Genomic DNA, 57,671 nt, shown 5'->3' with positions numbered 1-57,671 from the left:
ATAATACTTTACCTTTCTTTGAAGCAACGTTGCTGATGAAAGCAAGGGCTTCATTGAACATTGGCACAGTATGCTCTAGGTTGATGATGTGAACGCCGTTGCGAGCACCGAAAATGAATGGCTTCATTTTTGGGTTCCAGTAACGGGTTTGGTGACCGAAGTGGACACCGGCCTGGAGCATATCGCGCATTGAAACTGTAGTCATTTCTATTACCTTAAAATTTAGGGGGTTAGACCTCCACGTATCCCATGTCTTCGACCCCGCAGTTAACAGCTGAGGGCACCCCGAAGAATGTGTCGACACGTGTGTGATTTAGTATTTAGACAATTTGCCATGTATAATGGCCGCCATCTTTAGTCTTGCCACCATCAAATCAGACCAAAATCTGGCTTGGACAATTCATCAAGACTTAAACATAACGGCGCGCTTTATACCATAAATAGCCTTAAAGCACAAATTTTTGCATAGGGTTTGCGTAGCCAATAGACTTCGAAGACACAAGAGAAAACGCAATGAGTATAGTCATCAAGACAGCTGAAGAAATCGAAAAAATGCGTGCCGCCGGAAAGCTTGCCGCACAGGTTTTAGAAATGATCGCGCCCTATGTTAAAGCGGGTGTGACCACAAATGAACTGAACGATATCTGCGCAAAATATACCGAAGAGCAAGGTGCGATTTCTGCCCCGCTCAACTACCATGGTTTTCCAAAATCAATTTGTACTTCGGTCAATAATGTGATTTGCCACGGTATTCCCGCTGACAATCCCCCATTGAAAGATGGCGATATTCTCAATATCGATATCACAGTGATTAAAGATGGCTATCACGGTGATACTTCAAAAATGTTTTTAATTGGTGACGTCAGCCCAAAAGATAAGCGTTTATGTCGTATTGCCCAAGAAAGCCTGTATCTTGCCATTCGTAAAGTACGTCCAGGCTTAAAATTGGGTGAAATTGGCAATACTATCGAAAAATTCATCAAAGCCAGCAAAACAGGCCTTGAGAAATATTCCATCGTGCAAGATTATTGTGGCCACGGTATTGGTGCGGGTTTCCATGAAGAACCCCAAGTCATGCATTATCGTAACGGCGACAACACAATATTGCGCCCAGGCATGTGCTTTACTATTGAGCCGATGATCAACGCAGGTCGACACACCACAGTGCTAGATCGTAAGGATAATTGGACCGTTACCACCTCTGATGGTAAAAACTCCGCCCAGTGGGAACATACTTTACTTGTGACGGAAAAAGGGGTTGAAGTACTCACCCTGCGTGAGGAAGAAGACTTCCCAAGATTTATCAATCACTAAAATAATCCAAACAAGGACCTCGATGAATACAGCGCAGATCGCAAAACACTCATTAATCGAACAGAATCAGATTCTTTTGGCCAGTTTTAAGGCTAAAACCCCGATTGAAGAGCTCGTCACGCAGCGCTGTCAATTTGTCGATGCCCTTGTAAAGCAAGCTTGGGAACAGCACGGTCTAAGGGAATATGATATTGCCCTGATTGCCGTGGGCGGCTATGGCCGTGGGGAGCTGCACCCCCACTCAGATGTCGACTTGCTGTTCCTGTTTAATGATATCTTGTCACCCGCTGCCGAAGCTGCACTCAGTCAGTTTATTGCCTTTCTGTGGGATGCCAATCTGGAAATCGGCCACAGTGTCCGTACGTTAAACGACACGATTATCCTCGGCCGTGAAGACATCACCATAGCCACCAATCTGTTAGAGGCACGATTGCTCGAAGGGCCCGAATTTTTATTCGATCAACTTTATGATGCGATTCGTCAGAGTGACTTTTGGACTTCAAGCGATTTTTTTATCGCCAAACGGGATGAGCAAAATGCCCGCCATGCCAGAGCCAGTGCCTTTGATTTAGAACCCAATATCAAGAGTTGTCCCGGTGGCCTTAGGGATATTCAAACCATTGCTTGGGTGGCCATGCGTCACTTTGGTGCCGCTCGCCTCGAAGAATTAGTCCAATACGACTTTTTAGAGCCTGGTGAATTAGAAGAGCTGCTCGAATGTCAGCACTTTTTGTGGAAGTTACGCTTTGCCCTGCACATGGTGGTCGGTCGCGATGAAAATCGCTTACTCTTTGATGTACAGCGCCAAGTTGCCGAACTCATGGGGTATGAAGACGCCACCCAGCTTGCTGTTGAGCAAATGATGAAACGTTACTATCGCACGGTACGCCGAGTGATGGAGCTGAACGAAATGTTGCTGCAGCTATTTAAACGGGCAACACTGGGGCACACAAAAGCTTTAGAAATTCAATCGATAGATAAACACTACCAGCGCCGCGGCACTTTTATTGAAGCGCTAAGCGATGATCTGTTCGATAGCGGCGAAGAAATTGTCCGGCTGTTTTTGTTAGTCGCTAAAAACTCCAACATCAAAGGCATTTATGCACCAACGCTGCGTTCGCTGCGCCGTGCAAGACGCGCACAATCTCAAGCATTACAAGAAAACCCGCTTTGTCGCCAAGCCTTTATGGAAATTCTGCGCCACCCTCGCGGGATAGTCGCCTTATCCTTAATGCATAAACACGGTGTGTTATCGGCCTATTTACCCGCATGGCGAAATATTGAAGGCCAGATGCAGTTCGACCTGTTTCATGCTTATACGGTGGATGAACATACCCACAGATTACTGCTTAATATTGAACGATTCTCACAACCCGAACAAAAGGAAGAATTTCCCTTAGGCTCGATTCTGATCAACCAATTGCCGAAAAAGGGCTTACTCGTATTAGGCGCTATCTTCCACGATATTGCTAAAGGCCGCGGCGGCGACCACAGTAAACTTGGCTCAAGCGACGCCCTCGCCTTTTGTAAGCTGCACGGGTTAAATGATCACGATGGCCGTTTAGTGGCTTGGCTGGTTGAGAATCATCTGGTGATGTCAGTTACTGCCCAGCGCAGGGATATTTCCGATCCCGATGTGGTGGCCGACTTTGCTAACAAGGTCCGTGATGCTGTGCATTTAAGTTATCTGTACTGCTTAACCGTCGCCGATATCTGCGCCACCAACGAAAAAACCTGGAATAACTGGAAAGGCTCACTGTTACGCGATTTGTACTTTTCAACCCAAAGAGTGCTCGCCCGTGGTAAAGAAAAACCCGTCGATATTCGTGCCAGAGTGCGTGAATATCAGGCCAAGGCAAAAAAAGAGCTACTGCGCCGCGGATTAAAAGAAAAAGACTTAGATACCCTGTGGCAGCGCTTTAAGGCGGATTACTTTTTACGCCACCAGCCCAATCAAGTCGCATGGCACGCCGAAGCGATTTTGAAGCACAAACAACAGGATGAGCCCTTAGTCTTAGTGTCTAAACACACCACCCGTGGCGGCACTGAGTTATTTGTCTATTGCCAAGATAGGCCAAAATTGTTCGCAACCGTGATGGCGGTGCTCGACAATAAAAATATCAACGTCCATGATGCCAACATCATGACCTCAAAAGATAACTATGCCCTTGATACCTTTGTGATCTTAGAACAGGATGGTGAGCCAGTAAGCCAGCTTTCACGCATCCAAAGTATCCGTAAAGCCCTTGAGAAGGCCCTTTCGAGCGATAATCCCAAACTGCCGCGTTTTAGAAAACTGTCGCGTAAAATGAAACCTTTTCATGTCCCAACGCAAGTCAGTTTTCTCGAAAGCAGCCGTCATGGTACGAGTATGATGGAACTTATCGCCTTAGATTCACCTGGATTATTGGCTAAAGTGGGTGATATTTTTTACCGCTGCAATATCACGTTACTCGCCGCTAAGATCACTACTATTGGCGAACGAGCAGAAGATTTTTTTATGTTGCAGACTAATGATGGGCTACAACTAAACGCAACCCAAGAGAATACCCTTAGGGAAGCGTTAATCAGTGCGCTAAGCGCAAACAATACCGAATCAGTTTAATTAACTAAACCAGAGGGAGAAGTAAATGGAGGCTTTACGCCAACGTATTGAGGCGGCTTTTGAAGCGCGCGCCGACATCACACCAAGTACTGTTGACGCTAGCGTGCGTAGCGATGTGCAACATGTCATCAATATGCTCGACAAAGGTGAAGTCCGTGTCGCCGAGAAAATCGACGGCCAATGGCATGTGCACCAATGGCTGAAAAAGGCAGTATTACTGTCCTTCCGTATTTTCGATAATGCGGTTATCGATGGCGCAGAAACCAAATACTTCGACAAAGTGCCGTTAAAATTTGCCGAGTATGACGAGGCCCGCTTTAAAGCGGAAGCCATTCGTGTGGTGCCTTCGGCGACAGTACGTAAAGGCTCATTTATCGGTAAAAACACTGTGTTGATGCCATCCTATGTGAACTTAGGCGCCTATGTTGATGAAGGCACTATGGTTGACACTTGGGCGACAGTTGGCTCATGTGCACAAATCGGTAAAAACGTGCATTTATCCGGTGGAGTAGGCATTGGTGGGGTACTTGAGCCATTGCAAGCTGGGCCGACCATCATTGAAGATAACTGCTTTATCGGCGCGCGCTCTGAGATTGTTGAAGGCGTAGTAGTTGAAGAAGGCTCAGTGATTTCTATGGGCGTGTATATCGGCCAAAGCACTCGAATTTACGATCGCGAAACTGGCGAAGTGCATTATGGCCGTGTACCTGCGGGCTCTGTGGTTGTCTCTGGCAATCTACCCTCAGCCTGTGGCAAGTACAGCCTGTATGCTGCGATTATCGTTAAGAAAGTGGATGCAAAAACCCGCGGAAAAGTGGGTATCAACGAGTTATTACGCATAGTGGATTAGCACTATACTCAACCGCTTGCGACAAAAAAGATGCCTTATGGCATCTTTTTTCATGCAAAATATTAGCTTTTATATTAAACGCTCAAACTCATTGATCGCATTTCGTACCATAGCGATTTCTCGCCAACCGATAACACCTAATGGTCTTTGCATTTTATTAACCACAACAAGAAAATCACTATTCGATTGATTTAATTGAATTCGTGCGTCTTCTATTGTGGCAACGTCATTAATGATGGGGACATTGCGCATCATCATTTGATGGGCCTTTTTATGTAAAAGAGCACGATCATAGTCACGTTCAGCAGCAGTACCTAATCTAGGGCTAAGCCAGTGATCGAGTAGATTCAGCGTAACGACTCCTGCGATATTACGGGACTCATCCAATACAACCGCAACTTTCGAACTCGACTGAGTAAATAAACGCTGTATATCCTCTAGCTCATGGTCAAGTGTAATTTCAATAATAGGCTCAAGTAAGACACTACCAATATGATCACTGATACTCATCTCTTGATTCACGAGAATGGTAAGGCAAGCTTCAACAATCTCAGGATCGAATAATGTGCCTTTACCCGCTCTAAGCACATCGGTCATCTTTTTTAATCCCAAAGAAGGCCTATAGGGTCTGTGGGATAAAATAGAATCCGCAACATCCGCCACAGCAATAATTTTGGCTTCGTACAATATCTCTTTATCCTTTAACCCCGCTGGATAACCCGACCCATCCAGCCGCTCATGGTGCTGCAAGATCATTTCTTTAATCGGCCAAGGAAATTCCACCTCCTCAACGATTTCTGCACCATGCAGTGGATGAGTCTGAATTAACGCATATTCCTCTTTTGAAAGCTGCGAGGGCTTAGTTAGTATCTGCGATGGAATCGCTAACTTACCAATATCATGTACTAATGCACCAATTTTAAGCCCTTCTAAACGCTGTGGTTCTAAGCCTAGTTTCTCTCCTATCAGATAACTTAACTGTGCAACCGACTTTTGATGCCCTGCGGTATAGGCATCTTTCAGCTCCAGCGCTTCTGAAATCGCACTAATCAACTGAGTTAAGGACTGAGATAATTGCTCTTTCTGCGCTTTTATAATTTTGGATTGACGGGAAACCGCACGCAATGATCGAGGTAACTCTATGGTATGCCAAAGAATACTCGCAAAGGTGAGTAAAGATCTTGCATCACTGCGTGTATAAGGTTCCTCCCTACCGATAACACAAACCAATCCGACCATACGGGTGCGAAATAAAATCGGCACCGCAATATAACGCCCTGTCAGTAGCAACCGATCAAATGCAAAATCCCCTCGATGTGGAAGGTTATCCCTATCATTGTGAATAATAGGTTTGTAGTTTCTTGCACATTCAAGCCATAAACGACATTCAAGCTCTGAAACTTGCGAATTCTCTTTTACAAAATCCGCTTCATTCATCTTAGGGATGGGATATTCAGAACGCGCAGCCAGTGTCAACGCTCCAGACTTTTCATTGTGCAGCAAAATAAATCCGTATTGACTGCCCGTTAAGGAGATAGCCTTAGATACTGCGACTCTAAAAACCTCATCTTGAGGAGATTTAATTACATCTTCAATATGTTGCAACCACGCATCACTTGCTTGAATCGCGCGTCGGTAATCCGAGTGCAATTCTTTCATCTGTGGATCTTCAAAATTAGAGTCAGATAAAATCAAATTCCAACCGACATTTGGCACTAAATGCAATGAAAAATGTAATCGCGTGCCTTGATCATCTTGTAACTGAAAACCAATTACTTGCCTTTGCCGCCGTCGAATATTTGCACAAAGTTCACTGTTGAAGGCGCTAAAAAGCTCAGAGATAGGTTGATTGATGATTTGTGCTGCAGACCTTTTACAACGAACGTAAAAGGCTTTACTCATTCGTTGCACTCGAAATTGCTCATCGAGTTGCGCCCATGATAAATCCAAATTGTCTGGGAGATCCTTCATCCCAACGATAAGACTTCGACTAGTTGACATTTATCACTCCCATCCATGATTAATGCATTGGAATAAACAACTTACGATTAGTTGTCAAAAAATTCTAGTAACACCCTCACAAGCAATTTAATTATAAAAATAGATATATGACTGTAAGTAAGCGTGGAGTATGAGTAGCGGCTCACATCCGATACTCTCCCCTTACTAACAACTTAAAATACGATAGTTTTATTACCATACACTACAACTTGTTCATTGAGCACTAACTGTAGCGCCTTACTCAGTACACTCTTCTCCACATCTCGCCCCGCTCTTGCCATTTCTAGCGCGCTATAGCTATGATCTACGGGAATAACGTCTTGCTTAATAATGGGGCCTTCATCCAGGCAATTATTCACAAAGTGCGCGGTCGCTCCGATAATTTTCACTCCTCGCTCCCAAGCCTGACGATAGGGCGCTGCACCAATAAAAGCAGGTAAAAATGAATGGTGGATATTGATAATACGATTTGGATATTGTGCAACAAAATCGGGCGTGAGTACTCGCATGTACTTCGCTAATACCAAATAATCTGGTTCATATTGCGCGACTGCGCCAAGCAATGCTTGCTCATGCTGGGTTCTATCAAGACCAACATGGCTAACAAGATGGAAGGGAATATTAAATTTTTCCGCCAGTTCGCGTAGTGCATCGTGATTTCCTACTACCGCCGCGATATCAACACTTAATCCGCCATAATAGGCTTTCATTAATAGATCGCCTAAGCAGTGCGCCTCTTTCGTCACTAACACCACAATGCGCTTTTTACCCGCACTAACTAAAGTCATGTGGTTTTGTACTGGCAGCACATCCCGTAAGTCCTGCAATAATTGCTCACTGTGGAATACGCCTTCTAACTCAGTGCGCATAAAAAAACGTCCCTGAGCATTATCCACAAACTCGCTGTTTTTAATAATATTGAGCTTATGGTTAAAACAAACACTTGTAATCTTAGCGATTAAACCTTGGGCATCGGCACAATCTGTCATTAAGATTTTTCGTTCTAACACGGTTGAAGTTTTGGCCACGTCGGCACTGATCATTGACTGCAAAATGAACTCTCCTGAATTATCCCTATTTTGGAGTTTGCCACAGCCAATAAAATCAAACAGCATAAAAGCCATTAAATTAAATAATAAATCCTACATTTCAGATAATTGATTCAACAATTCGTAAAATTAAAGCCGTAAATTTGGTGAATACAAAACTAAGCAATCGGTTAAAAAATATAGGATATGTTTACCGACGGGTATCGATATAGCGTTGCAATACTTTACGCAGAGTTTCAGCTTTAGTGCCATAAACGACTTGCACCCCTTTTCCCATCACAATAACGCCCTTGGCCCCTAACTGACTCAAACGCACTTTATTCACTAGCTCAGGCCGATTAACACTTAAGCGCAGCCTTGTTAGACAAGCATTAAGTTCAACAATATTTTCACGCCCCCCAATGCGGCAATAATCGCCCTTAAACTTTCCTTACTCCTATGCCCATCCTCAGGTTCTAATCGACCAGGCGTTTTCAGGTTGAAAGCTACAATGCTCAATCTAAATAATAGGTAATATACTATTGCGGTTAAAGGTCCAAGAAAAATAAACCAACTAGTATTACGTGAAAGAGGGAATAAAAGCATAAAGTCTACCAAGCCATGGGAAAAGACAATGCTATGGTGAATATCAAGCACTATGCAGATAAAATATGCAAAACCAGATAACAGAGCATGAATAATAAAGAGGATCGGCGCCACAAACAGAAATGCAAATTCGATAGGTTCAGTCACACCTGTCAGCCAGCAAGCCGCCGCCGCTGAAAGCATAATACCCGCCACACGATTGCGCTCAGATCTATCGGCACAACGCCACATAGCAAGTGCCGCCGCAGGTAGTCCCCACATTTTAATCAAATACCCACCAGCAAGATTGCCAGCTTGAGGATCGCCTGCTAAATAACGTGCGACCTCTCCACGAATAACGTCTGTACCTTGAGTCTGAAATTGCCCCACTTCTAAGTAAAACGGCGCATTCCAAATATGATGCAACCCAAGGGGAATAAGCAAACGCTCAAACGTACCATAGACACCGAAAGCCATGGCAGGCTTTTGATAAACAGCCCAATCGGATACGTGCTCAATCAATAATGATAATGACGGCCAGATGTGGGCAAGCACGTAACCTAAACACATTGCTAATGGAATAATGAGTAAAGATGCACTGCGTCGTCCTTCAAAGAAGGAGAAAATAGCAGGTAATCGAATATATTGGCTCACTCGCACCGTTAAGCAGGTTATGCCGCCGAGCAACATGCCACCTGCAATCCCAGTATCTAAGGTTTCCATTCCCAGCAGCGCTTGAGTCGGTAAATGGTAAAGATCCGCCAACGCTGCTAATGTTGCCGTCATCACGCCATAACCAAATACCGCCGTGAATGCGGCAATACCTTGATCACGACAAAACCCAATGGCAACGGCCACGGCAAACAACATCGGCATAATAGCAAAAATCAATTTACCCACTGCCAACATCAAAATGGTTAACTCTTCGGGGACAAAAGCAATCGGGGTGGCCGTTAAGCCAAGCATGATCCCTGCAGCAGGTAAAATAGCAATAGGAATAAGCAGCGCCTGGCTTAAGCGCTGAGCAAATTTAAACCACTGCTGTGTGACAAACCGACCTAAGCGACGAGCTCGGATTTGACGACTTGATTCCAGCGTTCCAGCCATTTTATTGCTTCAACCTCGGGTTCCATGGTCTCACAGGCATCAATTTCTAAACGCTCCATTATGGATGTAGCGCCAAGTTCACTTAACAATTCATCGACAGCCCGACCAGCACCACAAAAGGTATCGTAACCAGAATCACCCAGCGCAATCACACTGTATTTAAGCTCGGGTAAATAAGGTGCAGTATGCTTTAAATGATAAAACCACGGTTGGATATCTTCAGGTAGATCGCCTTGCCCTGTGGTGGAGGTCACTACGACTAATATTTCATCTTTAGGGGGAATAAAGTTTGCAATCTCATTGGGTTGCCATAGTCTCACTTTATAACCTAAAACCGTTAATTCCTTTTCTAAGGTTTCGGCGGTAAATTGTGCACTTCCATACACAGTGCCAAACACCAAATTGACCTTTTTCATGATATACTCCGCCCCGCGTATAAAACTCTATTAAGCTGAACTTACTTTATTCTCAGGCTTTAGAGCAAGTGACGGCGTAAAAAATTTTAAGAAATCAAGTTATTGGGCATGAGGAAGGCAACTGATGCGACAGACCACTAGGCAAAAACACTTCAAACAACATCATAAAACCGCCAATACTCGACGCAAAAATTATTTCCACGCCGCCCAGCAAGAACTTCAATCTCCTCACTTCCCTACGCCAGGTTTTTCAACGTTAGCCAATATGATGCAAAAACTGCGTCCATTAAAAGCCAAAATGCCCTAATAACTTGCCTATATTTTAGCAAGCATTGACACTAAACCTTGATAAGCTCAGCGAGACAAGAGAGTAAGTGTCAAAAATATGGGCTAATTTTTAGCGATCAAAAATGGCGCATCATTGCTCAAGACAACGTCATCCCAGCCAAGTCCTGTGAACACCGTTTCCCATTGTTGTTCAAGCTCGGTTTCAATACTGAGTCGAGTTTGAGTGACAGGATGCGTGAAAGTGAGCTTTTTCGCGATAAGCCATAAACGATTAATGCCGAAATGCTCGCGGAAAAAGGTATTTTGTTTTCCGTCACCGTGGGTTGTATCTCCTAAAATGGGATGGCGTAAATGTGCCATGTGTCTTCTAAGCTGATGTTTACGTCCAGTCTTTGGGGTAAGTTGCACTAATGCAAAGCGGCTCGTCGGATATCGTCCCGATGGATATGGAATTTCAGTATTGAGTAAGGGCTTAAAAGCCGTAACGGCATCCTGTGCTGTTTTATCTTGGCGGGCATGTTTATCTCCAAGCTCATCAAGTTCAACTTTGAGGGGATAATCCAATATCCCACTTTCATGCATGTTGCCACGAACTAGCGCAAGATACTGTTTCTCTATGGAATGCTCAGCAAATTGCTCACATAACGCATTAGCAACTTCACTGCTCTTGGCAAATAATAACACGCCAGAAGTTGGTCTATCTAAACGATGCACAGGGAACACATGACACCCAACTAAATCACGAGTTAACTGCATGGCAAAAAAACGCTCGCGGCGAGCCAAATAGCTGCGATGTACTAATAAACCTGCGGATTTATGGATCGCTACAATATGTTCATCTTCAAAGAGGATTCGAATATCGGGCGCTTGCTCATCGGTATTATCCAATACCACATGATCTAATTCATCATCTGGCATATCAAGCCACATATTATCTTGGTTCATTTAACAACATATCCAATTCATTCAATAGCCCAATTAACGGCTGTAATTTAGTGATTTCTTGCCATACATGTTGCGCCATGGGCGCTATAGCAATGCTTGTCGGCAGTGGCTGCCCAGCATCAATTAATGTTCGCATACGGGGGATAAAAATAAACTGCAGCCAATGCTCTAAGGGCATAAGATCACATGCAAAAGGGGCTGTACTCGCCATCGCCTCATCTGAAGGCGATCTTTGCGACCATAATCCAAATTGCTGCAAGCACTGCACAATTTGTTCTAATTTCGCCTGTGTTTGGCTATATAACATAGAATTGAGCTCCATTTAGCATCAAGCGCAATGATAAAGTTCACTGAACCATCAGCCCCTTTAAAATTCGGCAATCATACCATCTGGCTTCACTTCCCCCTATAATGTCGCCAATTTATTGAGCCTCTTTTGATCCGTATGGCAACCCAATGACTGAAATTACAACTTTAAGCCAGTTTTTAACGACCGCAAAAACCCAATTTCAAGTGTATGATCTTGGCCGTAGGGTACAACACATTGATATGTTAGCATTCCATCAAATCGAATCCCTTGCTACGCCCTATCCTTACCCTATTCAAGGACATGCACAATTTGCAATCGTGTTTTGGGATGCGAGTCAGCAACACTTTATTTGGTTTCTAAAACTGGCTTTAGATGAACAAGGCTTGCTCTCACCTGCTCCACGTTCACAATTTATTGAAATGGTATTATCGGCACTTGGACAAGATCCAACTCAACCACTGAGTAATGAACAACAGGAGCATCTTGCAAATAACCCTTTTAGCTTTACACCAAGCCAGGAAAAATTAGCAGTCTTTAACGCCTTAGTTCGTAAACAATTGGGGCAACATGCATCAGTTCAATATGAATTTGCCATGCAATATTTATCGGGACAAATTGCGCCAAGTCAATGGCAACATATTGGTATACAAGGCATTGCAGATGTATGCGTTCGAGCAAGTGAACTCGACCATGAAGCAAAACTACTCACCAGTTTCGATTCGGCAGCCATTGAAGTACAAATTGCCCTTTGTCAATGCTTAGAACATGTACAAATTAGTCCCTTGCTTGCCAACAAAATCTTAAACAAACTCACCGCAGCAGAGCCTGAACATAAAGCGTATTTTCTCAGGGCATTAGCATCAAATAGCGAACTCAGTCAAAAAGCGTTAGCCCACTTGCATCAAGGATCTAACCTAGATGCAAATACCCTCATAAGTATCGCTGGACGCAATTGGACTGTGCTAAAGCAGGAGTTAAGTCGCAGTATTTACTTAGAAGCGCTTGCACTACAGCCCCAAACCTTTTTTAATCAGATCTTTGCTGATATTGTGGCAATCCCTAGTTTACGCAATCTATTACTAGGTGAATTAAGAAATCCCAATCGAAGCATTCAACTATCACAAGCCATCGGTGGTTTGTTTAAGGCAGCAAGTAAATGATGTCAGATCTACTGTTAATTATTGCGGTTGTTGTCATTGCCGCATTTTTTTGGCAACTACGTCAAATGGCAGAATTAAGCCGTATTTTTGCCGAGAAAGAATGTTGTCGACAGAAGGTTCAACTTTTGGCAATTGCAATGGAAACTGCGCGCCCAAGCCTAGGTGGAACCACAGGAATTTGTTGGAAAGCAAAGTACTTATTTGAATTTAGCACCGATGGTATTAATCAATATCAAGGTCATATTTGGATGTTGGGTAAGAAAATTCAAAAAATTGAATGGCCGATATTCCCAGAACCTGAATGGCATGAAGCCCCCACTGCACAAGGCAAGTTTGGCGGCTGCGGCAGTCAAGGTGGATGTAACTCAGGGAAATGTCACTAAAACCCTAGTATTGCCAAATCCAAATAACGTCATTTCCTAAAGTATTCACTAACGACGGCCAATTGACTAAAAAGAAAGGGTGTGATCCTAAGATCACACCCTCTGGTTCTCTGTTAAGCCATCCTGCTATTATTGTGCTCCCTGCACCATCCTTGCGAATTCGAGCATCCTGCATCATCCCTGATCAATCCCTGATATTTCCCTGTATTGACATACATTCCTATTTCTTAGCTATCCTTATGCTAAGCTTGCTCTTTCTTGAGCGGTTCCACCATCATCCATGAAATAGGGTAAATAGCATCCTTTCAATCGCACTCCATGTGCCATTGCCGTCCCTATGCAACTAAGTTATCTATCCCTGATAAGCAGTCTTTCCATCTACAAAGCCAATTCTACGCTAGCTAACTTCTTGCTTCTTAATAGAGATAGAATGATGTTAATTGCAATATAAAAGAAATAATCAAAAATAACTTGTAAGCTATTGATATAAATCAGTTTTTAAATAAGAAAATGTTTTTTTTCTTTCTATGGGTTTACAAATAACTTACATATATGTGAGAGATATCTCACACAGAATCAGGCAGTTTGAATATTTTAGGCGATGAAAAAATTCAGAAAGACAAAAAGAAAAGGGCGCACCCAGTGCGCCCCATTTATCCCTTGTAAGCCTTCCTGCTTAATGAGTGCTCCCTGCACCATCCATGCGTTCGTTTGCATCCAGCATCGTCCTTGAATCCCTTTTTATCCCTGTGTTAAAGCTTTAACACTCAGTCCTTTGAACCGAATATCCTGCTTCGGATCCAACCATATCCTATGGCTTAGTCCTGTTGCATCCTGCATATTTCTCTTCCTGATTGAGTATAAGCTGTTCACCCTTATACTTATCCTTGACTCGATACATCCTATATCGAGTAGATGCTTAATCCCTAAGCATGTCCTGTATCCATCCTGAAATCAAAATTCATTGCTTCCTGCGTCCATTTGGCCTGTGCTGCAATCTATGCAATCCATTTAACTTGGCCATGAGAGAATTCTACGCTAATACGTATTTTTTTGTTCTACTCAAAGAACACTCACAAACCAAAATTTCAGCCATAAATCTATGCGAACAACCTAACTAAATGAATTAAAAAAGATTAGCTGGCATGTGATTACAAAACAATCAACAAAGAAAACATTTTATCCTACAACCTTTGTAAGCGATCTCTCACAAGAGCATGAGCTTCTCACTTTACGTCCCCGTCATCCTTCCTAAACCAAAATCAGAAAAACGAGTGAAGCGTTCATTCATCTTGTTGCCCCGCATAAAATAATAATTGTCCTGAGATACTGCCAATAGTCAGTTCACCTAAGGAGACAAAATCGTGCTGAGTGAACAAATGGGTATGGCTTTCTTGTGCTGCAAACACGCCAATACCATCGAGTTCACGCTGCTCATCGCACCAGCTAACAACGGCTTGTACAAGTTGATGCCCTAAACCTTTATGTTGTTCGCTTGGCGTTAAGGCAATAAATTGTAGGATCCCACAACGATTACTTGGCAAGAGTTCAACAATACTCGATTCTTTTTTCATAATAGATTGAGTAGATTGCCAACCCGTTCCGAGCAACATTTTTAAACGCCAGTGCCAATATCGTGCCTCTCCTAAGGGGACTTCTTGAGTAACAACACAAACCACACCCACTAACCGCTCTTGATCAAACAGACCAATCAGTGCCTGTTTTTGCTGCCACAACGAGTTGAGTTCTTCACGAATAGCTGCTCGTAATTTTTGTTCGTAGGCAGCTTTATCTGAGGAAAACAAAGATTCAACAAAGAAAGGATCATCGTGGTAAGCGTTATAGAGGATGGAAGCGGCAACCCGTAAATCTTCAGCAGTCAAATACACTGCACGGTACTCGTCCAAGGTATGGTTGTCCATAAGTAGAATTCCTTGATTTAGATCACACTCTTAATAGGTATAAATCAATGTATCAAGGAAACTAAAAAGTGCAAATTTTAATCAAAGATTGCATTTTTCCATCAGACGCATACCCTAGAAGCTAACGCATATATTGAATAGGGAAAGTCAATGGATACCACTCCAGTAGATTTAAGCCATTTGTTTGAACAACTCGGTCTAGATAATCAACCCGAAGCTATTACTCAGTTTATTGCTAACCATAAGATTGACCATCAAATACATTTAAGCGAAGCGTCCTTTTGGACCGAAGCCCAAAAGAACTTTATTACTGAGGCCTTAGAAGCTGATGCGAAATGGACTCAACTAGTTGAACAGTTAGATACTCAACTTAGAAAAGCCTAATTATCTTTAATGCTTTAGTGGGGAATAGTTTCTAAATTTTACTGTATGCCGTTTCACCCCACCCTACTAAAGCATTATTACTGATGACAATGGGAGTGCATTCATCCTTAGTTGTTTTACCATCACTGTGAGTGTGCTGGGTGCGATAAAACAACACGATGACTTCTTTATTAACATCGCCATTTTGGATATAGGCTTCGCTAAAATCGGCATTTCCCATAATGATCATCACTTGATCCTTAGTCATACCTAAACTTAATTGGGTTAAATTATTACGATTTTTATGCTGTACTTTTTCCCAAGATTCGCGATTTTTCCAATGGGATTCTCCCTCTCCAACATTGACCACGCAGCCACTAAGACCTAAGCTTGCAACCCCTAAAAAAGTGAGACCCATTATTGTGCGATTTAATTTAGTATTCATCATATGACATCCTGTGTAATTGTTATTGAGATGCGATTAAAAGCAAAACAGGTGCCAAGATTTAACACATTGTTTTATAAAAAAAATATAAAAATCATCTGCATATTGGTTTATTATCACGCAATAAATTAAGGAATTTCACTCATTATGAGCAACATTGACCAAGTATTAGCTGTTGCACGTGCTCTCGAAGCTAGCGGCAAAGTACCAAGTTTAGCGTTAATCAAAACCCGTTTAGGTAATAGTCTGCCGTTACCGATATTAATCCAAGGTTTACAACAATTTAAAGCTATGCCGAAAGCTGAACGTGAGCGCTTAGCTGAATTAAAAATCACAAATCCGATTGCAGCAACAGCTGATACAAATGAAGCCTTAACCCTAATGGCTCTTTCTGCTCGCCTCATTGCCCAACAACAGCATTTTGAGCATTATATCCAGCAACAAAATACAGAAATCGTTCAATTAAAAAATGAACTGCTTGTGCTTAAAGAGCGGATCAGTCTATTAGAATCCCAAGGAAAAATGGCTTAATGTTTGTTACTGAACTGCGTTTTGAATGCTTTGCCGACACGACCATCTCTGCCGCAGAAAAGGCCATCAATCAACTCCTTGAAGCCTATAGAGCTAACGGCCAAATATTAGGGCGAGAATTTGCTGTAGCCTTTAATGACGGCGAGTTTAGGGTGCGTTTGCTGCTACCAGAGAAATCCAGTTTAGCCCATAAATACCATAGTCCTTGGGTCAAGAAAGCCTTAGCAGAATTAACCGAGGCCAAACTCCTCGCGCCTCGGGAAAAATTTATCGGTCAGGACATTAATTCTGAGGTCAGTAATACTGAAACTCCCAGTTGGCAATTGTTGTACACGAGTTATGTACATATGTGCTCGCCCCTGCGCAGCGGCGATAATCTTCTCCCCATTCCCTTATACCGACTCCCCACAACCTTCAATGGCGATCATAAACGTATTATCCGTTGGCAGAGCGAATGGCAAGCCTGTGACGAGCTGCAAATGGCGGCGGCCACTAAGGCCGAATTTGCCGCGTTAGAGGAGTTATCGAGTCCAGACAGTGATTTATTTCGTAGAGGTTGGGATTTACGTGGTCGTATCGAATATCTGACTAAGATCCCGACCTATTACTATTTATATCGAGTTGGGGGCCAAGATCTCGCCTCAGAAATGGCACGGCCTTGCCCACGTTGTGGCAATCAACATTGGAAACTCGATGAACCTTTATTGGATATATTTCACTTTCGCTGCGAGCCTTGCAGAATAGTGTCAAATCTATCTTGGGATCATCAATAATATCTGCTTATCCCGTTGCAAAACTCAACCTAAGACAAGCCACACAGAAGTTAAGCGTTAGCACTTAGGTTGAGAGGAAAGCATTTCGCTCACGAGTGTTAACCTTTGCCGAAGAGGTTTTGCCACATACGTTTAATGTTAGCGAAAATACCTGGATGATCTAACGCGGGCATAGGTAATTCTTCATGCTTAACGGGTGGTGCTATCCGTGGTGATAATGCTTCGATAAACGCAGTCAAACTCGTGGATAATTGTTCAGATTGCTCTTCTCCTGGAATTTCAATCCATACGCTGCCATCACTGTTATTAATGGTAAGCATTTTATCGCCCTCATCTAACAAACCGATAAACCACGTTGGCGGCTGTTTCAGTTTTTTCTTCATCATCAGATGACCAATTACGTTTTGCTGTAGACATTTAAAATCATCATCGTTCCACACTTGCAGTAACTCACCTGTTCCCCATTTTGAGTCAAATAGTAATGGGGCTGAAAAATACTGACCGTAAAATAGATGGATATCAGGCCATAAAGGCAGATCTAGCGCATGTTCCACATTGGTAAAACTACCGATTTCATCACGCTTAACAGGCTGCCAAGCGATGGGTTTGTCAGAATCAGCAAAAAATTCACCTTGAATGCATACAGAAGGCTCACCTTGCGGGTAATATCGCGGTAATTCGCCTAAAGTAGTTAGGTAAGCTTGATGATAGTTTTGCAAAAATTTATCTAGCGCAGGCAGACAAGACACTTAAGCACAATCCAATTTCAGGTATAATGTGCGCCTATTTTGACATGGAAACAGTATTGATGACAAAGAATCACGACCCTTATAGTGATGCCAAAGCGCTTACTGGCCTAACATTAGGTAAAGCCACTGACTACCAAGCCGAGTATGATGCTTCGTTGTTACAAGGGGTTCCTCGATCACTCAACCGTAACGCGATCAATCTTACGGAAGCCTTGCCTTTCCACGGTGCCGATATCTGGACGGGTTATGAGCTGTCTTGGCTGAATACCAAAGGTAAACCTATGGTTGCCATAGCCGAGATCCATTTAAGCTATCAAAGCCTAAACCTAATTGAGTCAAAATCTTTTAAATTATATTTAAATAGTTTTAATCAGACTAAATTTAGCAATATCGATGCAGTACAAAAAACCTTAGTCCAAGATCTTAGTCACTGCGCTCAAGGTGATGTAACGGTAAGGATTATTGAACCTAGAAGTTTCGGTTCTCAACGCATAGTAGAGTTACCAGGCACTTGCATAGATGATCTCGATATTGAAGTCAGCGATTATAGTTTTAACCCTGATTACTTAGAAAACAGTACTGATGATAAACAAATAGTGGCGGAAACGCTTAATTCAAACCTACTGAAATCTAACTGTTTGATCACATCGCAACCCGACTGGGGTAGCATAATGATCCGTTACCAAGGGCCTAAAATCGATCGCGAAAAACTGCTGCGCTATTTGATTTCTTTCCGCCAGCATAATGAGTTTCACGAGCAATGTGTTGAGCGGATTTTCGTCGATTTAAAGCGGTACTGTCACTGTGCCAAATTAACGGTTTATGCCCGTTATACCCGCCGAGGTGGTTTAGATATCAACCCCTATCGCAGCGACTTTGAACAACCCGGTGAAGGCCATCGACTGGCAAGACAATAAGCTGGAAAGGTAATAAGCCGCTTTACCGCATGGGATTGAAGCTAAAAACGCTCGATAACCGTATTAATAAATAGCCCTGCCATTTAGCAGGGCTTTTGTTAATTAAGGCGAAATATTAAGTAATGTTTCTATACTCAGCATTTGCATCGAAAGCGTTGTCGGCAGGACTGAATGCCCCACATGTAGGCGGTTCGCGTCTGTAGAAGCCAAACTCAGCGCAAAACGATATTCTCGATTTAATCTGCCAAAACAAACCTGCCAACAGTAAGAATCGGCTGTATTAAGCTGATTCAATCGAACATTTCGATATATACCTAGCCTTGGAGGGATCTTAAGTGCGCTCCCGTGTTGCCTACCACAGCGCTTAAGCTCAATAAATTCTATCGGATTTGTATTAGCTTGAGTGCCTATATAAGGATCATCTAACTCCACACCATCAGCGCTAAAGTTATCCCAATTTAAATCCGCTAATTCAAAAGCGAAGGATTTAAGTGACTGAGCTAAACCTAATCCAGTGGCTTTAATATAGGACTCTTTTAATGCCCAAAGATCGAAAAAACGTTGCCGCTGGGCCGATTCATCTGTCAATGCCAGCAGTGCTTCGGTTTCTTGGTGGGAGAAATAATGATTCAGGATTGGATAAATATCCGTTTTAGGACGTGACCTCTCAATATCAACGCCTAATAAACAGGGGCTTATATCTTGATGCTTAACAACACCAATTAATAACCAGTCGCCACTATGACTTAAATTAAACTCGAGCCCTGTTTGTTGCTTTTGCTTTGCCGTTAAACAGGGTTTTCCCTTAAGACCGTATTCAAAGCACCAGTCTTTTGGATGTAAAGTCGCCACTTTTGATAACACTAAACGCAGTGCCGCCCTAACCTGCAAACCATTTATTTGCGCTTTAGGTGCTCGATAACGCATAACTTTTGAGAGTTCATCCTCACTTAACAACACCTTAGCATGTGTTTGTAGCTCATCATTTATCTCCCCTAATGGGATAAAAAACAGTTCGATATGCATCGAACACTCCTCATGCAATGCCATTAAAGCGATGGTGTGAAATAAAGATCACTTTATTTCGATTAAGCTGAATTTATGGCGCTATCTTACCCTGACAATGTAAAAAACCGCAGTATTCACTTTATCAACTGGAAAATCTGTTGAATCTTGCCAATCTCTGCAATACCCATCCAAGTGCACAAAAATAGCATCAAAGTGCCTTTCCCCTTAAATTCTAGTCCCACATGATTGTATCGACTCAAAACCTCAGGTAATCTGCATCCCCATTGCATTGCCTCTAAGCATAAATTCTAGGATTAGTGTGCCATTTTACGAGTGCACGTCATCGACCTCATCTTATAGATAGGTAGTAAACAGTCCCAGTAGATTATGTCGGATGATAATTATTATTAATGACCACTAGCGCAACTGATGAAAAGCCCCCGGAGAAAACGGGAAAGCTTCGAGCGAGTCGAGAAGAAAAGCACACTCAATCGAGGCATAGCAATGCGACTACCACGCCTGAGATGAGACTCTTTATTCAGCAATCGGATCTGAGTGTGAGTCAGCTTGCCAAAATTCTAAATATCACCGAAGCCACAGTTCGCAAATGGCGTAAACGTGAGTCGATTGTTGATTGTCCCAATACTCCGCATCACCTCAATACCACGCTCACACCGATGGAAGAATATGTGGTTGTCGGCCTAAGATACCAATTAAAACTCCCCTTAGACCGGCTACTAAAAGCCACTCAAACCTTTATTAATCCCAATGTGTCGCGCTCCGGCCTTGCCCGCTGCTTAAAGCGCTACGGCATATCGCGGCTCGATGAATTTGAAGCACCACAAGTACCCGAACGCTATTTTAATCAATTGCCTGTGACGCAAGGCAGCGATATCCAAACCTATACGGTCAATCCAGAAACCTTGGCCAAAGCCCTCGCATTGCCGAGTACCGACGGCAATACTGTGGTGCAAGTGGTGTCACTCACCATACCGCCGCAACTCACTGAGCAAGCGCCAAGCTCAGTACTATTAGGCGTAGACACAGCAAGTGATTGGATTTACCTCGATATTTATCAAGACAGCAATACCCAAGCGACCAATAGATATATCGCCTATGTCCTCAGACATGGGCCGTTTCATTTACGAAAGTTGCTCGTTCGCAACTATCACACCTTCTTAGCCCGTTTTCCCGGTGCCCATGGCACGCCAAAGACAAGCGCGGCTGGATCCCAAAACAAGGTCACCGTATCCAGGTCGACCCGTGGAGACTCTTTATGAGCCATACCCCTTCTGTACCTAATTCTGCGACTGAGTCAAAAAAAGATAAACGACTCAACAAACGTTTAAAAGATATGCCCGTTGCCATCGTCGGCATGGCCAGCATCTTCGCTAACTCGCGTTATTTAAATAAGTTTTGGGATTTGATCAGCGAAAAAATCGATGCCATTACTGACATCCCAGACACCCATTGGCGCGCCGAAGATTACTACGATGCCGACAAAAGCAAAGCCGATAAAAGCTACTGTAAACGCGGTGGTTTTTTACCAGAAGTCGACTTCAATCCAATGGAATTCGGTCTGCCGCCTAATATTCTTGAGCTGACAGATACCTCGCAGCTATTGTCGCTGATTGTCGCCAAAGAAGTGCTCGCCGACGCCAATCTGCCCGCCGATTACGACCGTGATCGTATCGGCATCACCCTAGGGGTTGGCGGTGGTCAAAAAATCAGTCAGAGCTTGAACTCGCGCCTGCAATATCCAGTGCTTAAAAAAGTATTCAAAAGCAGCGGCCTGAGCGATGAAGACAGCGAAATGCTGATCAAAAAGTTCCAAGACCAATATATCCACTGGGAAGAAAACTCTTTCCCAGGGTCCTTAGGCAACGTGATTGCAGGCCGTATCGCCAACCGGTTTGATTTTGGCGGCATGAACTGTGTGGTCGATGCAGCCTGTGCGGGCTCGCTTGCCGCTATGCGTATGGCGTTGACTGAACTGACCGAAGGTCGCAGCGACATGATGATCACCGGCGGTGTCTGTACCGATAACTCGCCATCCATGTACATGAGCTTCTCAAAAACGCCAGCCTTCACCACCAATGAAACCATTCAACCCTTTGATATCGATTCAAAAGGCATGATGATCGGCGAAGGGATCGGCATGGTCGCGCTTAAACGCCTTGAAGATGCCGAGCGCGATGGCGACCGGATTTATGCCGTCATCAAAGGCGTTGGCGCCTCATCTGACGGTAAGTTTAAGAGTATTTATGCGCCGCGCCCCGAAGGCCAAGCTAAAGCATTGGAGCGCGCTTACGACGATGCAGGTTTTGCCCCGCACAGCATTGGCTTAGTTGAAGCCCATGGCACGGGTACTGCAGCGGGTGATGTGGCTGAATTTAATGGCTTAAAATCAGTATTTGCCCAAGGCAACGACACAAATCAACATATCGCGTTAGGTTCAGTAAAATCCCAAGTGGGCCACACTAAGTCCACCGCAGGTACTGCGGGGGTGATCAAAGCCGCGCTAGCGCTGCACCACAAGGTATTGCCTGCGACCATTAACGTTAGCAAGCCTAATCCAAAACTGAATATCGAAAGCTCACCATTCTATTTAAATACCGAAACTCGCCCATGGTTCCAGCGCGCCGATGCAACGCCGCGCCGTGCAGGTGTAAGCTCCTTTGGTTTTGGCGGCACGAACTTCCATCTTGTATTAGAAGAATACAAACCTGAGCACAGCCGCGATGAGCAATATCGTCAGCGCAGTGTGCCGCAAACGCTATTGTTTGCGGCAGCCAATAAAGCTGCGCTGCTTAGCGAGTTAAAAGCTGCGCTGAGCCAAAGCGTGAACACAAGCGCAAACGCGAATAAGAGCAGCGCTGCGAGCCTGAACGCTATCGCTCAGCAATATCCGCTGCGCGTGCTGGCAGACACAGATGCCCGTTTAGGTTTTGTGGCTAAGGATATCGCTCAGCTGCAAGCTCAGCTAAATCAAGCCATCTCTCATCTAGAAAGCAGTGCGCATTTAGAAAGCGGGCACCTAGAAACCAGCGCAAGCGAGGCATGGCAATTACCGTCAGGGATCAGCTACCGCTCCCATGCCTTGGTCGCTAAAAATGAATCAAAGAAAGTAGCCGCCCTGTTTGCAGGTCAAGGTTCACAATACCTGAACATGGGCTGTGAACTCGCCTGCCATTTCCCGGAAATGCGCCAACAAATTACGGCCAGCGATAAGGTATTTGCTCACCACGGCCAAACGCCGTTATCGAACATCCTTTATCCTATTCCGGCATTCGATGCCGATGCGATTAAAGCCCAAGAAGCGGCGCTGACCAATACCATGTTCGCCCAAAGCGCCATAGGCGCGGTTTCAATGGCGCAATATTCGCTATTAACTCAGGCAGGTTTTGCCCCCGATATGGTGGCAGGTCACAGCTTTGGTGAATTGTCAGCCCTTTGCGCGGCAGGCGTGATTTCCAATGAGGATTACGTCGAACTGGCCTTCGCCCGTGGACATGCCATGGCGCAAGTGCCGAGCGATGCTGCCGCGAGTAAAGCCGCCGATACTGGGACTCAAGTTGATTTAGGAACCATGTTCGCGATTATTCTTAAGCAAAAGAATGATATCGATGCGATCAATCGCTGTTTAGCCCAGTTTGATGGCGTTAAAATTGCCAACTACAACGCGCCGACGCAATTAGTCATCGCAGGTGGCACAGAGCAAACTCAGCTGGCCGCGAAAGCCATTAGCGAACTGGGCTTTAAAGCGATTGCCCTACCCGTCTCAGGCGCGTTCCATACCCCATTGGTTGGACACGCACAAAAACCCTTTGCCAAAGCCATTGATAAAGCAAAATTTAGCGCACCTTCGATCGCGCTTTATGCCAACGGCACAGGTCAACTACACCCAAGTGATGGCAAAGCGATTAAAGCAGAATTTAAACAACACATGCTGCAATCGGTTCGCTTTAGCGAACAACTGCAGGCCATGTATGACGCTGGCGCCCGTGTGTTTGTTGAGTTTGGCCCTAAAAACATACTGCAAAAGTTAGTTGAAAATACCTTAGGTGAACACTTAAATGAGCTTTGCCTTGTCAGCATGAACCCAAATCCTAAGGGCGATAGTGACAGTCAATTACGCTTAGCCGCAGTGCAACTCGCGGTAGCCGGTGTGGCGTTAACTGAGGTTGACCCCTATCAAGCCGTCACGTCACAAGAAATTGCCGAACGTGAAGCGCCATCAGCGATGAACATCAAACTCACAGCCACTAACCATATTAGTGCTGCAACCAAAGCTAAGATGGCGAAATCCCTCGCCACAGGCAGCGTGACTAGCCAAGTGCAATATGTGGATCGCATCGTTGAAACGGTTGTCGAAAAAGTTGTTGAGAAAGAAGTCATAGTCGAAAAAGTTGTTGAAAAAATAATAGAAGTGGAAACGAATCAAGTGGCAACTGTTGAAATGAAACAAAAATCCCGAAGTGTTGCGCAAGGCTTAAGCAATCACCAGCAACAAGCGACGGCGCAGTTGAGCCCAAGTACAGCAAGCGTCAGCGGCGATGCGTTAACGGCATTTTTCAGCGCACAATCTCAAGCGGCGCAATTACATCAACAGTTTTTAGCTATCCCGCAGCAATATGGCGATACCTTCACGACACTGATGACAGAACAAGCCAAGATGGCAAGCCTTGGCATTGCAATCCCTGAAAGCCTGCAACGCTCGATGGAAATGTTCCACCAGCATCAAGCGCAAACCCTGCAAAGCCACACCGAATTTATGCAGCTACAAAGCAGTAGCAGCCAAGCGGCCTTGGCGATGTTAAACAATGCACCGATTAACTTTACTCCAGCAGTTGCAAGTCAGCCACGAGCAACTGCGCCGGCTCCAGCATCTGTTGATCCAGCGCCTGTTGCTGCAACGACAATGCCACATAATGCTGCACCAGTGACTCAAGCTGTTGCAACGGAAGCGGTTAGCACACCTGTTGCACCTGTTGTGCAAACCGCTCCCGTTGCTTATTCACCTGCTGTGACTGTACAAGTTGCGCCTGCCGCTCCTGCATTAGTCATGCCTGCTGTAGTGATGCCAGAAGTGACACCTGCGGCACCAGCAACGAGCGGCTTAAGTGCTGGACTTGTTCAGGCTTCTGAAATCGAGAGCACCATGATGGCTGTGGTTGCCGATAAAACAGGCTACCCCACTGAAATGCTGGAACTTGGCATGGATATGGAAGCCGATTTAGGTATCGACTCTATCAAGCGCGTTGAAATCCTAGGCACAGTGCAAGATGAACTGTCGGGTTTACCCGAACTTAGCCCAGAAGATTTGGCCGAGTGTCGCACCTTGGGTGAAATCGTTGACTACATGCAAAGTAAACTTACACAAAATGACAAGCTTCCAGCAGTGGGTTCAATTATCGTAGCGCCTATTACTACTGCAAATGTGGCAACTCAAGTGGCAACAGCCGCACCTGCCGTTAACGGTTTAAGCGCTGCGTTAGTACAACAAACCATGATGGCTGTGGTGGCTGACAAGACAGGCTATCCGACTGAAATGCTGGAGCTCAGCATGGATATGGAAGCCGATTTAGGTATCGATTCTATCAAGCGCGTTGAAATCCTAGGCACAGTGCAAGACGAACTGCCAGGTTTACCTGAGCTCAGCCCAGAAGATTTGGCCGAGTGCCGTACTTTGGGTGAAATCGTTGACTACATGCAAAGTAAGCTTACACAAAATGACAAGCTACCAGCAGCAGGTTCAGTTGTAGTTTCTACAACAGCACAAGCTGCGCCTGCCGCCAACGGTTTAAGCGCTGCGTTAGTGCATGCTTCTGAAATCGAGAGCACCATGATGGCTGTGGTGGCCGACAAGACAGGCTATCCCACTGAAATGCTGGAACTGAGCATGGATATGGAAGCCGATTTAGGTATCGACTCCATCAAGCGCGTTGAAATCTTAGGTACAGTGCAAGATGAACTGCCGGGCTTACCTGAGCTGAATCCTGAAGATCTGGCCGAGTGTCGCACCTTGGGCGAAATCGTTGACTACATGCAAAGTAAGCTTACACAAAATGACAAACTACCTGCGGTTGGCTCGGTTTCAGCAACAACAGCAGCGCAAGTCACTGTTACCGCTACAACAAATAACGGTTTAAGCGCTGAAAAAGTCCAACAAACCATGATGTCAGTAGTGGCCGACAAGACGGGCTACCCCACTGAAATGCTAGAACTCAGCATGGATATGGAAGCCGATCTAGGTATCGATTCCATCAAGCGCGTTGAAATCTTAGGCACAGTGCAAGACGAGCTACCGGGTTTGCCTGAACTCAATCCTGAAGATCTGGCCGAGTGCCGCACCTTAGGTGAAATCGTTGCACTCTTTTCGAAAGAAATAGGGCAAAGCAAGCTAGGCCAAAACGCGGTAAGCCAGAATGCCGCGCCAGTTAGCGCTGTCGTTCAGCCTGAACCTACTATCGATTTACCACCACATGATTTACCACCCCATAGTGAGGTAGTGCTAAAAAAGTTGCCAGCGGCGGCTGAGCTAGCGCAACTATCGCCACAGCAATCGTCAAAGCAATCAGCGCAAAAAGCTGTGGCACGAACTTTCGTTAAAGATGCCTACATTATCATTAGCGATGATGGTCACAATGCTGGCGTACTTGCTGAAAAATTGCATGCTCAAGGTTTAACGGTTGCGGTTGTGCGCTCGCCTGAAAGCCTTGTAGCCAGTGCATCACCGCTCAATAGCCACATTGCCAGCTTCACATTGGCGGCGATTGACGATGCCAGTATCAGCGTAGTAATTAATGAGATCAAAACCTTAGGTCAAGTTGCAGGCTTTATTCATCTGCAACCACAACATAAAACCTCAGCCGATGCGAAAGGTTTAGTGCTGTCGAATGCCGCCAAGGCATCCGTCGAGCAAGCGTTCTTGTTCGCCAAGCACTTACAACCGCTTTTAACAACAGCAGCAACGGCCAATACTAGCAGTAGCTTTATCAGCGTCAGTCGTATCGACGGTGGTTTTGGATATCTTAACCACAGCCAAATTGCCCGTAGCGAGTTAAACCAAGCGGCATTGGCAGGTCTGACTAAAACCTTGAGTCACGAGTGGCCAAGCGTGCATTGCCGTGCCTTAGATATCGCGCCAGCACTTGATGCCAAGCAACTGGCCAATGCAGTGATCGCTGAGCTCTTTGCAACCGATAACGTATTGGAAGTCGGTGTTAGCCAAGGCGCAGCCCAAGCACTTGAGCGTGTAACCTTAGTTGCTGGCAAGGCTGATACCCGCCACAGCGCGGCAAACTTGACGAGTGCAGATAAAATACTGGTGACCGGTGGCGCAAAAGGCGTGACCTTTGAATGTGCGCTAAGTTTAGCCAAACGCAGCAAGGCGCACTTTATCCTTGCTGGCAGAAGCAGCCAACAAGCCATTCCCGCTTGGGCACAGGGTAAAAATAACAGTGAACTGAAAGCCGCAGCTATTTCCCACATTCAAAGCTTGGGCGAGAAACCCACGCCAAAACAAGTGGATGCCTTAGTATGGCCAGTTCAAAGCAGCCTAGAAATTGCAGCCGCACTAGAAGCCTTTACCGCGGTAGGCGCGAGCGCCGAGTACTTAAGTCTCGATGTTAACAATCCAGATGCGATCGCCAGCACGATAGTGCCGATCACCGAGTTGTCGCCTATTACTGGCATCATCCATGGTGCGGGCGTACTCGCCGATAAACACATCCAAGACAAAACCTTAGATGAGTTAGCACGGGTGTATGGCACTAAGGTCACAGGTATAAGCAATCTACTTGCCGCACTGGATTTAGATAAATTAAAACTGATTGCCCTGTTCTCTTCGGCGGCGGGTTTTTACGGCAATACTGGCCAAAGCGATTACGCCATGTCCAACGACATACTCAACAAAGCCGCACTGCAACTGGCGCAACAACTGCCAAATGCCAAAGTGATGAGCTTCGATTGGGGTCCGTGGGACGGCGGCATGGTGAATCCTGCGCTGAAAAAGATGTTTATGGATCGCGGTGTTTATGTGATCCCGCTAAAGGCGGGTGCTGAGTTATTTGCTAGCCAATTACTGAGCAACACAGGCGCACAATTGCTGGTCGGTACTGACATGCAAGGCACAGTTCCAAGTGACGAGCAAGCAACTCAAGGTCGCAATCTAAAAAAGCCTAAAGCGGATCTGACCACTGACGCGTCGGATCCGCATGCTTTGGCATCAACGCTTGCTGCTATCGCTTTCACGCAACCGCTAAAACTGCAGCGCACACTGGACCCTAAGACAATGATCTTTATTGAAGATCACTGCATTAACGGTAATCCCGTATTACCGACTGTGTGCGCGATTCAGTGGATGCGTGAAGCCGCCTTTGATGTGCTCAAGCAGCCTGTCAAAGTGCAAAGCTACAAGCTATTGAAAGGCATTATTTTCGACACTGCCGTGTTACAAAATGGAGTGTTAGAAAGTGAAGCGCCCATCACGCTGGAACTTGAACTGGCACCCTTAGTCAATGCACAAGCTAGTGTACAAATTAATGCCTTAATCAGCTTTGAAGGTCGTCCGCAATATCAAGCTATCCTAGTCGTTGATGACGCGGCTAACGATTACTTAGCCACTAACAGCAAAGCAACCGCCTTTGACGCGCAAAGCTTGGCAGGACTTTCTGCCATCACAACCGCGAGCCGCCTTTACAGCGACGGCACGCTTTTCCACGGCCCAAGACTGCAAGGTATTGAGTCGGTGGTGAAGTTTGACGATGCGAGCTTAGTCGCTAAGGTGAGTCTTCCCCATGTTGCGTTAGCGGACTGCGGGAGTTTTGTTCCCAATCTCACGCCTAAAGGCTCACAAGTTTTTGCAGAAGATTTGTTGCTGCAGGCGATGCTAGTGTGGGCGAGACTCAAATATGGCGCGGCGAGCTTGCCATCAAGCATTGGTGAGTTTATCTCCCATGCGCCGTTTGCCTTTGGCGATACAGGTTATCTAGTGCTCGAGGTAGTGAAACACTCTGGCCGTGCCATTGAAGCCAATATCACGCTGTATCATCAAGATGGCCGCTTAAGCTGCCAGATGAACAACGCCAAAGTCACCATCAGCAAAAACCTTAACGGTGCATTCTTAGCTAATAAAGTTGCAGCTAATCAAACCGCTGCGAATAAAGCCATTGAAAGCGTGGAGGCAAAAGTCGAGTGAACTTAGCCTCTCCTTTAGCAACGACAAATAGCGCCAAGCCACTGCGTATTGCAGTGTTGCTTGGCGATGCGGTCAACCTTTCCCCTCACTCAGCCCAAGTATTAGGGACGTTTGCGGAACGCGAAAGAGTTCAGATTTGCGCAGCCAATGCCAATCAATCGACAGCACATGAACCAAAAGTGCATGAACCGTCAGTGTATGAGCAAAGCTCGCTCACTGCCTTGTTAGGTCAAGCAGTGACAGCCATTGAGCAAGGCAAGCTCGTTGAACTTAAATTCAATGATGGCAATCAGCCGCAGCCTTTGACTCAGTCCCTGTACTTGCTCGATGGTTTACGCGCCGCCAAACTGCGCCTACACGCCCACGCATTTATTGCAGGCTTTGCAGCAGGTAATGAGGCTACTGGTGGTGCGAATGCGGGTGTTGCAAATGCAGCGGCTGTTGCAAATGCGGCATTAGTGGCGGCAAAGCGCAGCCCTGCACAAACCGTTCAGCATCAGCTCGTCGCCAACACACTCAACGAGGCATTTGTTGCGCTGCGCCAAGGCGTAACCGCCCTCGCGGCACGAACACAAGCGCCGCTTCATGGCGCAACTGATATTAAAGCGGCAAACGGCACAAATCATCAAGCGGGCTATTGGTTTAGCGATCAACATCAAGCACGAGTGTTGTGCCTAAATCTTGTCGCAAAAACGTCAAATCAAGTGGATGAATCTCGAAATCTAAACCAAAGTATTGTGCTGACCCAAGGCACACAAGTTATTGCGCCCAAAGCTCTTGTTGATGAAAACCGGCTGTTTGTGCCGATAAGTGGTGACAGTATTGATTCACTCATCGCGCAAGTATTGCAACTAGTTAACACTCTGGAAAATGGCGCCGGCTTGCACGCTGACTTTCGCGCTGAGCAACTCAAACCTTGGTTTGAACGCTATGATGCCAACGCAACACTGGCATTAGTCTTGATGGCGGCATCGATTGACGACCTCAAACTTGAAGCCAAAGCTATGCTTTCGGCGCTTGAAAATGATGCAGTGCGTCATCATGGTCAAGCCTTTAAAACGCCAGCGGGTAGCTGTTTCACCGCTAAGCCGCTAGGGGATGCGGGGCTGACCTTTGTATATCCTGGCGTTGGTACGGTTTACGCCAATATGTTCAATAACTTGCATGAGTATTTCCCCACGCTGTATCACCAGCTAGAACGTGAAGGCGATTTAAGCGCCATGCTGCAATCACCGCAGATTTATGCGGCAGATGTTAAAACCGCAGCGGGCATGAGCTTAAGTCAGCAAGCGATTAGTGGCGTGGGCGCCAGTTACCTATTCACTAAGCTGTTGACCCAAGTCTTTAATATTAAACCAAAAATGGCGCTGGGTTACTCTATGGGCGAAGCGGCCATGTGGGCCAGCCTTGATGTGTGGCAAACGCCCCATGCTATGATCAAGGCCACCGAAAATAGCGATATTTTCAACCATGCCATTTCTGGCGAGCTAACCGCAGTACGCCGAGTATGGCAGCTTAAGGATAATGAATCCATAGTGTGGAACAGCTTTGTGGTGCGCGCCGATAGCAACGAAATCAAAGCATTACTGCCAGAGTTTCCTCGCGCTTATTTAGCCATCATTCAAGGTGATACTTGCGTTATTGCCGGCTGCGAAACAAGCTGTAAAGCCCTACTTGCAAAGTTAGGTAAGCGTGGGATTGCCGCCAATCGCGTCACGGCAATGCATACCGCACCTGCCATGTTAGTCCATGGGCAAGTACAAGATTTTTATACTCAAGCGGTGAAACCTGAGGCACTGAAACCCAAGGCGCTGGAAGCGGCGGTGCAAGATCTGCCTATTCGCTTTATTAGCGCAGCGCAAACTGCGCCAGTCACCGTGGATAGCCACAGCATTGGCCGCGCGATTGCCGATACCTTTTGTTCGCCACTCGACTTTAGTGCGCTCATTCAAAATGCCACTGAGCAAGGCGCTAGGCTGTTTGTCGAAGTGGGCGCCGATAGGCAAACCAGCACACTTATAGATAAAATCAGCCATGCCCATGCAGGCCAAAGCACGGTAAACGAGGCAACAGTCGCCATTGCCTGCAATGCCAAGGGTGCCGATGCGATTACCAGCTTACTCAAGTGTTTAGCTCAACTGATAAGCCACAGAGTACCGCTGTCGCTCGCGCCGCTCATGCAGCCATTAAGTGCTAACGCCGCCCCTTTATCATCAGCAGTATCACCAAAAGGAGAACCCCAGTGAGTTCTCAGCATTCCCCTAGGATTGATAACACTAGCGTGCCTATGACTGTGTCAAACTATGTGTCCAAAAGTGCGTCAAAAAGCGCATCAAAAATTGCGATTGTCGGTCTCGCGACTCAGTATCCTGACGCCGATAATCCTCAAACTTTCTGGCAAAATCTGTTGGATAAAAAAGACTCTCGCACCCAAATCAGCCGCGAGAAGCTCAATGCCAATCCCGCCGATTACCAAGGTGTGCAGGGTCAGTCTGACCGTTTTTACTGTGATAAGGGCGGCTACATTCAACACTTTAAGTTTGATGCTAGGGGCTATCAACTGCCTGAGTCCGCCTTTGACGGGTTAGATGAAAGCTTTTTATGGGCACTCGATTGCAGTCGTAAAGCCCTGCAAGACGCAGGGATTGCACCAAGCGATGCCGTACTGGCGCGCACAGGTATTGTAATGGGAACCTTGTCCTTCCCCACCGCCCGCTCCAACGAACTGTTTTTGCCTCTGTATCATCAAACCGTTGAAAAGGCGCTACAAAACAAACTTAACCAAAGCGCATTTCAGCTGGCTGATTTTGGCAACTCAGTTAACGATCTCAATGCCAATAGCCAAGCATTAAACGTCGCCAATGGCGCCGTTGCTCACACAGCCTCAAAACTGGTCAGCGATGCACTCGGTTTGGGTGGCACTCAGTTGAGTCTGGACGCCGCCTGCGCCAGCTCGGTTTATGCACTCAAACTCGCCTGCGATTACCTAACAACAGGCAAGGCCGATATGATGCTAGCGGGCGCAGTATCGGGCGCAGATCCCTTCTTTATCAATATGGGATTCTCGATTTTCCACGCCTACCCAGACCACGGTATTTCGGCGCCCTTTGATAGCAACAGCAAGGGCTTATTCGCCGGTGAAGGCGCCGGGGTTTTGGTATTAAAACGCTTAGAAGATGCCGAGCGCGATGGCGACAACATCTATGCCGTCGTCAGCGGCATTGGTTTGTCGAACGACGGTAAAGGCCAGTTCGTATTAAGCCCCAACAGCAAGGGCCAAGTGCAGGCCTTCGAGCGCGCCTATAGTGCAGCAAACACACTGCCTGCCAATATCGAAGTGATTGAATGCCATGCCACGGGCACGCCGCTTGGGGATAAAGTCGAACTCGCCTCGATGGAACGCTTCTTTGAGGACAAACTCGCGGGCTCTGCAGTGCCGCTGATCGGCTCGGCAAAATCCAACTTAGGCCATTTACTCACAGCCGCGGGCATGCCGGGGATCATGAAGATGATTTTTGCCATGCGCTCGGGCCGCTTGCCGCCAAGTATTAATTTATCGGCGCCGATATCCTCACCTAAGGGTTTGTTTAGCGGTAAAAATCTACCGACAGAACTGCATGCGTGGCCCGATAAAGCTGGCAATGACCGCCGCCACGCGGGTGTTTCCGTGTTTGGTTTTGGCGGCTGTAACGCGCATTTATTGCTGGAATCCTATGTACCAGCAAATACCAGTAGCAAACATCAGCAGAGTACAGCCCAAGTAAGCTATCAACATACACCATTAAATATCATTGGCTTAGCATCGCACTTCGGGCCTTTATCCTCCATAAATGCGCTGGATAACACCATAAGCGCGAAGCAAGATGCCTTTATCCCGCTGCCCGCTAAACGCTGGAAAGGCTTAGATAAACATCCTGAGATCTTAGCTAACTTTGGCTTGCCCTCTGTACCGCAAGGCGCCTATATCGACCAGTTCGATTTTGACTTCCTGCGCTTTAAAGTGCCGCCCAATGAAGACGACCGCCTGATCTCCCAGCAACTGCTGCTGATCAAAGTAGCCGATGAAGCGATTCGTGATGCTAACTTAATGCCAGGTGGCAAGGTGGCCGTATTAGTGGCGATGGAAACTGAACTCGAATTACACCAGTTCCGTGGCCGCGTAAATCTACACACCCAACTGGCAGACAGTCTTAAAAAACAAGGGATAACACTCACGCAAGCCGAGTATCTCGCCCTTGAAAAAATCGCCATGGACAGTGTGCTCGATGCCGCCAAACTGAACCAATACACCAGTTTTATTGGCAACATCATGGCGTCACGTATCGCATCCCTTTGGGACTTTAACGGCCCTGCCTTTACCATTTCGGCGGCGGAGCAATCGGTCGCTCGCTGTATCGATGTGGCCGAAAACCTGTTATCCCAAGAGTCCTTAGATGCCGTAGTGATCGCCGCCGTCGATTTAAGTGGCAGTCTAGAGCAAGTGATCCTCAAAAATGCCGTATCACCAGTGGCATTTACTGCCACTGACACAGGCTGGAAAGTCGGTGAAGGTGCAGGCGCATTAGTGCTCACGACAGCGCAATCAAGCATTGAAGTTCGCAATAACGATGCCAATGCCCAAAGTAATAGCAACAGCTATGGCGACAGTTATGGTCACATCAGCGGCCAAGTGTTTGGCCCTATGTGTGACCCACAAGGTCACAGCAACGCTGCGCGTATTTGCGATGACTTGCTAACCCAAGCCAAGGTGAATAGCAGCCAGATTAGCTTGATTGAAACCAGTATTGCGGTTGAGCAACTTGCCGATTCAGAGCTGGTACTCAATACGCTGCTGCCGAGTGTGAACCAGCGCAGCCAAGCCGCTGATACCCTAGGCCACAACTTTGCCGCTGCGGGTATGGCGAGTATTTTGAGCGCGCTGTTGCAGCTTAAAAATCAAGCGCAACTTAACAAGCATTCTTCTCAAGCTCAGCAGCACGCGCTCGTAGCGACGTTTAGCCAAGGTAAATGCTCGCAGTTACTGCTCAGCCAAAGTGCCACGCAAGCATACAATTTGCAGCAAAGGCTAGATCAAGATTTAACGCTTTCTGAGCAAAAACACTTAATAAAACAAGTAACGCTCGGTGGCCGCGATATCTATCAGCATATCCTTGATACGCCGCTCGCAGGCCTTGATGCTATACAACAAAAAGCCCAAGCCATGACAGCATTACCAGCGCGCAGCCAGCGCAAACATTTGGCCCAAATAGCGAGCAAAGACACGAATAGCTTTGCAACAAGCAGCCCAACCACGGCTCAACAAAAAGAGACATTAAGCAGCATGCCAATTAATGCCCTAAGCACCAATAAAAACGCCACTCAAGCAGAGCTAAAAGACGCGGCATTTTTAAGCAATCAGCAACTCGCCCGTGAAGCCCATTTAGCCTTTTTACAAAGCCGTGCTGAAGGCTTGAAACTAGCCGATGCCTTGATGAAAGCCCAGCTTGCCAGCGAGTTAGCCGTCAATGGCCAAGCTGCGCCAGTACAACAGCAAGCCATTGTTCAGGCATCTGCGACAGCGGTTCTTCCACATCCAGTGCTTTATCCCAATCATGCAAAAGTGCCTGAGTACACGCCGCCAACACCGATAAGCAAGCCTTGCATTTGGGATTATGCAGATTTAGTCGAGTACGCCGAAGGTGATATTGCTAAAGTATTTGGCCCAGATTACGCCATTATCGACAGCTATTCGCGTCGTGTACGCCTGCCAACGACTGACTATTTGCTGGTATCTCGGGTAACGAAATTAAACGCTCAGATGAACCAATATCAGCCTTGCACTATGACCACTGAATACGATATTCCTGTGGATGCACCGTATTTGGTCGATGGCCAAATCCCTTGGGCCGTGGCGGTCGAATCGGGTCAATGCGACTTGATGCTGATCAGCTACTTAGGTATCGATTTTGAAAACAAGGGCGAGCGCGTTTATCGCCTGCTCGATTGCACCCTGACCTTCCTTGGCGACTTACCGCGCGGTGGCGACACCCTGCGCTACGACATTTCCATCAATCACTTTGCCCGCAATGGTGATACCTTGTTGTTCTTCTTCTCCTACGAATGTTTCGTGGGCGACAAGCTGATCCTGAAAATGGATGGCGGCTGTGCCGGCTTCTTCACCGATAAAGAACTGGCCGACGGCAAAGGCGTTATTCACACCGAAGCCGAAATCAAAGCGCGCAACCTAGCCTTGAATAATCCGAATAAACCGTGCTTTAATCCGCTGCTTGATTGCGCGCAAAACCAATTTGATTACAGCCAAATCCATAAACTGCTCGGCGCCGATATCGGTGGCTGTTTTGGCGGCGCACACGCGGCGCATCAAGCCCAATATGGTTTGCAGCCCTCTTTATGTTTTGCATCTGAAAAATTCCTGATGATTGAACAGGTCAGCAATCTTGAGGTGCATGGCGGTGCGTGGGGTTTAGGCTCAGTTCAAGGCCATAAGCAGCTCGAAGCTGATCATTGGTATTTCCCGTGTCATTTCAAGGGCGACCAAGTGATGGCGGGATCATTAATGGCCGAAGGCTGTGGTCAATTACTGCAATTCTTTATGCTGCATATTGGGATGCACCTCGGTGTAAAAGACGGTCGTTTCCAACCGCTAGAAAATGCGTCACAAAAAGTGCGCTGTCGCGGTCAAGTTTTGCCGCAATCTGGCCTGCTCACCTATCGCATGGAAATCACCGAAATAGGTATGAGCCCGCGCCCGTATGCTAAGGCGAATATCGATATTTTGCTCAATGGCAAAGTGGTCGTGGATTTCCAAAACCTTGGGGTGATGATCAAAGAAGAAGCCGAATGCACCCGCTACCTCGCGGATAATCATGCCAGCACAGCTAACAATACAACTAAAAATGTAGCTAAAAATACTGCTTCGGCTGCGCCATTGGTTTCAACACCAGTATCGTTAGCGGCGCCACTGATGGCACAGTTGCCTGATTTAACTGCGCCAACCAACAAAGGCGTAGTGCCGCTAAAGCATGTGGCTGCGCCGATTGCGCCAGCGGATTCAAAGTACGCCAACCGCGTGCCCGATACCCTGCCGTTCACGCCGTACCACATGTTCGAATTTGCCACTGGCGACATCGAAAACTGCTTCGGCCCCGATTTCAGTATCTATCGCGGCCTTATTCCACCGCGCACGCCTTGCGGTGATTTACAGCTGACCACCCGCGTGGTTGCGATTGACGGCAAGCGCGGCGAGCTGAAAAAGCCCTCTTCGTGTATCGCTGAATACGAAGTGCCCGCAAGTGCTTGGTATTACGATAAAAACAGCCATCATGCCGTGATGCCCTATTCTGTGCTGATGGAAATATCACTGCAGCCAAACGGTTTTATCTCAGGTTATATGGGCACCACCTTGGGCTTCCCCGGCCAAGAGCTATTTTTCCGCAACTTGGACGGCAACGGTAAGCTGCTGCGCCATGTGGATTTACGCGGCAAGACAATCGTAAACGACTCACGTTTGTTATCGACTGTGATTGCTGGCAGCAACATCATCCAAAATTTCAGTTTTGAATTAAGCTGCGATGGTGAGCCTTTCTACCAAGGTAAAGCGGTATTTGGTTACTTCAAGGGTGATGCGCTGAAAAACCAGTTAGGCATAGACAACGGCAAGATCACTCAGCCTTGGCATGTGCAAAATGGCATAGCAGCCGATAGCCAAATCAATCTGTTAGATAAACAGCATCGCAGCTTTAACGCGCCTGAAGGTCAGCCGCATTACCGTTTAGCGGGCGGTCAGCTTAACTTTATCGACAAAGCTGAAATCGTAAAAGCCGGCGGTAAAGCGGGTCTTGGCTATTTATACGCCGAACGCACGATTGACCCGAGTGATTGGTTCTTCCAATTCCATTTCCATCAAGACCCGGTAATGCCAGGCTCCTTAGGGGTTGAAGCCATTATCGAGCTGATGCAAACCTATGCGATTGACCAAGACCTTGGTGCAGGCTTTAAGAGTCCAAAATTTGGGCAGATTTTATCGGATATCAAATGGAAATATCGCGGCCAAATTAACCCATTAAACAAGCAGATGTCGCTGGATGTGCACATTACCAACGTGACAGACGACAATGGCAAACGCATCATTATGGGCGATGCCAACTTGAGTAAAGATGGCCTGCGGATTTATGAAGTTAAAGATATCGCCATCTGTATTGAAGAAGCCTAGCGAGTTTACGCTGTTAGAAAGACGCTAATCTCGAATAACAAATAACATATAACGAATAACGAATAGTTGCGCCGCCTTGGCTATCCACATCGCACAGGGCGGCACTGATAACATGAGAACACCTATGACTAGCCATACTCTAGATCAATACAATAGCAATAACGAAAAACTCAGCCCTTGGCCGTGGCAAGTCAACGATGCCGCGCTGAGCTTTGATATCGACTCATTAGGCAAAAAACTCAAAGATTTAAGCCAAGCCTGTTACTTAGTCAATCACAGCGAAAAAGGCTTAGGCATAGCGCAAACGGCCGAAGTAACAACAAGCGACAGCCAAGCGCCTCTTGGCTCACACCCCGTCAGCGCCTTTGCGCCTGCCCTTGGCACCCAAAGTTTAGGCGACAGCAATTTTCGCCGCGTACACGGGGTTAAATACGCTTACTACGCCGGCGCTATGGCCAACGGTATTGCCTCGGAAGAACTGGTTATTGCGCTAGGTCAAGCGGGCATTTTGTGCTCATTTGGCGCGGCGGGGTTAATTCCATCCCGCGTTGAAGCGGCCATTACTCGCATTCAAGCGGCGCTGCCTAATGGCCCCTACGCCTTTAACTTAATTCATAGCCCAAGCGAGCCCGCATTAGAGCGCGGCAGTGTTGAGCTGTTCTTAAAACATAAAGTGCGCACGGTCGAAGCTTCGGCATTTTTAGGGTTAACGCCGCAAATCGTCTATTACCGCGCAGCGGGTTTGAGCCGCGACGAACATGGCGAAATAGTCATTGGCAACAAAGTCATCGCCAAAATCAGCCGCACCGAAGTCGCGACTAAGTTTATGGAACCGGCGCCTGCCAAAATCCTCCAGCAACTAGTGAGTGACGGTCTTATCAGCCAAGACCAAATGGCGATGGCATTGCTTGTGCCGATGGCGGATGACATCACAGCCGAAGCCGACTCTGGCGGCCATACCGACAATCGTCCGTTAGTCACGCTTTTGCCGACGATTTTGGCGCTCAAAGATGAAATCCAAGCTAAGTATCAATACAAGACACCCATCCGCGTGGGTGCTGGCGGCGGCGTCGGCACACCCGATGCAGCATTAGCCACCTTCAACATGGGCGCGGCCTTTATCGTCACAGGTTCAATCAACCAAGCCTGCGTCGAAGCGGGCGCGAGTGAACACACTCGTAAGTTACTCGCTACCACAGAAATGGCCGATGTGACTATGGCGCCTGCCGCAGATATGTTCGAAATGGGCGTGAAATTACAAGTGGTTAAGCGCGGCACTCTGTTCCCGATGCGCGCCAATAAGCTGTATGAAATCTACACCCGTTACGATTCGATTGATGCCATCCCTGCGGACGAGCGTAAAAAGCTCGAAGAGCAAGTGTTCCGCTCATCACTCGATGATATTTGGGCGGGCACAGTTGCCCACTTTAACGAGCGCGATCCTAAGCAAATCGAGCGCGCGCTGGATAACCCTAAACGTAAGATGGCGCTGATTTTCCGCTGGTATTTAGGTCTATCGAGCCGCTGGTCAAACACAGGTGAAGTCGGCCGCGAAATGGATTACCAAATCTGGGCAGGCCCTGCCCTTGGCGCATTTAATGCGTGGGCGAAAGGCAGTTATTTAGATGACTATAAGGCCCGTAATGCGGTGGATTTAGCCAAACATTTAATGGTGGGCGCGGCGTATCAAGCGCGGATTAACCTGCTGTTATCCCAAGGCGCGACCATTCCAGTTAGCCTGCAACGCTGGAAACCGCTAAATCGTTTTTAACCGATTAGCCTCAACGTAACACCTTGTATATAAAGCTGGCATGGGTAACAGTGTCAGCTTTTTTATTGATAAAAAGCACAGTTATTAAGGCTGAAACTTTTACCGAAAGTAAGGTAAAAATTGCTTAATTTGCATTTAAGTAAACTGAAAAAAATCAACTAAAGCTAAATATAAACAAACAAAATCAAAATGTTATCCTTAAAAAATCACATTGGCATTAAGCTCGCATCCTATAAATAACCACTCACCATTACCTTACAAATGACACAAACGGGTCAGATGAAGGATAAAGACTGGGATAGGAGGTTAATATGTTAGGTTGGACATTAATGTTTTTGGTTGTTGCCATTATTGCTGGGCTCTTTGGTTTTACCGGTATTGCAGGAGCCGCTGCTGGTATCGCAAAAATCATTTTCTTCTTATTTATTGTGTTACTGGTGATTTCACTGTTGGTCAATGCCATCAAAGGTAGAGCCCCGCGCCCTTAATTTTTATTGGAGAGGAAATAGATATGAAACCATTTACGCTAATGACAAGTGCAGCACTGGCATTATTACTCGCCCTAGGCCTATCTGCCTGTAGTGATAACAAAGCCGAAGATGCCGGTGAAAAGATCGATGATGCCATTACCGATGTAGGCAACGCTATCGAAGATGCCTGTGAAGAAGTCAAAGAAGGCGTTAAGGCTAAAGATACTAAGTGCTAGGCTAACAAGCTTTATCTGATTTAGGGTAGCAATAGACACATCTACTGCTACCCTTTTGGTTTAAACTCAATCATTTCAACATCTTCATCTCACATTCAACCATTTCAAGTGCAACGAATTTAACCAAAAGCAACGGCATTGGAGAACTTGCATGCTAACGAAGATCCACATCAAATATTTGTACACAGCAGGTGCCATGCTATTCGCCTATTTTGCGGTGGCAGGAACTTCTCCTCTGCTTACGTTCATTTGGGCATGGACGAGCCTGTCACTGTTTTTAGTCGGCTCAGCCTATTGGTTTAATCGCGCCAGTATTTTTAGAAAACGCCAAGATGGCACTATTCCTTGGTATATTCGCTGGGGTTTTATCCCTTTTTTATTGGGTTGCCGACTCTATAACCATTGGGCGAGAAAATGTGATTCAGTGCCATCGATGCAGAGGATAGATGAACATCTGTATCTCGGTTGTCGACTCTTTCCTGCGGATCTGGAAAAGATTAAAGCCAATAAGATCACTGCCATTCTGGATGTCACCGCTGAGTTTGATGGCTTAGATTGGTCACAGTTTGAAGATCATATTGAGTATTTAAATATTCCCATCTTAGATCATAGTGTGCCGACCAGTGCCCAACTCAATCAAGCCGTTAACTGGCTGCACCGCCAAGTGCGCGCCAATAAAAAGGTACTCATCCACTGTGCTATGGGTCGTGGCCGCTCAGTGCTGGTACTCGCCGCTTATTTGGTTTGTAAAGATAAACAACAGCACTTCGTAGAAGTACTGCAACAGATAAAGCAAGTTCGCAAAACCGCAGGCTTAAACAAATGGCAATTACGCGCGCTTGAGCGCATGCTCAGTCAAGGGAAAATTAACATCCACAAAGTAGCATGGATTATCGCCAACCCAGTCTCTGGCGGCGGAAAATGGCGAGAATACAGCGAACAAATCCAAGATGAACTCAAAGCCTATTTTGACCTGACGTTAACTCTCACAACAGCAGACGAAACCGCAAATATCTTCGCTCAACAGGCCCGCAGTGCAGGCGCAGATATCGTTATCGCCTGTGGCGGAGACGGTACGGTAACCGAGGTCGCATCAGAAGTTGTGAATACCGATATCATGTTAGGGATTATTCCTTTAGGAACGACGAACGCCTTAAGTCATGCGCTATTTGGTTTAGGCAGCAAGATAATTCCTATCTCTCAGGCGCTGGATAATATTATTCAAGGACACAACCAAGCTATAGATACCGCACGTTGTAATGATGAGTTAGTGTTGTTACTTGTCGGCATTGGATTTGAGCAAAAAATGATTGAATCAGCAAACCGCGAGCGTAAAAACGCCCTAGGTCAACTGGCCTACCTCGATGGTCTATGGCAAGCGATGAGTATGGCAGAAACCTTAACTATCTCGTTAAGTTTGGACGATGCCGCGCCGATAACGATCCGTACCCACAGCTTAGTAATTGCCAATGCCGCCCCCTTTACCAGTTTGCTAGCACAAGGAAATGGCGAACCCAATATGACCGATGGATTGCTCGATATTACCTGGTTGGATGCGGACGATGACCCCAAAGGCCCCTTGCTTGGCTTAGCCGAATTAGCAATCGCTGGGTGGGTTAAAGAAGGCCATAAAGATCTAAAAGTTCAACAAGCTCGCCTAAGTAAAGTCCACCACGCCCACGCTAAAAAGGTCACCATTAGCAGTCAGCCTAAGTGTAAATATGTGATTGATGGCGAAGTGTTTGAGCCTGCGGATCTTACCATTGAGGTTCAACCCGCATCCCTTAAGGTGTTTGTTCCCTATCAAGAAATAACCGAAGAAACAACCTTGTAATCATCTGTGGCATTAATGCCTTGATGCCTTGATGTCTTGATGCCTCAACGTCAATCACTTCTTCATCTATATTGAAACACACTCATTATTTTGCAGTAGGCTCACCTGACTCGACTTGCTGTTCATACTTACTGAGCTTGTTATAGAGGGTTTTAACGCTAATCCCTAATTGTTCAGCAGTATCGGTTTTATTGCCATTACTGGACTCTAGTGCTTGATAAATGGCAATTTTCTCCAAATCATCTAAACGCATCCCTTGGGGAATAATCACTTCTTCCTCAGCAATTTTGGCGTTATCAATTTCCTGTTCTAGCTGCAAATGACTCGGCAAAATCTCTTGATCCGCCAGAATATAAGCCCGCTCAACGGCATGTTTTAACTCGCGTACATTGCCTGTCCAACGATTAGCAGCAATCATCCGCAGACTTTCCTCTGAGAAAACTTTGCACTGCTTTTCAGCCACATTACGATAAGCCAGAAAATGCTGCGCTAATCCGATAATATCTTCACCACGAACCCTTAATGGTGGAACTCTAATCGGGAATTGAGCCAAGCGAAAATATAAATCCTCTCGAAATAGCCCAGCCTCTATTGCCGCAAGAGGATCACGATTCGTTGCCGCCACAATGCGTACATCTGAGTGGAGTACTTTGTCTCCCCCCACTGGGCGATACTCATTATTTTCTAGCACTCTAAGTAACTTTACTTGATGCTCTATAGGCATTTCCGTTATTTCATCGAGAAATAACGTTCCACCTTCCGCCTGTTCAAAAACCCCTTTATGATCCCGATTTGCACCAGTAAAAGCCCCTTTAACATGTCCAAATAACTCACTATCAACCAATTCGGGACTGAGAGCGCCGCAGTTAATCGCAATAAAAGGCTCATTCACTCTCGGGCTTGCTAAGTGGATAGTATTAGCGACTAACTCTTTACCTACACCACTCTCGCCAATAATTAATACATTACTGTCGGTGACTGATACACGACGAATGGTGCGATACAACTTATGCATAGGCGCCGACGAACCGACAAGTAAACCGTATTGGTCTAACTCGCTTAAAAAGGGGCTTGAACGGCTGGGTGAACTAGCGACTAAATGCTGAGCAAAATCAATTAAAATACTACTTATCAGTGACATATCATATGGCTTGCGAAGATGATAACCTGCATATTGCGCCATAAGCTTATCCAGATTGGGATTGGGCTGACCATTGGAGAGAAAAATAAACTCAATCCCCGACATAGCTGCATTTTTCATTAAATCAAGATAGTCCTCGTGACTAAGACAAGGAAACTCAATAACTGCAACATCAACATGATTGGCTTCAAGCTGGGCAAGCCAAGGTAAGTCATCAATACTACGCAGTTTATTAAAATGTAAGGCACCCTCAAGTTGCACAAGTGCTTGCTCGGCACCTAAATCCTGTAGGTGATAAAAAAGTGTTGGTCGAGCCATGCTAAGTTCACTCCTGTGTATGAAGATCCACTGTATGCCAGCCGTGAAACTTTAACAACATCAATGGTAATAGTTTCCGACATACCAATCGAATAACTGAACTAACTAAAAATATCGCTCTATAAATCAGTCTTTTAATCTACCACTAAAAACGAGAACGGAATATGCATGGTAGCTGAACAAAACTGACATTATTAACTCAAGAATGCCGGACTCAGGCATAAGGAGATGGATTATGAAGTCTAATGTTGTGCAACATCAGACTGATATCAGCGCCGATATCAAGCTTAGCGAGGGGATTATTACACTCTGCCAGAGGGGAGATGAGTTCTACACTCGCGCGATCTCTCTGGTCGATGACTATAACCTGCAACGTATTCTTAGGGTGCAATCCTCTGTCTATAAACGTCTATTAATCAGACTATCCTTACCGCAAGACTATCCAAGTACAGGTAACATCACTAACCAACAAATAAATCCTTATGCTCAAGTTGAAACGCTATTAGAACAACACGTAATCTCTGTGGCCATTGCGGCTCTTATCGAGATCGAGCAACAAGTGCTAACTCAACTAAAGCGGGCAGTAAAACAAGCACATCATCCACATCTCACATGTCAACTTGCCGAAGGCACTGCTTGGTTACAAATCAGTTGCGATGCCATGCAATCCCTTCATAACCCTTAACGCTCTAGTTACTAACCGCACAGTCTTGTGCGGTTTTTCATGTCAATTGCATCGAGGGTCTCTCTGCAATAATTACATTTATTCGGTAAAAAAGACCGATTAATGGCCTCTACAACAAGCCTAAATCAAAGATAAAATCATTATATAAACATATAAATCAATGAGTTAAAAACATTGGCACGATTCACGCTATATCTATCCTTGAGTCAACAACTGAGGATATCATCATGAAAACAGCAACAGTATTAGCAACCTTACTTATCGGTTCAATCAGCTTAAATGTGGCTGCAGCTCAGGATTGGAAAAATGAAGCCAAAGATGCTTGGATTGATGGTAAAGCAGAAACGACCCTGTTACTCAATACTAACCTGAACTCCTTTAACATTATGACCGATGTAAAAGATGGTCATGTGACCTTAACCGGACAAGTAGAAAGTCGCGTCGATAAAGCCCTTGCAACGGAGCTTATCAAAAGCCTAGATGGGGTAAAAGATGTCGATAACAAGTTAACCGTAATGAGTAAAGATGATGGTACCAGCGATGTGATGAAAACCTTGACCGACTCCAAAGTCGCCACCGTTGTCAAAACCCGTTTATTATTTTCAACCGATGTTTCTGGCACCCAAATTAACGTCGATGTTGCCGATGGTGTTGTGACTCTCAAAGGGGAAGTCGCAAGCGATGCAGAGCGTCAACTCGCGCTAAAAATTGCTGAAAACACCGACGATGTTAAAAAGGTGGTTGATAAAATCAGCATAGTTAAAAAGGTTTGATAAATCAGCTCCAAAACAGCGCTTTCACAAATGAATAACATCAATCTATATGACTGAATTATCGGTCCAAAAACAAAACCCGCCTAGGCGGGTTTTGTTTTTATTGTTGGCAGCAGACCCTATTCACACTCTGCAAAAATACCCATAACGCATCGCACGCTCTAGTTAATCCCCGTTTCAGTAACTGTCAGTTCTAAGGTTTTAACGATTTCAGGATTTTCTGACATAGGTTGATTAGGTGCCCTATCTCTATAGGTAACGGCGATTTTATAAGGTGACTCAAAGGGATAAACAGGTTCAACATTATCAACCTCAATCCTATCTCCAATCAAAACACTCCCCAAATGCTTCAAACTGGAGTGTTCATAATCGAGATTAAATAATCCAAGATACCAAAACACCCCTGAACCTTGAGTTGTCACAATAAATGGCGCAACAAAGGGCATTGTTTGCGCATTCAAATCCAATTGAATAGGAGCATTACTCTGTGTGTCTGGCTCTAATGCGGGATCAAAATTAAGCGGCGTAATGCGCATATAATCGAGCAATACTCGTCCCTTGACGTCACCGCCTTGGTAGTCGCCAATGGCAAACTCTGTTTGCTTAACTTTAATAAAATGCGTTAATGCCACAGGTTTATGTCCTTCGGGTAAATGTACTTCAAAGGGGTTAGCAGTATTAAGCGTAAACAGTTTCAGCATCACCTCTGATGCATTGGCAACTGGTTTTATCTCACTTGGTACGACAAGATCTGTCTCATTAATGTCAACACGATTAGCTTGTGCCTTCGCATTCTCTAGAGCCATCGCATCATCAAATGGCATCACTCGGCCATCTTCCACGACCATAAACACATCATCATTCGTCATATTAAAACGATAGATGCCCGCGGCAAGTATGCCGAGTACGACGACTGTTGCGGCTATGGTTAACTTTACAAACGTACTCATTATTTCCCCCAGTCACCTTTAAATTTCATTTCAGTTTGCAGCAGTATCACCCCAATTTGTAGACAAAAGCAGTATTACAGATAGCACTGAAAAACAAACCTATGAATGAACTGAAATTGAGTTTATTTTTGTATTAGTCAGCCAAAGTTCAGCAAATATCGCAAAAATTGCGCAACCGCGGGGGGAAATAAATGTCAATTTATAGATAGTCGTGACTTAGCGACTACACTCATTGACGTTATAATCACCGTCATTCACAGCCATCATCGATGGCACATTAACTCGAACAATGTGGTTTTATTTAACCTTTCGCTAAGGATTTTCGCACCAATGACGACAGCCTCGACTAGCCCTTTTACCGTATTGAACCAAACTACTGCTGCTTCATTCAATGAGCAGAAAAATCTGATTAAACGGGTATTTAAAGGTAAACCAGTCCAATGTCCAAGCTGTAAGCAAACGCTAAAAGTGGTATTACCCGAGCAGGTAAAAGCGGAACAAACTGCGGGGATCTTCTGCGCTAAAGGCTGCACTGATATCGAACTCGATATGGAAGCCGTTGCAGGACTGTAATTATCCAACATTAATCGCACAGAGATAAGTGCTGTTAAACACCTTGAGTTGTGGCGAATGACTCAAACAGGTGAGTCACTCGGCTTCGTGCAACATAATATTATCAGGCGCTAAACACTCAGCCATTGATATTCGAGCAAAGGTTCAGCACCCGCTTGCAGGCCACGGCTCAGCGTGACGTTAAATACACTTTTAGCGGGAATACTTCCCACGCCCTTGGGTGTGCCTGTCATCACAATATCGCCCTCATCGAGACTGATAAATGCCTGTAGCTCGGACAATATGGTTTGAGGTTTGTAAATCATTAAATCGATATGCCCCTCTTGGACTAGCTTGTCATTGATACTCAAGGTGAAATGCAGCGGTGCCTCTGCATCATCAATCGCCACAAACGGACTGAATAACGCTGCACCATCAAAGGCTTTTGCTCGCTCCCAAGGCAATCCCTTAGCTTTTAACTTAGTTTGCAAATCACGTTTTGTGAGATCTAAACCCACTGCAACATGACTAAAACGACCATGCAGGAACATAAAGCAAAGTTCAGTTTCATAATGCAGCGTTTCACCCAAATGTTGTGAGTGAAGCTCGGTCGTTATCGCTGAATTAGGTTTTAGGAATACCACCATATCCTCAGGTATTTCATTGCCTAACTCATGGATATGATCCACATAATTCCGCCCAACACAGATAATTTTTGTTGGCACTACGGCCGACTCACCTAACATTACCGTTTTCATTTCTCTCCTTTCACGCCCATTAAACTGAAAACAAAGTGAGCAACTTTACTCCTGTAGAACTCTGCTACACTTAAATGAATATATCAATAAAAACAGCACCCTAATAATTAATGCCCTAGGATGCTAAATAAATCCACCTAGAAACGGCACTAGCAAGAGGCAATAAGCCCTATGTTAACACTCAGCATTAAACAAAAAATGATCTTAAGTTTTAGCGCTATAGGTGCCCTGCTTATTGCAGGAAGTGGCTTTTTTTATTATTCACTCACCCAAGTGCAAATGGCTTATCAAAATATTGAAACCTTAGCGGTTCCAGTACAAAAACAGAGTAACAGTTTGCAGTTAGTGTTACTCAAAATGTCACGGCTGGCGACACTCGCCTATAGCCAACAGGACAGTTCTGCTTTAACTCAAAGCAAACAAGCTTTTACCGCCCTGCAGGGAAAGTACCAAAATATCGAAAATGAATTAGTGCAGAGGGTTGTAGATCAACCGCAAATGCAAACGTCATTGAAAGAAGCGCAAGTAAAATACCAGTCTTACTTACAGCAAACTCAGGCCATGTTTGAAGCTAAACTCGCCAGTGAACAGGCAAAACTGCTTTATCAACAACTTTTTAACCAGCTAAATGAAGCCAAAACTCAAGCCAGTAATGCCATGATCGATCTGGAAACAATTGCCCTGCCAGACAATCCAGTCTTACTCGAAGAAATTATCGGTACAGGTACACGTATCGACGATATGCTTTACACCTTAAGTAATACTATGGGAGAACTTACACACACTAAAACGGTAAATACAATTGATTCCCACCAACAAGATGTTGGTTTACTGCTGGGTAATCTCAATACCAATTTTAGCTTTTTAAAACAACAAACGATGGGAATAGATACCCTAGATTTGCTATCCATTTTTGAACAACAACTCGCCATTATTTCCTCTTTACTCGCGACACCCGCCGAACTTTATCAAACACAAAAAAGGGTCGTTGAGGCACAAATACAAGCTGAACAACATTATCAAAATGCCGACAAAGATTTTAATGCTAATAACCTTGCCTTAGATAAATTAATCACCTTAGCCGACCGCCGATTTAGCAATCTGCAAACCATTGCCAGTAATGATATTCAACAGGGTCAAACCTTAGCGATTGTGCTCACACTGGTATTTATCGTTATGGTGAGTTTTATTTCCTTCTTTACCTCCAAAGCTATGCTCACCCCTTTGGCCCAAGTCAATGGCGCGCTCGCAAGCATAGCTCAAGGGGATTTATCTAAACGTATTCACAAACACCATGACGATGAATTTGGCACCTTGATAGATAATATGAACACCCTAAGTGACGATCTTGCCAAGCTACTAACCAACATCAGCCAAAATGCCCATTTATTGGACAGCTCTGCGACTCTAACCAATGAACAAGGCCAGCGCATCGCCAATGCCGCAACGGCGCAAATTAGCCGCGTCGATGAAACGAAAGCCTTGGCAGAACAGATGTTTACTAGCTCAAATCTTGTGACAGAACAAGCATCAGAATCCGCAGAACAAATCAACCAAGCCTCCCAATACGGTAATCAAGTAAAACAAATTGCCGATGATAACCGTACGAAAATCACTGAACTCAGTGCACGTTTAAGCCATTCAGTCGAAATCATGTCACGTTTAAGTATCCATAGCGATAATATTGGGGGCATTTTAACGACGATCAGCAGCATCGCAGAGCAAACCAATTTACTGGCATTAAATGCGGCAATTGAGGCGGCTAGAGCAGGAGAACACGGTCGTGGTTTTGCTGTAGTTGCCGATGAAGTGCGATCGCTTGCTTCGCGTACCCAAGCCGCCACCGCCGAAATTCAAACCATGATCACGGCTCTGCAACAAGAAACGTCCACTGCAGCCGATGCGATTAGGACGGGCCAACATCAAGCGAATGAATGTGTTGAACAAAGTCAGGCGCTACATGGTGCTATCGGTCAGATTGAAGCCTCATTGTATTCAATTAATCACATGAGCCAACACATCATCCAAGCCGCCCATGAACAACTTAATTACAGTCAGCGAATTGAGTCGAGCATGAGTGAGGCGGCACAATCTGCAGACCAAAATGCCAATGAAGCCATGGACATGGCCAAACGCAGTAACGAAGTCACTCTGCTTGCCCATTCACTCACCAGCTCAGTAGAGCGGTTTAAATTGTAGGGATGATGGGACCTAGAATCTAGGCGTACTCCATCAGAAATTCATCGAGTTGTTCGTTGGCAATTTCAATCTCGTCACCTTCGAACTGGGCAATATGAAACATCCCCTCACCTTCGTTAGTCACAGGGATATTACTTATTCCGATGATAATACCGTCGGTTGGGGCGCGAATGGCCACACTGTCACCACCGTGAGGACTGACGATATGGGCAATAATATAGCCCTTAGTCACCCGTTGGCCCAGTTTAAGCTTCATATTCACTAAACCATCGGATTCACTGCGAACCCAATAACTGCGAATAGCACTGACACTCGGTCCTTTATTGCTCACTCGCCCTTTAAGCATATCTAAACTTCGCATCACATTGAGCACACCTTTAAGGCCTGATTTTATCGACAACTCGCTAAAGCGTAATGCCTCACCAGCCTCATATAAAATGCAAGGAATGCCCTGTTGATTAGCGTAACCTCGCATAGAAACACCGCGCGCTTTAGAATGCATGATCAGCGGTGCACCAAAGGCATTCGCCATGGCGAGCATAGTCTCATCATTCGTATCACAGCGAATTTGCGGCAGATTATCCCTATGGACGGCCCCTGTATGTAAATCAATCACATGGGTTGCATGCACTAATAACTGAGTCGCAAACAGATTAGCTAAACGGCTTGCCAGCGCCCCTTTACTGGAACCTGGGAAACATCGATTTAAATCACGGCGATCGGGTAAATAACGGGATTGCTGAATAAAACCAAACACATTCACTATAGGCACCACAATTAGCGTGCCCGCCAGATTCTTTGGATTGACCCTAGCTAATAAACGCCGACAAATTTCAATGCCATTGAGTTCATCCCCATGAATGGCGGCGCAGACCAGTAAAGTCGGACCAGGTTTGGCTCCGTGAAACACTTCCACATGAATTTCGAGTTGCGTATCGGTATATAATTTTGCGACTGGCAACTTGATCCCAAGTTGAGTCCCCGCAGTGACTCGTTTACCTGCTAATTCAAATGCTTCACGTCTTTTTACCATGGCAACTCCCTTGTTCTATCAAATGTTATCCCGTGCGGTTGGCTCATGTTTACCGCATTTTTGCCAAAGTGATCCGCTATTGCATATCAGCCTACTTTAAAGACTAAAGTGGGATTTTAAACGAATTATTGCGGCTCAAATTGATTCAGCCAAGATTTTAAAATCTGCAGTAACACAGGCCTATCTTCAACGCTCACGCCCGCGAACAACGCACTTTGACATTGAATATGCTGAGGTAATGCCTTATCAATGAGCGCCTTACCCTCAGCAGTTAACGAGACATGAACACCACGACGATCTTCCTTACTGTGCTCCCGTTCAATCAGTCCCTTATTTTCGAGTCTGTCTAAACGACTGGTCATAGCGCCAGAACTTAGCATCATGCTCTGATAAAGTTGTGAAGGCGAGAGTGTGAACGGCTCTCCCGAGCGCCTTAACGTCGCGAGCACATCGAACTCCCCCTGACCTAAGCCAAATTCGGCGTGGCATTGCAGCAGTACCACTTCGATATATTTCGTTAAACGAGCGATTCGCCCGAGCACAGCCATAGGGATCAAATCCTCAGTCACCCCTTGCTGTTGCCACTGTTCAACAATTCTATCGAGGCCATCTTCTTTGGTATTCGAATCCGCTTTCTTTGTATCCGTAGAACTCGCGTTAGTATCCGCAGGACTGGCATTAGTTAGCGTCATTTTAGCTGTCATAGATTTATCTCAATATAAAGATTCTTTACATCATCCTTTACATCTTAGTCATTTTCTCGCAGAATTAAAATATCTTTATATCAAGATACATCTGAAAGAGATTCTTTTTGAATTGTAGTGATGTGGTTTCAACCTACTGTTGTTGAAAGGAAATCATCATGAGTATGCTAAATGCTGCTACAAATCACTTTTTCAGCAAATCAAACTCAGCTTATTTTTGGAGACAATCCATGCGATCCCCCCAGACAGAGAAAGCGAATTTATTGCTGCTCGGACTCGCGTTCATCCTTATTGGTCTAAATCTACGTCCCATTCTCGCCTCCGTTGGGCCTTTACTGCCCAGCATACAAAAGGATATCAGCTTAAGCTTTACCTTAGCGTCTATGCTGACATTGCTGCCCGTGCTCGCCATGGGGCTGGGTTGTTTTGCAGGCTTTAGTATCGCTAAACGCTTAGGATTCAATACCGTAATGACAGGATCATTGCTACTGCTGATCGCCGCTACTGCAATGCGCTTCTGGGCGATAGATGCCAATTGGCTTATCTGCTCGGCATTACTGGCTGGGGTCGCAATCGCCCTCATTCAAACCATAATGCCCGCCATGATTAAGCTTAATTTCGGTGAACGGGTGCCCTTAATGATGGGGCTTTACGTCACCGCCATTATGGGCGGCGCCGCATTAGCGGCGAGTAGCGCGCCTTTTATCGAGATGCACTTAGGTTGGCGCGCGGGTCTAGGTCATTGGACTTGGCTAGGCATATTCGCACTCGTGCTGTGGCTCCTGATTAAACATAAAGCTGCATTACCTAGCCAAGCAAAAGAGCAAGCTTTGCAACTTAACTTTTGGCGTTTTCGTCGCAGTTGGTTATTGGCGATATTTTTTGCATTAGGCACAAGCTGTTATGTCTGCGTACTTGCATGGCTAGCCCCCTACGCGGTCGAGCTAGGTTATAGCCAAACTCAATCGGGATTAGTGTTAGGTTTTTTAACCAGCATGGAAGTAATCGCAGGCTTAGTGTTTCCTTGGCTTGCCAGCAAGTCGACGGACAGACGCGCCATCATAGCCCTACTCTGCTTGCTACAACTCATTGGCTTTATGGGACTGGCACTCGCCCCTCAATTATCGCTATTTTTATGGGCGGGACTTGCAGGATTAGGTATTGGCGGGATTTTTCCACTCGGGCTGATTGTCACTATGGATCATCAACAAAATCCTATATTAGCAGGTAAATTAACTGCCTTTGTACAAGGTGTGGGATATACCATAGCGGCTATCTCGCCTTGGATTGCCGGATTAATTCGCGATAATTTCAACAGCTTTAACAGTGCTTGGCTATTACTCGGTGGCTTAAGTGTGATCGCGTGGATATTATCTTGGCAATTTAATCCGCAGGGCTATGCACGCCAATATCAAATCACCCGCTGCGTATCTTAACCATCTAATTTAAAATAAAAAAACGCCATGTCGGCTAACGATCATGGCGGTTTTTATTGTGTTGAGCTAAATAAATCGCGCTCACACTAAGCGAAACTTAAGACTTTTTAACGAAGCACGTCAGAATCACAATACGAGTACCGTTAACGCGGCCTTCGATATGCTCTGGGTTGTTGGTCAAAGCAATGTTACGCACAGCTGTGCCACGCTTAGCCACAAAGCTCGTGCCTTTCACGTTTAAGTCTTTGATGATGACCACAGTATCGCCAGCATTGAGCACTGCACCATTACTGTCTAACGTTGGCGTCGCATCGTCACCTGCTGCGGCAACTTCGGCATCACCCCACGCTTTTAAATCGTCTTCAAGGTAAAGCATATCCAGCAAATCTTGCGCCCAGCTTTCGCCATTTAAGCGCTTAAGCATACGATATGACATCACTTGAACTGCCGGTACAGGACTCCACATGCTGTCATTCAGACAACGCCAGTGGTTCATGTCCATGGTATCCGGTGCCGCTATTTGGTCACTGCAGGTTTCACAAATCATGATCTCATTGTCACGGCCATCGGAGGCTGGCAGATCATAAATAGAGAGTTCAAGCTCGCTGCCACACAGTTCACACTTGCCGCCACAGCGACTTAGCAATTCATTTTCAGTCATTTTTCTGTTCTATATGCCTAGTAAAACGCGGATTATGCCATAAAATGGCATTTTTCGGCAGGGGGCCGAGGCAATATAACCCTATTTTTTATGAGCTATATATACCTAGTCCACACAGCCTTGGTGATTTATCTTTAAAATTCATAGGCTAAACTCAAACGGACATCACGCCCAGCTGCGGGTATCCCATCGGAGAGAAACGGTACCACTTGCTGATTGGTGAGATTTTTTACCATCAAACGCACACTTAATCCCTTTAAAATGGCTTGAGGTTCATAGGCAAAATACACATTCTGTAGGAAATAATTCTCGCTGGGTGACTCGGCATTAAAGATATCACCGTGGGGAACATGATCTTGAGCGTCATACCAAGCGCCCTGCCAAGCGATAGAAATGTCATCGGTGATATACATGCCTAAACGCAGGCGAATATCGAGTGGGGCTATGTTAGCTAAATATTCATCGTCATCTTGGCTATCTCTGAGCGAACCATTGTGTTTACCTTGCAGCCATGAAACCGCAAGATCACTGAACACATCTTGATAGCGATATTGGGCTTCAAAATCGGCACCGTAAATATGGTAACCATCAAGATTTGTGTAACCACTTTGAATTAACTGGGTTTTATCAGACTTAGCTCCGCGGCGCTGGGCAATATCATCACGGCCTAAGTTGGCAAACAGGGTGATTTGCGTCGATAAGGCATCCTCATTGGCAAGTACATGCTGGTGCTGCGTCATTAGGCCTAATTTGAAGGCATGCAAGCGTTCGACATCAATGTTGCGACTCGTGCCAGTGATACTCGCCTTAGCGTATTGCACGGCATAAATTTCATCCACCACAGGGGCTTGCAGACTATAGGCGTAATCAAAGTTTAACCGAGCGTGATTTGTCAGTTGGTAATCTATACCTAATCTTGGTGAGAAACCCGAATGATGGGTCGAGCTATAGTCGTGGCCCGCAGCAATATCGTTGTAATCTGGCGCAATATTTGGCCTACCTATACTGTAGATAAAGTCATATCGCAGCGAGGGAGTCACAGTTAAGTCATTAGTAATATGAATTGCATCGCGAACATAGGCGGCATAGGTGTCTTGGCGACCTTCAGGTTGATAGTAAGGTGTGTACCAGCCAAAGTTTTTCTCAGGATTCTTCTCATAACTCTTGTTAAACACAAGCGAAGTGCGGTCAAGACTACGGTACTGTAATCCAGTGGTGATCTCATGGTCGCCAATCAAACTCAAGTTATTGATATCAATGTAGTCACGTTTGTAATCTAGCCAAGATTCATGGCCGAAGTTGCCTACGGAAACCGTCATTTTCTCCCACGCGATATCGGGTCTTACCCAGTGGCGTGCATTCGCCGAATGGGAAATGACCACTTGGGTATCGATCAGGGGATTACTCGGCGAATAGCGATAATTAGCCGACCAAGTGTTGTCTTCATAAGTGTTGTAGGCGGTTGTGGCATACAGAGCCTGCTCGTAGGAACCGTACTTTTTGATGTTGTAGTCCGAAATTGCAGGCATAGGGCCACGGCGGTTAGCCCAAGGTTTGCGGCCCTCATCAAGATAATGGGTCACGCTCAACGCTAATTGGTGATCGCCCTGTGCGTAATCCATCTTACCTAGGTAGTTATTTTGCTCATAGCCTGAATATTCATACTCTTCACCATTGGCTAAGGTGACGTCCCCCGCATCGCGACGCGTCAGATGCAGCAAACCAGATAGAGATGAATTCACGCGGCCATAAACTGTCCCCGTATAACCCATAGCGTCATTATTGCTGGCGTAGCTGGTTTTGACTCGCGCGCCAAGGGATTGATCATATTTAAGAAAATCATCAGCCGATTTAGTGACAACATACATGGCACCACCAAAACCGCCATTGCCAGAGCGCACATCATGGGCACCTTTAATCACTTCCACTCGCTTGATGAGATCAGGATCGAGGAAAAATGATCCATAGCGATACTGCTCAAATCCCACCGGAGCATTATCCACATAAACATTAAAATCTTCAGTCTCGCCAAAGCCCCAGACATTAATACGTTCACCACCACGGCGAGTGCCGCCATCAATATGGGCGCCGGCCATATCATCGATCACTTCGGCGAAAGTTGTCGCCTGCATCTCCTCGATTTGATCCATGGAAATAATCGCTTCACCGGGTTTAGTCACCGTCATCACACGTCGATACTGTTGTCCGTGAACTTGTATGACTTCAATGGGCTGTACTTTCGGTTCACCCAGAACATCCGATGCAAGTAACGGTAGTGAAGGTAAAATCCCCACAACAAATAGACTGACTTTCGTTTTTAACTTCCCTAATTTAGGCTGATAACACATTCAGCATCTTCCTATTTACGACTCAATGTAAAATTAGGGCGGCATTATAGGCATCAAAACGAAAGATAAGAATAGTTCTCAATTAGCTTTACATGTAAATAGACAAACGATAGGAAAACCTTTCATTGGAAAATTTAAGTGAAGATCTTGCTAAAGACTGGCAGTATTAGTACCAAATTAAACAGCACTTTATCCTCTTGATAGCATTCTTTGGCAGGATAAGTGAAGCATACGGGCGACTCGCCTCTGCTTCGCTTGGTTAACATCTATGCTGTTTGCACTCGTTTTATATGCATTAATAAGGTTCATCGATAATGGCCACTTTAACAACTAACACCCCCATCGCGACGGGTTCAACATTCAGCGCAGCAAGCCTGCAATTTTTAAATAAACTGGCACAAAACAACTCCCGCGACTGGTTTAAAGCCCATCAGGCAGAATACGAAGAGACTGTGCGAACACCTGCACTGCAGTTTATCGAGCAAATGCAGCCCAGTATTCTCGCCCTCTCGCCTAGGCTCACTGCCGTACCGAAAAAAGTCGGTGGCAGTCTGATGCGTCCACAGCGAGACAGCCGTTTTAGCAAAGATAAAACGCCCTATAAAACCAATATCGGTATTCAATTTCGGCATTTTCAAGGTAAAGATGTGCATGCGCCAGGACTATATTTGCACATTGCCGAAGACGGCTGTTTTATTGCCGCAGGGATTTGGCACCCAGAATCAAAAGCCTTAAATGCCATTCGCACTTGTATCGATGAAAATCCCAACGGTTATAAAAAAGCATTACAAACCTTGCAAAACCATGGATTTACTATGGATGGAGATAGCTTAACTCGCCCCCCAAAAGGGTTTGATAAAAACCACCCTATGCTCACTGAGCTAAAACGAAAAGATTTTATCGCAGTTAAAAATATCGCCTTTGAGGAGCTCTGCCGCCCAGATGCCGCCCGTTTTTGTGCCGAGCAGTTTGCACATTGCACTCAACTGATGGCCTATTTGTGTTTTGCGCTCGATCTCGATTTTTAAAAATATAAGGAATCATCATGATAGATTTATACACAGCCGCGACCCCTAACGGTTTTAAAATTTCCATCGCACTGGAAGAAATGGGACTTGAATATCGTGTCCATAAATTAGATTTCAGCACCAGTGAGCAAAAACAGCCCGAGTTTATCGCCATCAATCCCAACGGTCGCATTCCCGCCATTATCGACCGCGATAACGAGGATTTTGTGGTATTCGAATCGGGTGCGATTCTGCTGTATCTCGCCGAAAAAACAGGTAAATTCCTGCCAGCCGATCCTAAAAAGCGCTCACAGGTGATCCAATGGTTAATGTTCCAAATGAGCGGCGTCGGTCCCATGATGGGACAAGCCAACGTATTCTTTAGGTATTTCCCTGAAAAAATCCCCGCTGCCATTGACCGTTATCAAAAAGAAGGTCGACGTTTATTCGAGGTTATGAATACTCAACTAGCTACAAATCAATACCTTGCAGGTGACGAATACACGATTGCCGACATCGCCACTTGGCCTTGGGTGCGGATCCACGAGTGGAGCGGCATCAATATGGAAGGTCTGACACATTTGCAACGTTGGTTAGATGAGTTAGCACTCAGACCCGCGTGCCAAAAAGGCATAGTCACGCCACCACCGGTGGAAATGAGTGATGAAGAACGGGCTAAGCAAATCCAAAAGATGGTGACGAAATAATTACCTTCCAAGCGGTAATTGAGCGATAGTCTGCAAATAACCCTTTGTTACTGAATGCACTATGAGTTTCAGTGACTCAACCACAAAAAGCCCCGCAAGTTGATGCGACTTTGGGGCTTTTTTTATGCCTGTTATCGGGCAAAACTGCTACACTCTGCGCCACTTATTTTTCCCCTCTGTTACAGTTATGCCTCCTACATAAGGCGCAGCCACAGAGAGCATAATTCAGGCTAAATTTATGGGTAATCCAAGCAGCTTCTCTTCCGACAAGGCATCCAACTCAAACACATCGTCAGCGTTAAATGCAGAGGCGAGCACCCCAGCGCAAAAACGTGCGCTCAGTTACGCCAGTACAATTAAGCAATTATTCGATGAAATTCAAAGCAGTAAAATGCCCGCCGACCGTATTCTGGCCAACTACTTTAGAGAATATAAAAAACACGGCTCTAAAGATCGTAAAGTCATCCGTGAATCTTTGTTTAGTCTATTTCGCTGGTGGGGTTGGTTTCAGCGAATAGGCGATCAACAAGCATCAGCGACTTATTTTGCCAGCCTAAGCGCCAGTGCGTTATTGGAAGCCCATGCTTGGCAAGATATCGCCACAGCTTGGCATGAGTTATCGCAGTCGCCTATCGATTATCAACTGGCTCAAGCGCTTGCCGTTGACAGTCTCGACGACAAACTCACGCTAATGCAGCATTTATTTCCCGCGGCGAAGCTTAAACCACAGGATTTATTACCCGACTGGTTCTGGCAAGTGTGTCCTATTGATGCGGCTCTGCAAACGCAATTAATTGAGGCTATGTCCAGTCGCCCACCAATTTGGGGCCGCGCACAGGGGATCACTAGCCAAGATGCGGCGACACAACTGCAAGCGCTTGGCATCGATGCTAGTTATGGTCATTACTTTAACGATGCCATTAACCTTGGCAGTAAGAGTATGAATCTTAATGAAATCGCCCTGTATAAAGACG

The 57,671-nt window shown here is 45.7% G+C and carries 44 protein-coding genes and 1 pseudogene (2 of these 45 cut by a window edge); 26 read left to right on the top strand and 19 right to left on the bottom strand.

The window, feature by feature from the left end:
- Positions 1–205: the 5' end (the start) of a 30S ribosomal protein S2 gene (rpsB, locus tag MZ182_RS06445; RefSeq protein ID WP_011790028.1), read on the bottom strand. It extends 524 nt beyond the left edge of the window; the window shows 205 of its 729 coding nt (coding positions 1–205); it begins with the start codon at positions 203–205; its stop codon lies off the left edge, out of view.
- 308 nt (positions 206–513) lie between these two features.
- On the opposite strand from rpsB, the gene map reads away from it, so the two are divergent.
- Genes map through dapD form a run of 3 tightly spaced genes read left to right on the top strand, consistent with a single transcriptional unit; the run spans position 514 to position 4,769 of the window.
- Positions 514–1,314 carry a type I methionyl aminopeptidase gene (gene map / locus MZ182_RS06440; RefSeq protein WP_014610215.1) on the top strand — a complete coding sequence of 267 codons (801 nt, stop codon included), beginning with the start codon at positions 514–516 and terminating at the stop codon, positions 1,312–1,314.
- 4 nt (positions 1,315–1,318) lie between these two features.
- Positions 1,319–3,919, top strand: a complete 2,601-nt coding sequence (gene glnD / locus MZ182_RS06435; protein ID WP_258555074.1) for a bifunctional uridylyltransferase/uridylyl-removing protein GlnD — start codon at positions 1,319–1,321, stop codon at positions 3,917–3,919.
- A 25-nt stretch (positions 3,920–3,944) separates the two neighbouring features.
- Positions 3,945–4,769, top strand: a complete 825-nt coding sequence (gene dapD, locus MZ182_RS06430; RefSeq protein WP_007646778.1) for a 2,3,4,5-tetrahydropyridine-2,6-dicarboxylate N-succinyltransferase — start codon at positions 3,945–3,947, stop codon at positions 4,767–4,769.
- 69 nt (positions 4,770–4,838) lie between these two features.
- Here the strand turns inward: dapD and MZ182_RS06425 are convergent, their stop codons facing one another.
- The 4 genes and pseudogenes from MZ182_RS06425 to MZ182_RS06410 all read right to left on the bottom strand — a co-directional run bounded on the left by MZ182_RS06425 (position 4,839) and on the right by MZ182_RS06410 (position 9,906).
- Positions 4,839–6,770: an HD domain-containing phosphohydrolase gene (locus tag MZ182_RS06425; protein WP_011790032.1), complete on the bottom strand. Its 1,932-nt coding sequence runs from the start codon at positions 6,768–6,770 to the stop codon at positions 4,839–4,841.
- A 173-nt stretch (positions 6,771–6,943) separates the two neighbouring features.
- Positions 6,944–7,813 carry a formyltetrahydrofolate deformylase gene (gene purU, locus MZ182_RS06420; RefSeq protein WP_049824089.1) on the bottom strand — a complete coding sequence of 290 codons (870 nt, stop codon included), beginning with the start codon at positions 7,811–7,813 and terminating at the stop codon, positions 6,944–6,946.
- A 196-nt stretch (positions 7,814–8,009) separates the two neighbouring features.
- A pseudogene (locus MZ182_RS06415) lies at positions 8,010–9,490 on the bottom strand (PTS transporter subunit EIIC).
- Positions 9,442–9,906, bottom strand: a complete 465-nt coding sequence (locus tag MZ182_RS06410) for a flavodoxin (protein WP_011790035.1) — start codon at positions 9,904–9,906, stop codon at positions 9,442–9,444. Before MZ182_RS06410 ends, MZ182_RS06415 begins: the two are co-directional and overlap by 49 nt.
- 124 nt (positions 9,907–10,030) lie before the next feature.
- On the opposite strand from MZ182_RS06410, the gene MZ182_RS06405 reads away from it, so the two are divergent.
- Positions 10,031–10,213, top strand: coding sequence for a hypothetical protein (locus tag MZ182_RS06405; RefSeq protein ID WP_011790036.1), 183 nt, complete (start codon positions 10,031–10,033; stop codon positions 10,211–10,213).
- An 83-nt stretch (positions 10,214–10,296) separates the two neighbouring features.
- On the opposite strand, the gene truC is transcribed toward MZ182_RS06405, so the two are convergent.
- Both truC and MZ182_RS06395 read right to left on the bottom strand, forming a co-directional pair.
- On the bottom strand, positions 10,297–11,139 hold the full coding sequence (gene truC / locus MZ182_RS06400; protein WP_248065676.1) for a tRNA pseudouridine(65) synthase TruC: 843 nt from the start codon (positions 11,137–11,139) through the stop codon (positions 10,297–10,299).
- The gene (locus MZ182_RS06395; RefSeq protein WP_248065675.1) at positions 11,126–11,446 is read right to left on the bottom strand and encodes a YqcC family protein; all 321 of its coding nucleotides are present in this window, start codon (positions 11,444–11,446) and stop codon (positions 11,126–11,128) included. The genes truC and MZ182_RS06395 overlap by 14 nt, the downstream gene beginning before the upstream one ends.
- A 149-nt stretch (positions 11,447–11,595) precedes the next feature.
- On the opposite strand from MZ182_RS06395, the gene MZ182_RS06390 reads away from it, so the two are divergent.
- Positions 11,596–12,609 (top strand): DUF3549 family protein, encoded by a 1,014-nt coding sequence (locus tag MZ182_RS06390; RefSeq protein ID WP_248065674.1) that lies wholly within the window; start codon positions 11,596–11,598, stop codon positions 12,607–12,609.
- Positions 12,606–12,992: a DUF3301 domain-containing protein gene (locus MZ182_RS06385; RefSeq protein WP_248065673.1), complete on the top strand. Its 387-nt coding sequence runs from the start codon at positions 12,606–12,608 to the stop codon at positions 12,990–12,992. Before MZ182_RS06390 ends, MZ182_RS06385 begins: the two co-directional genes overlap by 4 nt.
- A gap of 594 nt (positions 12,993–13,586) precedes the next feature.
- On the opposite strand, the gene MZ182_RS21290 is transcribed toward MZ182_RS06385, so the two are convergent.
- Positions 13,587–13,709: a hypothetical protein gene (locus MZ182_RS21290; protein WP_262917222.1), complete on the bottom strand. Its 123-nt coding sequence runs from the start codon at positions 13,707–13,709 to the stop codon at positions 13,587–13,589.
- A gap of 566 nt (positions 13,710–14,275) precedes the next feature.
- Entirely contained in the window at positions 14,276–14,914 is a 639-nt protein-coding gene (locus MZ182_RS06380; RefSeq protein WP_011790041.1) for a GNAT family N-acetyltransferase, read from the bottom strand.
- A gap of 150 nt (positions 14,915–15,064) precedes the next feature.
- Here MZ182_RS06380 and MZ182_RS06375 point away from each other — a divergent pair, with 150 nt between their 5' ends.
- Entirely contained in the window at positions 15,065–15,298 is a 234-nt protein-coding gene (locus MZ182_RS06375; RefSeq protein ID WP_011790042.1) for a DUF2789 domain-containing protein, read from the top strand.
- 31 nt (positions 15,299–15,329) lie between these two features.
- On the opposite strand, the gene MZ182_RS06370 is transcribed toward MZ182_RS06375, so the two are convergent.
- Positions 15,330–15,725, bottom strand: coding sequence for a DUF3192 domain-containing protein (locus MZ182_RS06370; RefSeq protein WP_011790043.1), 396 nt, complete (start codon positions 15,723–15,725; stop codon positions 15,330–15,332).
- A gap of 144 nt (positions 15,726–15,869) precedes the next feature.
- Between MZ182_RS06370 and MZ182_RS06365 the strand changes: the two genes are divergently transcribed.
- Positions 15,870–16,253 carry a hypothetical protein gene (locus MZ182_RS06365; RefSeq protein ID WP_014610207.1) on the top strand — a complete coding sequence of 128 codons (384 nt, stop codon included), beginning with the start codon at positions 15,870–15,872 and terminating at the stop codon, positions 16,251–16,253.
- Positions 16,253–17,026, top strand: a complete 774-nt coding sequence (locus tag MZ182_RS06360; protein ID WP_248065672.1) for a Zn-ribbon-containing protein — start codon at positions 16,253–16,255, stop codon at positions 17,024–17,026. Before MZ182_RS06365 ends, MZ182_RS06360 begins: the two co-directional genes overlap by 1 nt.
- A 98-nt stretch (positions 17,027–17,124) precedes the next feature.
- Here the strand turns inward: MZ182_RS06360 and syd are convergent, their stop codons facing one another.
- On the bottom strand, positions 17,125–17,775 hold the full coding sequence (syd, locus tag MZ182_RS06355) for a SecY-interacting protein (RefSeq protein ID WP_248065671.1): 651 nt from the start codon (positions 17,773–17,775) through the stop codon (positions 17,125–17,127).
- Between the two features lie 59 nt (positions 17,776–17,834).
- Here syd and queF point away from each other — a divergent pair, with 59 nt between their 5' ends.
- The gene (gene queF, locus MZ182_RS06350) at positions 17,835–18,692 is read left to right on the top strand and encodes an NADPH-dependent 7-cyano-7-deazaguanine reductase QueF (RefSeq protein ID WP_014610205.1); all 858 of its coding nucleotides are present in this window, start codon (positions 17,835–17,837) and stop codon (positions 18,690–18,692) included.
- 102 nt (positions 18,693–18,794) lie between these two features.
- Here the strand turns inward: queF and MZ182_RS06345 are convergent, their stop codons facing one another.
- Positions 18,795–19,718, bottom strand: a complete 924-nt coding sequence (locus tag MZ182_RS06345; protein ID WP_248065670.1) for a 4'-phosphopantetheinyl transferase family protein — start codon at positions 19,716–19,718, stop codon at positions 18,795–18,797.
- 392 nt (positions 19,719–20,110) lie between these two features.
- On the opposite strand from MZ182_RS06345, the gene MZ182_RS06340 reads away from it, so the two are divergent.
- The 8 genes from MZ182_RS06340 to MZ182_RS06305 all read left to right on the top strand — a co-directional run bounded on the left by MZ182_RS06340 (position 20,111) and on the right by MZ182_RS06305 (position 41,425).
- Positions 20,111–20,980 carry a transcriptional regulator gene (locus MZ182_RS06340; RefSeq protein WP_248065669.1) on the top strand — a complete coding sequence of 290 codons (870 nt, stop codon included), beginning with the start codon at positions 20,111–20,113 and terminating at the stop codon, positions 20,978–20,980.
- Positions 20,977–28,902, top strand: a complete 7,926-nt coding sequence (locus MZ182_RS06335) for a type I polyketide synthase (protein WP_248065668.1) — start codon at positions 20,977–20,979, stop codon at positions 28,900–28,902. Before MZ182_RS06340 ends, MZ182_RS06335 begins: the two co-directional genes overlap by 4 nt.
- Positions 28,899–31,148, top strand: coding sequence for a PfaB family protein (locus tag MZ182_RS06330; protein WP_014610202.1), 2,250 nt, complete (start codon positions 28,899–28,901; stop codon positions 31,146–31,148). Before MZ182_RS06335 ends, MZ182_RS06330 begins: the two co-directional genes overlap by 4 nt.
- Complete coding sequence (locus MZ182_RS06325; RefSeq protein WP_317233102.1) at positions 31,145–37,114, top strand: beta-ketoacyl synthase N-terminal-like domain-containing protein; 5,970 nt, start codon at positions 31,145–31,147, stop codon at positions 37,112–37,114. The genes MZ182_RS06330 and MZ182_RS06325 overlap by 4 nt, the downstream gene beginning before the upstream one ends.
- Positions 37,115–37,238: 124 nt before the next feature.
- Positions 37,239–38,885: a PfaD family polyunsaturated fatty acid/polyketide biosynthesis protein gene (gene pfaD, locus MZ182_RS06320; RefSeq protein ID WP_248065667.1), complete on the top strand. Its 1,647-nt coding sequence runs from the start codon at positions 37,239–37,241 to the stop codon at positions 38,883–38,885.
- Positions 38,886–39,196: 311 nt separating this feature from the next.
- The gene (locus tag MZ182_RS06315) at positions 39,197–39,373 is read left to right on the top strand and encodes a DUF1328 domain-containing protein (protein WP_011790054.1); all 177 of its coding nucleotides are present in this window, start codon (positions 39,197–39,199) and stop codon (positions 39,371–39,373) included.
- A 23-nt stretch (positions 39,374–39,396) separates the two neighbouring features.
- Complete coding sequence (locus MZ182_RS06310) at positions 39,397–39,591, top strand: hypothetical protein (RefSeq protein ID WP_011790055.1); 195 nt, start codon at positions 39,397–39,399, stop codon at positions 39,589–39,591.
- A 151-nt stretch (positions 39,592–39,742) separates the two neighbouring features.
- Positions 39,743–41,425 (top strand): diacylglycerol kinase family protein, encoded by a 1,683-nt coding sequence (locus MZ182_RS06305; RefSeq protein ID WP_248065666.1) that lies wholly within the window; start codon positions 39,743–39,745, stop codon positions 41,423–41,425.
- Between the two features lie 85 nt (positions 41,426–41,510).
- On the opposite strand, the gene MZ182_RS06300 is transcribed toward MZ182_RS06305, so the two are convergent.
- Positions 41,511–42,884, bottom strand: a complete 1,374-nt coding sequence (locus MZ182_RS06300; RefSeq protein WP_014610198.1) for a sigma-54 interaction domain-containing protein — start codon at positions 42,882–42,884, stop codon at positions 41,511–41,513.
- Between the two features lie 235 nt (positions 42,885–43,119).
- Here MZ182_RS06300 and MZ182_RS06295 point away from each other — a divergent pair, with 235 nt between their 5' ends.
- Both MZ182_RS06295 and MZ182_RS06290 read left to right on the top strand, forming a co-directional pair.
- Complete coding sequence (locus tag MZ182_RS06295; RefSeq protein WP_011790058.1) at positions 43,120–43,569, top strand: hypothetical protein; 450 nt, start codon at positions 43,120–43,122, stop codon at positions 43,567–43,569.
- A 227-nt stretch (positions 43,570–43,796) separates the two neighbouring features.
- Positions 43,797–44,342, top strand: coding sequence for a BON domain-containing protein (locus MZ182_RS06290; RefSeq protein ID WP_248065665.1), 546 nt, complete (start codon positions 43,797–43,799; stop codon positions 44,340–44,342).
- A gap of 161 nt (positions 44,343–44,503) precedes the next feature.
- Here MZ182_RS06290 and MZ182_RS06285 read toward each other — a convergent pair whose 3' ends face one another.
- Positions 44,504–45,292 (bottom strand): hypothetical protein, encoded by a 789-nt coding sequence (locus MZ182_RS06285; protein WP_248065664.1) that lies wholly within the window; start codon positions 45,290–45,292, stop codon positions 44,504–44,506.
- A gap of 330 nt (positions 45,293–45,622) precedes the next feature.
- Between MZ182_RS06285 and MZ182_RS06280 the strand changes: the two genes are divergently transcribed.
- Positions 45,623–45,865 (top strand): hypothetical protein, encoded by a 243-nt coding sequence (locus MZ182_RS06280; RefSeq protein WP_011790061.1) that lies wholly within the window; start codon positions 45,623–45,625, stop codon positions 45,863–45,865.
- 110 nt (positions 45,866–45,975) lie between these two features.
- On the opposite strand, the gene MZ182_RS06275 is transcribed toward MZ182_RS06280, so the two are convergent.
- Positions 45,976–46,602 (bottom strand): fumarylacetoacetate hydrolase family protein, encoded by a 627-nt coding sequence (locus MZ182_RS06275; protein ID WP_011790062.1) that lies wholly within the window; start codon positions 46,600–46,602, stop codon positions 45,976–45,978.
- Positions 46,603–46,773: 171 nt separating this feature from the next.
- Between MZ182_RS06275 and MZ182_RS06270 the strand changes: the two genes are divergently transcribed.
- Entirely contained in the window at positions 46,774–48,801 is a 2,028-nt protein-coding gene (locus MZ182_RS06270; RefSeq protein ID WP_248065663.1) for a methyl-accepting chemotaxis protein, read from the top strand.
- A gap of 19 nt (positions 48,802–48,820) precedes the next feature.
- Here MZ182_RS06270 and MZ182_RS06265 read toward each other — a convergent pair whose 3' ends face one another.
- Both MZ182_RS06265 and MZ182_RS06260 read right to left on the bottom strand, forming a co-directional pair.
- A complete protein-coding gene (locus MZ182_RS06265) occupies positions 48,821–49,834 on the bottom strand; it encodes a succinylglutamate desuccinylase/aspartoacylase family protein (RefSeq protein ID WP_115015689.1) in 1,014 nt (337 codons plus the stop codon).
- Between the two features lie 125 nt (positions 49,835–49,959).
- Positions 49,960–50,538, bottom strand: a complete 579-nt coding sequence (locus MZ182_RS06260) for a MarR family winged helix-turn-helix transcriptional regulator (RefSeq protein WP_248065662.1) — start codon at positions 50,536–50,538, stop codon at positions 49,960–49,962.
- A 230-nt stretch (positions 50,539–50,768) separates the two neighbouring features.
- Between MZ182_RS06260 and MZ182_RS06255 the strand changes: the two genes are divergently transcribed.
- On the top strand, positions 50,769–51,974 hold the full coding sequence (locus tag MZ182_RS06255) for an MFS transporter (RefSeq protein WP_061783335.1): 1,206 nt from the start codon (positions 50,769–50,771) through the stop codon (positions 51,972–51,974).
- A gap of 97 nt (positions 51,975–52,071) precedes the next feature.
- Here MZ182_RS06255 and MZ182_RS06250 read toward each other — a convergent pair whose 3' ends face one another.
- Positions 52,072–52,635, bottom strand: a complete 564-nt coding sequence (locus MZ182_RS06250) for a PhnA domain-containing protein (protein WP_248065661.1) — start codon at positions 52,633–52,635, stop codon at positions 52,072–52,074.
- Positions 52,636–52,769: 134 nt separating this feature from the next.
- Positions 52,770–54,983 carry a TonB-dependent receptor domain-containing protein gene (locus tag MZ182_RS06245; protein WP_248065660.1) on the bottom strand — a complete coding sequence of 738 codons (2,214 nt, stop codon included), beginning with the start codon at positions 54,981–54,983 and terminating at the stop codon, positions 52,770–52,772.
- Between the two features lie 314 nt (positions 54,984–55,297).
- Between MZ182_RS06245 and MZ182_RS06240 the strand changes: the two genes are divergently transcribed.
- From MZ182_RS06240 to MZ182_RS06230, 3 genes are all read left to right on the top strand, one after another.
- Positions 55,298–56,011, top strand: coding sequence for a DUF2461 domain-containing protein (locus MZ182_RS06240; protein WP_011790069.1), 714 nt, complete (start codon positions 55,298–55,300; stop codon positions 56,009–56,011).
- A gap of 17 nt (positions 56,012–56,028) precedes the next feature.
- The gene (locus tag MZ182_RS06235; protein WP_014610189.1) at positions 56,029–56,697 is read left to right on the top strand and encodes a glutathione S-transferase family protein; all 669 of its coding nucleotides are present in this window, start codon (positions 56,029–56,031) and stop codon (positions 56,695–56,697) included.
- Positions 56,698–56,935: 238 nt separating this feature from the next.
- A protein-coding gene (locus tag MZ182_RS06230; protein ID WP_248065659.1) for an RsmB/NOP family class I SAM-dependent RNA methyltransferase crosses the window boundary here: on the top strand, positions 56,936–57,671 show its 5' portion. The gene runs 656 nt beyond the window's last position; only the first 736 of its 1,392 coding nucleotides appear in the window; it begins with the start codon at positions 56,936–56,938; its stop codon lies beyond the right edge, outside the window.

Origin of the sequence: Shewanella sp. JNE2 (genome assembly GCF_023159115.1) — a bacterium.
Classification (GTDB): domain Bacteria; phylum Pseudomonadota; class Gammaproteobacteria; order Enterobacterales; family Shewanellaceae; genus Shewanella; species Shewanella putrefaciens.
This window is presented reverse-complemented; position numbering and strand designations above follow the sequence as displayed.

Bases quoted from the DNA above. Each gene is read 5' to 3' on its own strand.
- MZ182_RS06260 (WP_248065662.1), bottom strand. From the start codon at position 50,538: ATGACAGCTAAAATGACGCTAACTAATGCCAGTCCTGCGGATACTAAC.
- MZ182_RS06370 (WP_011790043.1), bottom strand. From the start codon at position 15,725: ATGATGAATACTAAATTAAATCGCACAATAATGGGTCTCACTTTTTTA.
- dapD (WP_007646778.1), top strand. From the start codon at position 3,945: ATGGAGGCTTTACGCCAACGTATTGAGGCGGCTTTTGAAGCGCGCGCC.
- MZ182_RS06335 (WP_248065668.1), top strand. From the start codon at position 20,977: ATGAGCCATACCCCTTCTGTACCTAATTCTGCGACTGAGTCAAAAAAA.
- MZ182_RS06405 (WP_011790036.1), top strand. From the start codon at position 10,031: ATGCGACAGACCACTAGGCAAAAACACTTCAAACAACATCATAAAACC.
- MZ182_RS06315 (WP_011790054.1), top strand. From the start codon at position 39,197: ATGTTAGGTTGGACATTAATGTTTTTGGTTGTTGCCATTATTGCTGGG.
- MZ182_RS06360 (WP_248065672.1), top strand. From the start codon at position 16,253: ATGTTTGTTACTGAACTGCGTTTTGAATGCTTTGCCGACACGACCATC.
- MZ182_RS06240 (WP_011790069.1), top strand. From the start codon at position 55,298: ATGGCCACTTTAACAACTAACACCCCCATCGCGACGGGTTCAACATTC.
- MZ182_RS06310 (WP_011790055.1), top strand. From the start codon at position 39,397: ATGAAACCATTTACGCTAATGACAAGTGCAGCACTGGCATTATTACTC.
- MZ182_RS06345 (WP_248065670.1), bottom strand. From the start codon at position 19,718: ATGCATATCGAACTGTTTTTTATCCCATTAGGGGAGATAAATGATGAG.
- map (WP_014610215.1), top strand. From the start codon at position 514: ATGAGTATAGTCATCAAGACAGCTGAAGAAATCGAAAAAATGCGTGCC.
- MZ182_RS06270 (WP_248065663.1), top strand. From the start codon at position 46,774: ATGTTAACACTCAGCATTAAACAAAAAATGATCTTAAGTTTTAGCGCT.
- truC (WP_248065676.1), bottom strand. From the start codon at position 11,139: ATGAACCAAGATAATATGTGGCTTGATATGCCAGATGATGAATTAGAT.
- MZ182_RS06275 (WP_011790062.1), bottom strand. From the start codon at position 46,602: ATGAAAACGGTAATGTTAGGTGAGTCGGCCGTAGTGCCAACAAAAATT.
- MZ182_RS06280 (WP_011790061.1), top strand. From the start codon at position 45,623: ATGACGACAGCCTCGACTAGCCCTTTTACCGTATTGAACCAAACTACT.
- MZ182_RS06300 (WP_014610198.1), bottom strand. From the start codon at position 42,884: ATGGCTCGACCAACACTTTTTTATCACCTACAGGATTTAGGTGCCGAG.
- MZ182_RS06285 (WP_248065664.1), bottom strand. From the start codon at position 45,292: ATGAGTACGTTTGTAAAGTTAACCATAGCCGCAACAGTCGTCGTACTC.
- MZ182_RS06425 (WP_011790032.1), bottom strand. From the start codon at position 6,770: ATGTCAACTAGTCGAAGTCTTATCGTTGGGATGAAGGATCTCCCAGAC.
- MZ182_RS06305 (WP_248065666.1), top strand. From the start codon at position 39,743: ATGCTAACGAAGATCCACATCAAATATTTGTACACAGCAGGTGCCATG.
- MZ182_RS06295 (WP_011790058.1), top strand. From the start codon at position 43,120: ATGAAGTCTAATGTTGTGCAACATCAGACTGATATCAGCGCCGATATC.
- MZ182_RS06390 (WP_248065674.1), top strand. From the start codon at position 11,596: ATGACTGAAATTACAACTTTAAGCCAGTTTTTAACGACCGCAAAAACC.
- MZ182_RS06395 (WP_248065675.1), bottom strand. From the start codon at position 11,446: ATGTTATATAGCCAAACACAGGCGAAATTAGAACAAATTGTGCAGTGC.
- MZ182_RS06340 (WP_248065669.1), top strand. From the start codon at position 20,111: ATGACCACTAGCGCAACTGATGAAAAGCCCCCGGAGAAAACGGGAAAG.
- MZ182_RS06245 (WP_248065660.1), bottom strand. From the start codon at position 54,983: ATGTGTTATCAGCCTAAATTAGGGAAGTTAAAAACGAAAGTCAGTCTA.
- pfaD (WP_248065667.1), top strand. From the start codon at position 37,239: ATGACTAGCCATACTCTAGATCAATACAATAGCAATAACGAAAAACTC.
- MZ182_RS06385 (WP_248065673.1), top strand. From the start codon at position 12,606: ATGATGTCAGATCTACTGTTAATTATTGCGGTTGTTGTCATTGCCGCA.
- MZ182_RS06375 (WP_011790042.1), top strand. From the start codon at position 15,065: ATGGATACCACTCCAGTAGATTTAAGCCATTTGTTTGAACAACTCGGT.
- MZ182_RS21290 (WP_262917222.1), bottom strand. From the start codon at position 13,709: ATGCAAACGAACGCATGGATGGTGCAGGGAGCACTCATTAAGCAGGAA.
- MZ182_RS06290 (WP_248065665.1), top strand. From the start codon at position 43,797: ATGAAAACAGCAACAGTATTAGCAACCTTACTTATCGGTTCAATCAGC.
- MZ182_RS06410 (WP_011790035.1), bottom strand. From the start codon at position 9,906: ATGAAAAAGGTCAATTTGGTGTTTGGCACTGTGTATGGAAGTGCACAA.
- MZ182_RS06365 (WP_014610207.1), top strand. From the start codon at position 15,870: ATGAGCAACATTGACCAAGTATTAGCTGTTGCACGTGCTCTCGAAGCT.
- MZ182_RS06265 (WP_115015689.1), bottom strand. From the start codon at position 49,834: ATGGTAAAAAGACGTGAAGCATTTGAATTAGCAGGTAAACGAGTCACT.
- MZ182_RS06250 (WP_248065661.1), bottom strand. From the start codon at position 52,635: ATGACTGAAAATGAATTGCTAAGTCGCTGTGGCGGCAAGTGTGAACTG.
- MZ182_RS06380 (WP_011790041.1), bottom strand. From the start codon at position 14,914: ATGGACAACCATACCTTGGACGAGTACCGTGCAGTGTATTTGACTGCT.
- MZ182_RS06235 (WP_014610189.1), top strand. From the start codon at position 56,029: ATGATAGATTTATACACAGCCGCGACCCCTAACGGTTTTAAAATTTCC.
- purU (WP_049824089.1), bottom strand. From the start codon at position 7,813: ATGATCAGTGCCGACGTGGCCAAAACTTCAACCGTGTTAGAACGAAAA.
- queF (WP_014610205.1), top strand. From the start codon at position 17,835: ATGACAAAGAATCACGACCCTTATAGTGATGCCAAAGCGCTTACTGGC.
- MZ182_RS06255 (WP_061783335.1), top strand. From the start codon at position 50,769: ATGCGATCCCCCCAGACAGAGAAAGCGAATTTATTGCTGCTCGGACTC.